Source organism: Aurantibrevibacter litoralis (assembly GCF_034651555.1).
GTDB lineage: Bacteria > Bacteroidota > Bacteroidia > Flavobacteriales > Flavobacteriaceae > Aurantibrevibacter > Aurantibrevibacter litoralis.
In genome coordinates this window covers 82,399-140,069 of sequence record NZ_JAYEEQ010000006.1, presented here as the reverse complement: position 1 = coordinate 140,069, position 57,671 = coordinate 82,399, and the positions used below count along the sequence as shown (strand labels likewise).

The following is a 57,671-nucleotide window of genomic DNA, read 5'->3' as shown; positions in this document are numbered from 1 at the left end:
TATGCCCAACCCGGCATTCCGGGAGAGGAACGGGAACTTATTTTGGAGTTAAAAGTGTTGGCCGATGTAGGACTGGTAGGTTTTCCGAATGCCGGAAAATCAACCTTGCTTTCCGTGCTTACTTCGGCAAAACCCAAAATAGCCGATTATGAATTTACTACCCTAAAACCTAATTTGGGCATTGTGCAATATCGCGATTTTCAAAGTTTTGTTATGGCCGATATCCCCGGAATTATTGAGGGTGCCGCCGAAGGTAAAGGGCTGGGACATTATTTTTTACGGCATATAGAACGAAATTCGGTACTCTTATTTTTAATTCCGGCAGACAGTAAAGATATCGGTAAGGAATATGATATATTGCTGGATGAACTCCGTCGCTATAACCCGGAACTGCTAGATAAAGAAAGGCTGCTAGCTATCTCTAAAAGCGATATGCTCGATGACGAACTGCAAGCCGAAATGAAGCTGGAGTTAGATGCCAATTTAAGGGATATACCGTATTTGTTTATTTCGTCTGTAGCCCAAAAAGGACTTCAGGAATTAAAAGATATCCTTTGGCATTCTTTAAACGGTTGAACGAATATATGTTGATTTTGTTCATGAGGATTGCTTTTTTACGTAATTTAGGTAAAATTTAGTCCACGAAAACCCATGGGAGGTATAATGAAAAAGGGTCAAAACCTGACTATTCAAAAAACTTAGGGCAGGGATAAAACCAATGGATTAATGGTTTGTAAATATTTTTAAAGATGAAAAAGACATTATTGTTGTTGTTTACCTTTATAGTTTCGTCCTGTGCGGGTATAAAAGTAAATTACGACTACGACAAAAACACTAGTTTTAATAATTATACCACCTATAATTATTTTCCTAATATGGTTACCGGGCTTAGCGATTTGGATGCGAAACGCTTGTTAGATGCCGTTGATGCTAACATGGCAGCCAAAGGCATCCTCCTTGCCGAAGAACCTGATTTTTTAATAAATATCCAAAGCAGATCATACCAAGGACAACGAAATAATGCCTTGGGTGTAGGTCTTGGTGGTACCGGTAGAAGGGTAGGTGGCGGTGTTTCCATAGGCATACCTGTAGGGCAACCCAATGTGGAGTTGGAACTTCAGTTTGATTTTATTGACAGTCAAAAAAATGTACTTTTTTGGCAGGGAGTAAGTCAAAGTGGGTATAAAGATGGACTTTCGCCCATTGCAAGAGAACAGCGTCTTAGAGAGATTGCGAATAAGGTTTTTACCAAGTATCCGCCCAAAAGATAAATGAATTTACCGCAACTTCTCCCTCAGGAGCATAAAAAAACACCCAAGTTATTTTGAGTGTTTTCTTTTGTGAATATCAGCAATTATTACGCTTTCAGAATATCTTTGTACCGATCTTTATAGTGATATAACAACACGATGTTTAAAATGAGTAAGAGAGCCGCAGGTGCAATGCCTTCAGGGGCTAAAGTGGCATGAAACAACACGGCATTTACAGAAACACTAGCCAAAATTAGCAGCATTAAAGGTGCGTATTTGTTTAAAAGCAATGCCAAGCCTGCTAAAATTTCGATAATAGCCACAAGTGGCAGTACTTTCGCACTCATCAGGGCACCAAAATAGGCTCCTGCACTTTCAGACATTTCGCCCATAGGCATAAATTGTAAAAACTTGTTGGCTCCAAAGATTAATAGGAAAAGTCCAAAGACAATTCGAAGGACAAGAAAAATTTTTGCATTCATAAGGATTTATTTTTTAGGTTTTAGGACTGTTAAATTATAAAAAAAATGAATACAAAATTAAGAATTACGCAATAAGTTGGCTTTTCGTGTCAATTTTAACCTATTGAAAATCATAATTATAAAAACACTTAAGGCATTCTTGTACGTAGCCTAACCCCTTCGCTATGACTGCTAAATTCCGGGGCGTACATACTTTGAATTGTTGTAATACCCTTGCTAAAATCCCCGGCATTATTTACCCGTACATCATATTCAAAAACATACACACCCTTAGGCAGGTAATCAAAGAAAAAGTTAGTACTGGCATCTTTGGTGCTTTCATAATACCCCAAACCGTCTTGCCATTTGTAGGTGGATAGCACATTAATTGGCTCTAAGCCGGAAGCGCGCATATCTTTCATATGTACAAATTCCATGGCGCGATCTGCTCTCAATTCTATACGAATTCGTACCAAGTCGCCCACGTTGAGATGCGTTGTTGGTGTAATTTCAGATAGCTGTTCGCCCAGCTTTGTATTTTTCTTTAAAAACAGCTTCTTATTTAACTTCAAAGGAGTTTTCGCTGGAGTAATTTTGTCTAAATCCTCAAAATACTGCCAGTATAAGGCGCCCCAGGCAATTCCCTCGCCTTTTTTGCTAAGGTGTACTTCTGCCATCTTGGGTTGTATTTCAGCACTGTTCCATGCCGTTTTGTAGTAGCCTGTGCCTGCTTCTACCTTAACATTTTCCAATTTTGAGGGGTCTATTTTTTGGTCACCTACACGAACATCAACCGCCTCTGTAACCGAAAGCCAATTGTTCCCTTGGAGTAACAACGCATAAACCGCTTCAGTGGTGGCTTTAGTGGTTTTCCATTGGCTGGTCTGTTTATTTTTTAATAACCACATCTTAAGGTTATCCACGGTTTGGGTATCGTTCTGTATTTCTGAAAACGCCTCGACTAGCAACGCTTGCGTTTCAATAGGTGCTTGATACCAGTACCATGACGCCGTGTTTTCTTTCCAGTACATACCCAACTCGTCAGAGGTAATGCTGTTTTCTTTTAAAGATTGAAGAATTTTGTTGCTGTTGGTCTTGTCTTCCATTCGATGCAATACCAAGGCCAACAACCCTTTGCTGTACAGGTCTTTTTTAGTCCAATATTTTTGAGCCTGACCTTGGTAATAAGCACTAATTTGTTCTACTTTTTTTGATGAAGGAATGTCTTTGAAAAAACTCCGCATGTAGAGGTAATGGATTTGAGTTTGGCTCAAGTGGTCTTCCTGAATGTTTTTAGTTTGCTTTTTCATCCGCTCGTATTCTTCCACAAATTCGGCATCCAAATAGGTCATGGCTTTGGATATCATTAGGTTGGTTTCTTTGTCAGTTACCGATACATTCAGTTTTCTTAAATGGCCCAAACCGGAAACGATATGTTGAGTAATAAATCTGTTAGCCTGTCCCCCATGAAACCATGCCCAGGCACCGGAGGACATTTGATTGTTCTTTAGTTTGTGTAAAGCCATGGCTTGCTCATTGTTCATTTTGTTTAGGTTGAACAATAAGGCAATCCGTTTTTTCTGTTCCGTTTCTGACTGTGCATCGCGCAACCATGGGGTTTCTTGAATGAGGAGTGATTTTAATTCCTCATTTTTCTCCAGAGTACTCAACAAAGCATCACTAGTTGCCCAAAGATCAAAAACCTCTCGAATTCTAGGATTGGCATTGGCAATATGGCTTGCCAAAGAATTGGCATAGTACCGGGAAAAAATTTGCTCGTTACAGTCATAGGGGTATTCCATCAAATAGGGAAGGGCCTGTACCGCATACCAAGCCGGATTGGAAGTAATCTCTAAAGTAAGCTTGTGATTTTTTAAGGTAGTTGAGGTATTCCCTTTTAACTTGTCCAATACAAAGGTTTTTGACTCATTACTCTTAACCCACATGGGTAAGGTTTCGGTAACCAGCATTCTGTTGGTGAGGACAGGCAACACATTTTGCTCTCCATCACTAAAGTCGCCCGCTTTTGCCATCACTTTATATTGAATAGCCTGTATGCCTTCCGGAACCTTAAATCGCCAGGAAACTTGGGTATTTCCTAAGGAATCTAATGTAAAAGACTGCTCAGCCTTTTGGGAATTAGAAGAAACAAGGAGTTGAGAAGTAATGTCCAGACCAGTAAGTGCGTTCACCAATTCTATTTTTGCCGTTCCGTTTAGTTTTTTATTAGTAAGATTGGCAAGCTTGCTACTAAAGGTAATTTCATCTCCTTCCCTTAAGAATCGGGGTGCATTTGGGGTTACCATTAACTCTTTTTGCGTTACGGTTTCTAAGGTTCTAATAGTGCTCTCCAGATTTTTGGTATGTGCTAAAAGCTGTAATTTCCATTTTGTCAACGCTTCCGGGGTGGTAAAACTAAAGGAAACATTTCCCTCTTCATTGGTGCGCAATTGTGGAAAGAAAAAAGCCGTTTCCTGTAAGTTGGTACGAATTTGTACCTCGCTAAAATCGGTCTCTGTTTTGGGTTGTTCTGTTTGGGCATTTTCTATTTGTACCCCGGCGGCCTTTCCTTCAAGGGAAGATTCTATAACCACTTCTTCTAGTTCCATTCGATCTTCCATTGGAGCCCCAAGGGGACTGGGAGCTTCACTTTTTTCCATCATATTTCTTGACCGATAAAGTCGATTTCCATACGATCCAAAATACAGTCCAAACCAATCAAAAACATCATACTGCTGTGGTTTGTAACTATAGCCTTGATTCTTAGCCTCGTAATACTTAAAATACGCCAGGCCAAAACTGGTATTAGCATTACTATAGCTATTCGTATGGTAGGAAGGTTGATGTAAAGGAGAAAAACGCCAGTAATGGCTTTTAAAGGCATCCAAAGAAGCATCGTACATGCTTGCGAGTAATTCGGCAGCAACTTTATCACCTTTTGGACCTTTTATGTTGAAGGTCCAGCGCTCTTCAATTCCCGGTTGTAATTTATCCCGAAAGGTAATCGTCTCTATTTCCAAATCGGTTTTGGGATAAGGAACAGACACAGGCATGGTACCGGAAGTAAATGCATTGTAAAAAGAAAAACTGTAGTTAATGGAAAATCCCCCCAAATCCTTTTCGGTCACGGGTAGGGTTATGGTTCTGCTGTTGTTGTTTAATTGCACAATGTGCGTGTCCACAATTTTTTTGTCCTTTTCAACGGTTAGGGTAACATTCAAATTTTTGGCGCTGGAACTGATTTTTAACTGTACTTTTTCGCCTATATTATATTCGTCTTTATCCTTTTTTATATCAAACAACTGATTATCGGCTAGATGTTCGTCTTTCTCGCTATACAGCGTTGTGATGGTTTTATCGGTTACCAGATTTCCAAATTTATCTTTGGTTTCTAATTCAATTAAATATTTTCCGGAAAGCCATTTTTTGATATTGATCAAATCAACCGTAGTAGATTTTTGGGTATCGAATTCCGTTTCCCAGACTAAGGCACCTTTTTCCCAATGCAGTTCATTATCCTCGTTGGCGTAGGCATCATGCGGGAATACCGCTTTAAACTCCGTTTCTGTCCCCAGCGGATAGTCGGGTGCAGACCACAGGCGCTTACGCAGCACAAATTCCGGGCCTTGTAATTTATACATTTTAAGGCTTCCTTTTGCCGGTGCAAACTGCCCGTTGAGGTTAGTGGTGGTCATTGTAATTTTATGGCTTTTATCCTTATCTATTGTACCGGGTGCTAAAATAGAAGACGTTAGCGCATGGTAGCCCACACGAACTGTTGTGGTAGTGCTATGGGTTTCTCCGTTAATATCCGTTACATTTGCGGTAACTTCATAGGTAAACACAGGAAGGTTTTCTTTGGCACTGGAATTGTCCGGAAGCGCTTTAAAGCTAATGTTGTAATTACCCGATGCATCAGAGGTGGTTTCACCATGGGCTATTTCTTGTGGATTGCCTTGAAACGGCATTCTGCCCCAATAATACCATCTAGGAAAATAGACCACCCTTTTTACGGTATACACTACTTTTGCATCGCTAATGGCACTGCCGGCATAGGCAGTTGCTTTTCCGATTACGGTAATACTGTCATTCACCTGATAGGTTTCTTTGACCGGTTCAAAGCCTGTTTCAAATCTGGGACGTTTGTATTCTTCCACTGAAAAATAATAGTCCTCAGAAACCAGACCGGAAACCCCATAAACTTCTATATAATACTCCCCGGTTAAACCCGAGTTGGGGAGGATAAATTCTCCCTGAAAAGACCCGAAATCATTGGTTGTTACATCGATTTCAGATACTTCTTGGTCATTGGTATCATAAAGGGTTACCACAACATCTTCATTGGATGCAACTACAGATGTGTCTTTAAAATTTTCCAACAAAATCCCTTTAAAATACAAGGGTTGTCCGGGGCGATAAATACTTCTGTCGGTAAATAAAAAGCTCTTGTACGAAATCTCTTCTTTCTTGTTTTCCTTATATTTTTGGTTGATGTAGTATTCTCCAAAATGGGCAGTTTCATCTTTATATTGGGCAGTAATGCTTAGATTGGTCCAATTCTCGTTGGTTAAAGGAATGGATACCTTTCCCACTTTATCGGTTATAAAACGTTGGTTCAAAAAAGGGTTATCATAATTCTTTTGATAGGTAAATTGCAAACTTGCTCCGACTATAGGTTTCCCATTGTTTCTATTAATAAGCTGAAAACTGTAGTTGTCCCGATTTTGGGTTTGTACCAGCGCCAGATTGGTAACCTGTATGGTACTAAACGCAAAGGAAGAATCATCCTTTTCTTTAGGAGTGGCAAAAATAACATAGGTTCCATTTTCTAAATTAGGGACTATCACTTCCGTGCTATGGGTTTGGTAGTCGCCTTCATTTTTAAGACCGGTTTCCCATTGTTTTACAACTTTTAATTTCTTTATAAAAGCAAGCTGTTCCGGTTCATGATATAACTTATCTAATTTTTTTCGATTGCTCTCCGAAATTTGATAGGCTGCAAATTGTAAACTATCCCTATTTCGGTAGTTTACTAATAATCTGGACGGAGCATCAACGGGAATGTGTTTTTCCGAAGTAAGGTGTAAGCTGCGATACAAGATATTTGCCTGTAAAGCCTTCGATTTTTCAGCGGCACTGCTTTTTGGATAATTGGTAATAATTTGTTCGCACAATTCAAAGGCTTCTTTACGTTTCCATTGGTGTGTGGTATCCGTTTTAGGCTGATAGTGATCTGCCCACTGATTATAGATTTCGGCAACTTCATACAGGTATAATCCTCCTAGCGCATCTTTCTTGAACTGCTCGGCTGAATTTTGCAAGACTTGAACAAACAACTGATCCTTCTCCGGAAAAACAGCATGCTGATAGGTATATTTTAATCGGGCAATATCAACATCAACAAAGGCAGTCATCGCCGGATTTTCTTTGTGAGATGCCAATATTCGTTGATAGAGTTGTAAAGCTTTTAGCTGTTGGGAAGTGGTATCATTCGATTGAAATTTTAATTGGGTAAATTGAAAGTTCTCGCATAAATATTCCGGATTATCGATCTCAAATTTATCGGCAGGACGGGTAATGGCATTTTCGCCGGATTTGTAAAAATCTAGGGCGGTATGCGCTAAAAGATCAAATAAGGAGGGTCTTAAGATTTCCGAACCATCCTGTTGAATTAAAACATCATTGTAATTTGATATCTTTTCTTGCTGAAGTCCCTCTGGATTTTGAAGGGAATTATCAAAATGAAGTCCTATTTCATTAAATATTGTAAGCAAATCCCAAGTTCTGAAGTCGGTACTATCAACCTTGTTTTCTGTATTGGTACGGTTATAGAATTGATAGCGGTTCTGCTGAAAATACTGCCAATACAGGTTGGCTAGATAACTTTCCAGTATATTTTTAGTAGGAAAACTACTTTTGGCAATTTGATTTTTAAAATCCTTAACGATCTTCAATTGGGCATCTTCTTCCAGTATTAGGGCGTATTTGGACGTATAAAGAAGTGCTTTTACAATCTGTGCTGAGTTATTCTCCTTTTTTGCTTTTTCTCCAATAGTTTCAACAACAGTTAAAGCCGATTTGGTCAGCGCTTCATTTTCCAGTTGCTGGACTTTTTTCCAAAGTGCCTCATAGGAATCATTTGGTGATTGGGCGTTCATCATTTGAGAAAACAGAATTACAGTCAAAGCTAAATATATATGTTTCATGGTTATTTTTTTAATACTAGGGCAACCTTGATTTTTGTTTTTTAATTTATGGCTTGAAAAGATGTTCTAAGGATGAAAATTACAACACAAAGTTGCGTCAACCGGCTGCAATTAAAAAATATAAATGAGGGAACGTATCATCTAGATGTGGGATTAGACAATACTTCCCAAGCAAAGAAAGTGCCAGAAAACTTTAAGTTTTGTGTTTTGCCCTTTATTTAAATTTTCTTCCCGATAGGTACCGTAATAAGGTTAGAGAACTTTTTAAAGCGATTTCAGCAATCCACCATCAATCGGGATATTAGTGCCTGTAATGTAGGCTGCTTTTTCCGAAGCGAGAAAGGCAACCAAATACCCATATTCTTTTGGATCGCCAATGCGTTTTACAGGCACTTTAGATTCCATATCGGCACGTACTTCGTCTTCGGATATAGCCAGTTGTTTGGCTTTGGTTTGATTCAGCTGAGCAATGCGTTCTGTATCAAAGTATCCTGTTAGCACATTGTTTACGGTTATTTGGTATTGCCCAACATCAGTAGCCAGAGATTTGGCCCAGGTAACCACGGCAGCGCGGATGCTGTTCGATAAGGCCAAATAAGAAAGCGGCTCTTTTACAGAAACAGAGGCTACATTAATAATACGACCATATTTATTTTTTATCATATGTTGTAAAGCCAGTTCGGTAGTAAAAACGATGGTTTTAAATAACAGATTGAACGCTTGCTGGTAGTCCGAAACTTTTTTTTCCAGCGCACTCCCAGCTGATGGTCCTTGGGTATTATTTACCAAAATATCTACGGAGTTCTTTTCAAAGTAAGCTGCAATTATTTTTTGATACGCTTCAAAATCAGAAAAATCTACTACCAAATAATGGTGAGTTTGCCCTTGATTTGTTGGTAAATCGGCAATAAGGTTTTTTAGCTTTTCTTCATTGCGAGCCATTACCGTAACACTTGCGCCACTTTCGGCCAACTGTTGCGCAATCGCCTTGCCAATGCCGCCACTACTGCCACCTACTAATGCTTTTCTGTTGGTAAGGGATATGTTCATGGTACTACATTTATGGGATTAAAATTAAATACAAATATCAAATTCAAATTACAAACGTAAAGCTCAAATCAGGGAACGCTTAGGCACTTATATGGGGTATTGTTTAAAAATTAATTGCATATGAGCTGAAAATAGTTTTTTTGGCTATTGGCTATTGGCTATTGGCTATTGGCTTACAGCTAAAGGCTAAAGGCCAACAACTACCTATACTCTTCCCGCACCGGACTAAACACATCTATTAATTTACAAACAGTCAATGCTTTTCCGCTGTGCGGAACATTCGGGGGAATAATAACGATATCACCCGTAAGGTAGATTTTTGTTTCTCCATTTAAGGTAAACTCAAATTCTCCTTCAACCACATGCATAATTTGTTCATGAATATGAGCATGTTGTGGAACTTTAGCTCCTTTTTCTACCTCCCAAAAAGCAACTGACATTTGCGTGGCATGTACCATTTTGCCATGATACCCTGGCATAATTTCTTTAGAAGGAATAGTAGTCAGGTTGAGATTCATTTTTTTAATCATTAGTATTGATCAACGAATATAAAAAGAATAGTTCGCTTAGGAAGCAGTTTGTATTGCGTTTTGCAATGGCTATCTTTAACACCAAAATTTTAATTCATGAAGATTCATTTTATTGCCATTGGTGGCAGTGCCATGCATAATCTTGCTTTAGCATTGCATCATAAGGGATATACCATAAGCGGGAGCGACGATGTCATTTTTGAGCCTTCTAAAACCCGTTTGGCAGCAAAGGGAATGTTGCCGGAAGCCTTTGGTTGGTTTCCAGAAAAAATAACCTCAGATATAGATGTCATTATTTTGGGAATGCATGCCAAAGCCGATAATCCGGAGTTATTACGGGCGCAGGAATTAGGACTGAAAATTTATTCGTATCCGGAATTTTTATACGAGCAATCCAAGAATAAAACCAGAGTGGTAATTGGCGGCAGTCATGGGAAAACCACAATAACCGCTATGATACTGCATGTTTTAAACTTTCATGGGAAGCCTGTAGATTATATGGTAGGCGCTCAATTAGAAGGCTTCGACCGGATGGTGCATCTTACCGAAGAAAATGATTTTATGGTTCTAGAAGGTGACGAATACCTGTCATCACCCATTGACCGAAGGCCTAAATTCCATATTTATCAACCTAATATTGCCTTGCTAAGTGGCATTGCCTGGGACCACATTAATGTGTTTCCGACGTATGAAAATTATGTAGCACAATTCCAAATCTTTTTAGATAGCATTGTGAAAGGGGGAAGTATAACCTACAACGAAGAAGACCCGGAAGTGGTAAAGGTGGTAACTGCTTCCGAGAATACGATTCGAAAATTGCCGTACCATACTCCGGAATATACGGTTGAAAACGGACAAACCCTACTTGAAACCTCAGAAGGGCCAATGCCCATAGCCATTTTTGGGAAGCACAATTTAAATAATCTGGCAGGAGCCAAATGGATTTGCCAGCATATGGGGGTCGATGAAGATGCTTTTTACGAGGCTATTGCTACTTTTAAGGGAGCATCCAAACGGTTAGAGAAAATTGCGGAAAGTCAGACAAGTGTAGCCTACAAAGATTTTGCACACGCGCCAAGTAAGGTGGAAGCAACTACAAGAGCAGTTAAGGAGCAATATCCAAACAGAAAATTAGTAGCCTTTTTGGAGTTACACACCTACAGTAGTTTTAATGCGGAGTTCTTAAAGGAATACCGAGGTGCTTTGGATGCGGCGGAAGAAGCCGTCGTGTTTTACTTACCAGAATCTGTGCAAATTAAAAAATTGGAAGCGGTAACCGCAGATCAGATTAGAGCCGTTTTTCTTCGCCATGACTTAAAAATTATAACCGATGCCGGCATGTTTAAGGACTATGTTTTCGGTCAGGACTATAAGCATACGGCGGTGGTTTTTATGAGCTCAGGAACTTATGGAGGGCTCGATTTTAAGGAGGTAAAAGCATTGATTTAGCCATTACACCTACCTGTGCTTAGAATAAATCATAAACATTACAGAGTAGGGTATATTTCAATCTAAAGATTCCCCGACCCTTGGGTGGGGGTTTCCTATTTACCTCTCCTTTGGAGAGGTCGGAACTGTCTTTTTGCAGTTCCGGGTGAGGTGAAATAAAAAATTTCTTGAAACTGGCGAAATACCCCTATGGCTTGCCTCGGGGATAGTCAGTTTCAAGAAATTTTTTATTTTTAAAAAGAGTATTATTTTTTTACCTACGCCGTTTGTTTGGATTTATCTATATAAATGAACGGGACGTTTTAATTTAATACAATGATTACACCCCAAACTGCCTTAAATGGTGGTCTAAATGTTTGTATTGCATTTGCCCCCATTGTTCGTGCGTAAATACACCAAACATAGGATGCGGATGCCATTCCTTCCTATTTTTTAGGTTATGGGTTGCTTCAATCAATTGCCTCAGTTTGGCAATTTCCTCATCGAAAATTTTAGTATCTCTGGCTTTTAACTTTGGTGCAGTTGGCAGGTTTTTTCGCCAAGGCTTGTCATTGTACATGGCTTTCTTAAAGAAAATCCGGGCAATAAGACTGCCTCTTTTCTTTGGTTGCTTATTTTCTATGGCCAATTTTAGGGGGAGTTGGCAATGCCACAGCATTTGGCCAACAGTCATCTTACCCCATTTTCGTTCCGACGTTGCGCTCAAGGCATTTAGCCTGTTAGTAATGTCCCTAAAGCCTTCCTCGATAAATAAAGAGTTCATTTTTTTGATTTTATTTCGATACCTAATTTACAACAAAAAACTTAGTTTACTATCTTTAGGCCATGCAGGAAAAACCAACATCCTTTTCTATAAAACAGTGGTCCGATGATGATAAGCCTCGGGAAAAACTGGTACAAAAGGGAAAGTCTTTCCTCTCCGATGCAGAATTGATTGCCATTTTAATAGGTTCCGGTAGTAGAAATGAAAGTGCAGTAGCCCTTTCTAAACGTATTTTGGCATCAGTAAACAATAACCTCAATGAATTGGGTAAACTCTCCATCAAGCAACTACAGCAATTTAAAGGGATAGGGGAGGCCAAGGCGGTGAGTATTGCAGCAGCATTGGAAATTGGCCGACGTAGAAGGGGAGAGGAAGCAGAAAAAATCGTTAAAATTACCAGTAGTCAAAGTGTATATGACTTGTTGAATCCTATTATGGGAGAGCTTCCTCACGAGGAATTTTGGATTATCTACCTCAATAATTCTAATAAAATTTTGCACACTGCACAGCTAAGTAAAGGCGGAATAACTGGTACTTTGGTAGATGTGCGTTTGGTGATGAAGCAGACGCTGGAATTGAGTGCAGTAGCTCTTATTCTGGCGCACAATCATCCGTCTGGCACCTTAAAACCAAGTGAAGCAGATAAGCAGCTTACCCAAAAACTAAAGCGGGCTGCCGCTGCGCTAGATATTGCCATTTTAGATCATCTTATTATCACCCAAAACGCCTACTTTAGCTTTGCCGATGAACAACTGCTCTAGTTTAAGTGCCATCTTATGTTGAACAATAATAGCCTATGTTGCTGATCTATACCCATAAAATTACCCCTCGATTTACCTATATAGTAAAGCAACTCTTTACAAGGGTTTTGGGATTGGAAATTACCTTAACCACTAAGGTGGAAGATTTTATAAAGCATACAGGACCTAAAATAACCTACACCAAACAGCCACTTCAAAATGAATTTTTTATTCGCTCTAACGACTTGTTGTTTGAACAGGGGATTAATGATTTTCCTATAAAAATAGGGGATTGGGATGGTATACCCTGTTTTTTTGGAGCCGGTGAGCGCAGTAATGTGCCTTATGATATTTTTTCGGCGAGTTTTTACTTATTGAGTAGATACGAAGAGTATGTACCGCACATGAAAGATATGCACGGCAGATTTCCGCCTACCGAAAGTGTGGCGTATAGAGGCGGTTTTTTACGAATGCCTTTGGTCGATATTTGGACGTGGAAGTTATTTTCAAAACTTCAAGAGCGATTTCCCGCATTAGAGCAATCGAAAAGGGCTTATCGTTATGTTTCGGTTATCGATGTCACCTCGTCTCATTGTTATGCCCATAGAGGCTTTGTGCGAAGCACAGCGGGCCTATTTATGGATATTGGCGCCTTAAAATTAAAAAGGGCTTGGGAGCGTCTTCGCGTTTGGTTAAATGTACTTCCCGATCCGTACGATAATTATGAACATCTTATAAGAGTCCATAAAAAATTTGGGATTAAGAGTCTGTTTTTCTTTCAATTTGCGGCTTACTCCACCTATGACAAAAATGTGGCACCTACGAATGAAAAATTTAAACATTTAATAAAATCAGTGGCCGATTATAGTACCGTTTCTCTGGCGGCATCATATAGTTCATTTCAAAATGTACAGTTGCTAATGGAAGAAAAGAAAAAGCTATCGGGCGTCATTCACAGGCCTATTCATGCATCCCGATTTCGGTATAATCGCGTAGATGTACCCCAAACCTATCGCAATTTGGTGGAAGCAGAATTCACAGATGATTATACAATGGGATACACCCATGAGATAGGATTTAGAGCCAGCACCTCGCATCCCTTTTATTTTTACGATATTGGCCTAGAGGTACAACAACCTATAAAAATACATCCTTTTGCCGTACACGATTACGCCCTGTTAAAAATGACCGATTCCAACGAAATACAGCAAGAACTAACCACGATATACAGGCAAATAAAGGCGGTGAAAGGATGTTTTGTAACTGTATTTTCAAATGAACTACTGGGAGGGCAAAAAAGCACGGACTGGTTAAAAGTGTACGAAGCCGTAATTCAAAATTATCATGTTTAAAGGAATTGTAACAGATGTGTTTTTTGATCTAGACCATACCCTATGGGATTTTGAGAAAAATTCGGCACTTACGTTTAAAAAAATATTGGCTGAGGCTAATATTACAGTTAAGCTTGCCGATTTTTTGGAGGTGTACAAACCAATTAATTTAGAGCTTTGGAAACTATATAGAGAAAACAGGATTTCGCAGGCAGACTTGCGTTACAAGCGTTTAAAACAAACGTTTGATGTCTTGGGGCATACTATGGATAGCGAGCAGATAAACGCATTGGCAGGCCAGTATATCGTGCATTTGTCTACCTTCCCCAATCTGCTGCCGAATACACACGAAATTTTAAGGTATTTAAAACCGAATTACAAGCTACACATTATCACCAATGGATTTCAGGAAATACAGTATAAAAAGCTCCAAAATTCCCAAATCGATATTTATTTTGATCGTATCATTCATTCGGAAACCGTTGGCGTAAAAAAACCCCATCCGAAAATCTTTGAAATAGCCCTCGAAAAAAGTAAGGTTTTGCCAAAAAATGCGATTATGATAGGGGATAGCCTAGAGGCAGATATCCTCGGAGCCAAGGCCGTTGGGCTACACACCTTACACTTTAATGTGCACGGTGACCCGAAACACGATTTTAGTGCCATAATTTTTGACCTCATTGAAATAAAAAACTATTTATAGAGTTCTATAAGTAGAATGCTACCGGAAAGTTATATTTCCTATGTGCAGTACGCAGATAAATGAAAAGAATTCAGTTTTTTTGGGTATCCTCTTTTTTTGCATTAGTAATGCTTACTTCCTCTTGTATCCGGGATCAAAATTTTGAAAATCTCGAAGATCTTAGTGTTTTTCCTACCGTAACTGTTCCTCTTTTAGCCCTTGAGTCTATTGAAAATGGGTTTAATGAAGCCGAAAAATCGGAGGTTTTAACGCAGGAATTTACTTGGGATGAATTTTTGATGGAGAAGGAACGACTGCTGAGCGGTGTTGTAAGCTATCAAATAGATAATACCACCAGCAAGGAATTAAATGTAGTTGTGGCATTTTTGGATAGCACTGGATACGATTTAGATACCGAGTCGTTTTTGCTCCCTGCCGGGCCCACGGGAATTTTACAACGGGAAGTTACCTATGGTACAGCTTCCGGCAAGAATATCGATATTTTAAGAAATACCGCTTCAATTAATATACGCATTCAAAATTTAGGAGACAGCCATAGTTCGTCGGTGCTTTTAGATCCAAAAGTTAGTGTGGTATCTTCCGGCAAATTCAGTCTATCCGAAGAATAGCCTTTGATCAGGTCGTTTTTCGTTTTGAGGTATTACGGTAGTTCTTTGCTAAAGTCATCCGCTCTGTTTTTCAATTCAAATTTAAAATCCTATCTTGGTAATCTCATTTCAGAGTCACCTAAAAGAGTTAGAAATGAAGCAAAATAACGATCTTTAAAGAAAAAAAGAGATCATTTTAGGTGCCTGCAAATACCGGTCACGATTAAAAAAAAATAAAACTATCCCTATGAAGAATGTGCTTTTTGGTCTTTTGGTAATGGCCACTTCTATGTCGTTTGGGCAAGTGTCGTTAAATGATTATGAGTATGTCATTGTGCCTAAAAAGTTCGATGGCTTTAAAACAGAAAATCAGTATCTTACCAGTACCTATGTTAAATATCTTTTTACCGAAAAGGGGTTTAAAACGGTGTATGATGATGAATTGCCTCAAGAACTCAATGCGAATCGCTGTTTAGGATTGCTTATAGGGCTAAAGGACGATTCTAATATGTTTACCACAAAAACTACCTTACTATTGAAGGATTGCAGCTCCAGAGAGGTATTTGCGTCAAAACAAGGGACAAGTAAAATAAAGGAATTTAAAGCCGCCTACAAGGAGGCTATTGAGGCAGCATTTTCTTCCTTTAATGAAGTGGACTACGCCTATAATGGAGCACTAACCAAAGACAATTCGCCCCTAACCGTTAGCTTCAAAGACGATGTGAAGCAATTGGGTGCTCCGAAAGAAACCGTATCGGTACCTACACCTAATCCTTTGGTGGTGCAACGAGCTACACCCGATGAGCAACTGTATAAAAGCAATGAACCGGTGCCTTCTCAGTTTAAAAAGGCAGAAGTGCAATTTCAGGTAACACCCAAAGGTGCTCCTGCCGATGCAACTGCGGTTTGGTATGCCCAAGTAATGCCTTATGGCTATCAGTTGGTAGATAGCTCACCCAAAGTACAAATGCAACTCTATAAGAGCTCCGTTCCTGATGTTTTTATGGCGAAAAAAGAAGATAAAAGCGGTGTCGTCTTTCGGAAAGATAACAAATGGTTTTTCGAATATTACGCAGGTGCTTCCCCCGTTATAGAGGAAATTAGCATTAAATTTTAAAGTGGGTACTTGTTTTTCCAACGTGATAGTAGAAACTCTTTAACCGATTTTTCTTTGGCATTCTCTCCGGGCTGGTAAAAGGATGTTCCCACAATTTCGTCCGGTAAAAACTCCTCCGCGACAAAATTTTGAGGGTAATCATGGGCGTATTTGTAGTTGGATCCATAACCCAAATCTTTCATTAATTTCGTAGGTGCATTGCGCAGTGCCAAAGGAACCGATAAATCTCCGGTTTCTTTTACCAGCTGTTGCGCCTTACCTATTGCGGCGTAACTAGTATTGCTTTTGGGTGAGGTAGCCAGATAAATAGCGCACTGACTTAAAAGGATGCGAGCTTCCGGATAGCCAATGGCGGCAACGGCCTGAAAAGTGGTATTGGCTAAGACCAAAGCGGTAGGATTGGCCAGCCCAACATCTTCCGAGGCCGAAATAAGCATGCGTCGTGCTATAAATTTTACATCTTCGCCACCTTCAATCATTCGAGCCAACCAATACACAGCAGCATTAGGATCGCTCCCGCGAATCGATTTTATGAATGCCGAAATGATATCGTAGTGTTGTTCCCCCGCTTTGTCGTATAGCACCGTATTTTGCTGTACCTGTTGTAACACCATGGCATCGGTAATTACGATGGGTTCGGTAAGTGCTGAATGTACTACGAGTTCAAATATATTGAGCAATTTGCGACCGTCTCCACCAGACAAACGCAGCAGGGCTTCCGTCTCCTTTAATGCGATTTGTTTCGATTTTAAAATAGGATCCTCTACGAGGGCTCTCGTTAACAAAGCTTCTAAATCGTCCTTGCCAAAAGGATGTAATACATATACTTGACATCGGGACAATAGGGCGGGAATGACCTCAAAACTGGGATTCTCAGTGGTAGCACCAATAAGCGTTACCCAGCCTTTTTCTACAGCAGCTAAAAGGGAATCTTGTTGCGATTTACTGAATCGATGAATCTCATCAATAAAAAGGATCGGATTTTTGGGAGTAAAAAGTCCACCACTTTGCTTTGCCTTATCAATAATATCGCGAACATCCTTCACCCCGCTACTAATGGCGCTCAGCGTATAAAAGGGTCTGCCACTTTCATGGGCAATAATCGCTGCCAAAGTCGTCTTTCCCGTGCCTGGAGGCCCCCAAAGAATGAGGGAAGGGATGAGGCCTTTTTTAATTTGCGCATACAGTGCACCACCTTCACCCACCAAATGATGCTGACTTATATAGGCATCGAGTGTTTTGGGCCGTATGCGTTCTGCCAAAGGTTCATTCATGCCTTAAAATTACTATATTTCCGTTGATTAGTGTAAGTTGGTTATTTTCGATTTCAAAAAAGATTGGAATGAAGGATCAAATAAGTTCCCCTTTTGGGAGGGGAGGGGGTGTGTAAAAACCAAAAGCAAATGTGCAACGATATTTTGATTGTATGTTACAAGCCTGGGATTGCACCGAATTAAGTTCCCCTCTTGAGAGGGGTCAGGGGTGTGTAAAAAAACAAAGGCAAATGCAAAAAAGAAAGATCATACCATATCATCCAAAGCTTAAAGAGTTGGCAAGGCAGCTTAGGAACAATTCGACCAAAGCGGAAATCATCCTTTGGCAAAAACTCAAAAGGAAACAAATGCATGGATATGATTTTCACCGCCAAAAACCAATAGACCATTATATATTGGACTTCTTTTGCCATGAATTGATGCTGGGCATTGAAGTGGATGGATATTCCCATCAAATTATTGAGGTATTCAATAAGGATATTGAGAAAGAAAAGGTTATGGACAGGTTAGGGATTGGGATTCTAAGGTTTACCGATGATCAAGTACTGAAAGATACGGACAATGTGGTAAGGGCGATAGAGGATTATATCACTAACTTCGAAAAACACACCTCCGGCCCCTCTCAAGAGGGGAGCTGAAGGTGGGGTCGAATATTAAGTTTAAATACAGATATACAATGTGTTGAGGGCAATGGTACGCTATATTGCCAATTTCAAAGAACACACCCCCGACCCCTCTCAAGAGGGGAGCTGAAGGTATTTTCGCTTTTTCAAAACCTCAAAGATAAATAACAGGATAAAAAAACAATTGACCAATGCCGTTGACCCCTCGCTTACGGGAAATTTCAGCCATCAAGAGTAGGGCTATGCGTATTTTGTGCCTGATAAATGGGATTGTTTTTTTTTGTATTAAAAAAACACCGACCAAGCACCCGGGTCAATCGATTTCAAAAAGGTCGGAACGAAGGATCAAATAAGTTCCCCTCTTGAGAGGCGTTGCACTGAGCCTACCGAAGTGGGCCGGGGGTGTGTAAAAACCAAAAGCAAATGTGCAACGATATTTGGATTGTATGTTACAAGCCTGGGATTGCACCGAATTAAGTTCCCCTCTGAAGAGGGAAGCTGAAGGTAACATAATTGTCGGGTTTTTATAACTTAGCGGTTGTAAGACCGGATAACCATCTCAAAAATGGATCAATGGAACAGGAACCCTATTTTAAATTCGATAATTCTGTAATTGGATTGCCTTTACTCTTTGCTTTGGTATTATGGTTTGTGTATTGGGTAGAGGTTAGGTTTGGTTTCAATTTCACATCCTTGGGAGTATTACCCAGGACCTTTTCTGGCTTAATAGGTATTGTGCTAAGCCCTTTTATTCATGGTTCCGTGTCGCATTTATATAACAATACGCTGCCTTTGATCCTATTAACTGCAGCCTTGTTTTACTTTTATAGAAATAGCGCATGGCAGGTACTCCTTATCGGTATGCTTATGTCCGGGGGTATAACTTGGGGTATAGGAAGACCATCGTACCATATTGGTGCAAGTGGAATTATTTATGTGTTAGTAAGTTTTATTTTTTTTAAGGGGATTTTTACCAAATACTATCGATTGATAGCGCTTTCCCTGATTATTGTTTTTATTTATGGCAGTTTGGTCTGGTATATTTTTCCGGTTGAAGATGGTATTTCTTGGGAAGGCCATTTGGGCGGTTTCTTAACAGGACTTTTGCTTGCGGTTTTGATAAAAACGAAGACACCTTCACCCAAAAAATACTTTTGGGAACAAGAGGATTATTCGGAGGAAAACGATGAATTTATGCAACATTTTGACGAAGATGGTAACTTTATTGAATCCCCTCAAGAACCCCCAACTGAGGAGACCCAAGTATTAGGTGAAGATAAAAAAATTAAAATCAGGTATTATTACAAGCGCAACACGAAAGAGGATGAAGACTGATGCGGGTGCTGTTGGAGTTTTTGTGTGAAGCAACTAAATGTAGGATGCTTTTTTTTAAAAAAGCAAAGAAGTTTTTTTTAAGGTAAAAACCATCAACCATCAACCATCAACCATCAACCATCAACCATCAACGGTCAACCGTCAACTATCAACGGTCAACCATCAACTATCATTCGCTGTCGTACCACTTCGTACAGAAAAACACCGCAGGCCACGGAAACATTAAGCGAACCTATTTTCCCCATAAGGGGAAGTTTGGCAGTGGCATCCACGACCTTTAAAATCGAAGGAGAAATCCCTGTATCCTCGGCACCCATTATTATAGCGCATGGTTCGTTAAAGGAAACGGAATAAATGGTGTTGTTGGTTTTTTCGGAGGCGGCTATCACCTTGATGCCTGAGGCCTGAAGATAAAAAACCGCATCTTTAAGGTGGTCTACTTTTGCAATCGGCACTTTAAAGACCGCCCCTGCAGAGGTCTTTATGGTGTCTGCTGTAACCGGAGCGCCTCCTTTTTTTTGGATAATGATCCCATCAACACCTGTACACTCAGCCGTTCGGATAACGGCTCCAAAGTTGCGTACATCCGAGAGTTGATCCAAGAGTAGAAAAAGGGGCTTTTCCTTATGCGCAATTGCGTTTTCTACCAACTCCTCTAGGCTATAAAAAGAAATGGGAGAAATGGTAGCGATAACGCCCTGGTGGTTGTTTTTGCTAAGGCGGTTTAGTTTTTCCACAGGAACATACGAGACGCCAATCCCTTTGTGCCGTATTAGGGTTTCCAGTTCTCGCGACAAATCGCCTCGCAGTCCTTTTTGGATAAAGATCTTATCCACGGGTTTGTCGGCTTGTAGTGCTTCTATAATTGCGCGTATACCGTAAATTTGAGTGTTGTTTTCCATAAGGGCAAAGGTAGGTATAAAACGGAAGTGGTATATGTGTTGGAAGCTTGAACATTTTTTTTCGCAAAAAACAATCAGAAGCTTTTTAGTTTTTCCCCGGAGTGCTGTTTGCAAATTTCACAAGAAATTTTTAGGAGATCTTTACAGGGATGCAAAACAATAGGTGAATATCGACTTTAGTTCGATTAATCCATTTGGGTTGTTGGGTTATTAGATCAATAGTTCACATTATGGCATGTAGATAAGGCTTACATGAAGAATTTAGTGATTACTCTAAAAAGTGGTGTTGATATAATTGAACAAAACGATAAGATCTTTTTCTTCTTTAAGTTTAAGTTTGTTTTCCTTCATGTAGCTTCTTAGGGTGGACTGCATTGATTTTTCAAAAAGGGCTATAAACTTGGATGTCTGTTGAGGCATTTCCATAATTTGATCGATACCGTTAAGGCTAACAAAGAATGTTTCAAACTGGACAAACCTACTTGGAGTAGGACGCGTTTGGGGATTAATGGGGGTCGTGGCGGGTACATATATGGCTTTGAGCCTTTTAAAAAGCTTTGATGAAGATCCATTTACCAGTAGGTGTAGGTAGCCGGTGGAGATAGTCCCTTTGGTATCGGTAAAAGCACGGTAACTTAAATCGACATTTTTATAGCGAGCTCTAAAATTACTGTTTTTTACAAGTCCTTGTACGGTTTCCTCCGGAAGTGTGGTCTTTTTTAACTCTATTTGATCATCGTAGGCGTTATAGCGCAGGTAAAAATCGCCTAAAAACTCATCCTTGTCATACAATTGACCTTTGCTAAAATTTTCATCTTCAAAGGGTGTGCCCAAGGCTTTAGATACATTTACCGTGGTTTCTGTACCTTTAAGATGAACAAAGAATTGGTTAAAAGCAGGTTGTACTCGTAAAAGGTTGTCTTGTGGGGAGGCACCACTTGGTAAATTTCCAAATTGTGCCCGCTGTTGCGCAATACAAAAGATTCCGCTGCAAAAACAAAAAAGTAAAAATAAGGATGTTTTCATAGTACGTGTTATTAATTGATTACCTACCTAAATATAGGGTTTTATTGCTGCCATTATTAAAAAAATAGGGATGCTTTTTGGAGCATCCCTATGTATATTCTTATTCTACCAAAAATTGGGCTTAAGGACAAATACTTAATGTAACGAGACCAACACCTGGTCCAGGACCGTCGCTAAATATCTCTTCGCCGTCCAACAGAATTTTGTATTCATGTTCGCCCTCAAAACTACCAGCAGTGTATTCAATGGTAAATTCTTCCGTACCTACGGGAACGTTAAAGACATGTACGGCTACATCACCCTGATCTGTGGTTACCGTGATATCCTGGCTAACGCCATCAATGGTTACCGTTAAAAAGGCGCCATCCCAGCCATCACCAAAATTGTCGAGAAGGTCGAAAGTGTACTCACCAGCCACCGGGTTCAACGGAATACAGGCTACTGTTGCGAAGTACCTATATGGAGATCTAAAAAAGGAGGAACTTTCTACGTTTCCGGCGGCATCGCCTACGGTGAAAGTCCTACCGTCAGTCAGATTCAACAACAAGCGAAATTGTATCCGATCGCCACCCACAAAATCATTGGTGGTTATTCCCAAAGTTGCAAGCACTTGATCTAGAGAAGCAGTGAGGTTAGTTCGTGGTAGCCCAAATTCATCAATGCTAAACTCACTTGCACTAATGGTTCTTAAAAGGACTTCACTGCCAGCATCCTGAAAGCTGCCGGCTGGGGTTCTTTTCTGTAACGTAACAAATACGTCCACTGATTGCATTAGGTCTCCATCTTCGGCATCCTGTTCCCCAAAGGTAACAGAAAATTCAGATGTGGTGTCAAAAAAGTTAAACACACCACTCTCCACTTCAAAAGTCCGCAATACAGCTCCGTTGGTTGTTTCTGCAAGGGCTCTATTGGGAGCTGCATCATCGTTTTCGCATCCTACCCAAATTAGGGATAGGAGTGCTAAAAGAGAAATATTATATATTTTTTTCATTGTCATTTATTTTAACGTTATACCAAATTAGTTGGCTATTGGGAAACCAGGTGAAGGTGGGTTAGTATCCCAAAATACCTGAGTGGTCACACTTTGCCGCTGTTGAATATTGGTGTTGTTGTTTGCCGCGCTCGCAGGATATCTAAACGAACGTATAAAGCCACCTGCGCCGGCTAAAGGCTCACGATTGGGTTGCAATGTGGTTGGGAATCCGGTTCGTCTGTAGAAATTCCAATTTCCAATACCGTTACCATAACCGGCAATCCAGTATTGCTGTGCCATTATGTTCCATTTGCCATCATTAGTAGCCGCATCAAAAGCAGTAGCCACGGCAGTACTATGTGCGGTAACTTCCGCCGGGGTTGCAAAGAAGCTTTCATCGGCAGTAGCATCCAATGGGCCAAATGCCAATACCTTGGTCACCGACTTTTCAACGCCGGCCAATAAGTCAGCTCTGCCATTGACAGGATTCGTAAGCATAGCCACTTCGGCTTTCATAAAATCGACCCATGAGGCCAACATGATGGGAGTTATACCCGCGCCTTGAGCTCCAAAACCTTGGTTAATTCGGCTAAATCGATTATCATCAAACATTCCTCCGGCAGGATATACTCCATGTGCGGTACGCAATAGTCCATCCGGGGGGATACCGTCGTTATCCCCATGATCTCTTCCCCAATATCCATTAGGCAATCCACAGAAAGTAAAGCCGCCATCAATGTAATGTTGGGGAGGTGTTTCTAAAGAGCAAGATATTTGTTCTTCATTTGGAGGAGCTCCAGCTTGCCCGGGTACAGCATTCGTTTGCCTGTAAAAGTAATACCGAAGCCTCGGATCGTTGCTTGTCTGCATTTCATTCACCAACCAATTGGCTACGTAATCCCCTGCACCGGTTGGCGCATAATTCTGAGCGTAATTGGGATGCCGCGTATCGGGTTGTACCGGATTGGTACGCCATTGAAACTGAAAATCGTCTGCCGAACTGGTGATGTAATTGCCTGAAGCTACAATAGCATTGAATTTGCTGATAGCCGTAGCATCCACCAATCGGCTTTGCAAATAGAGCTTCATTTTTAGGGTATTGGCCAATTTTATCCATTTATCATAATCACCATCATAGTAGAAATCTATGGCCGGTTCGGCAGAAAAGTCATCTCTGTTAAAATTGCTGATGGCTTGGTCTAACAGGCCAATAGCCGCTTCGTAGATACTGGCACCGGAATCTAATTTTGGGTTAAAGTTGGCCTCACTAAGGGCTGTAATGGCCTCCGTGTAAGGAATATCTCCAAAAAAGTCGACCAAACTCGTCATCACGTCGGCTTCGATCACATTGGCTATACCAAGGTGAAGAAATTGTTCATTTTCTTGCGCTAGTGGTTCCATGGCACGGATATCAGCCAATATTTCTCTATATACGGCTTCCCATTCTCGATCAAACTCATTAGGCCCGAAGGAGTTGAGGTAGTTTCGGAATTGAAAGTCGCTCAGACGCACCAAGCCACCTGCGTCTTCTCCTAAACTGTCGATGACAGCCGCATAACGCAATTGAACGGAGTTTAAAAAGAAATCAACATCCGCTTGTTCCGGAGAGAGCGCATTAGGATTCTCCGTAAGGTCTAGTTCGGTTGTTTCACAGGAGTGGAATATAAAGATCCCGATAATCCCGATAAATGCAAGTTTAAAAATATTTTTCATCGTCTATTTTTTTATTAGAATGTGGCTTTTACACTAAAACCGTAGCGTCTGGAACTGGGACCGTTCATGAAATCGAAGCCCCTGCTGTTCCCTACGCCGACACCGGCTACGTTAGGATCAAAATTGACTCCATCTGGAGTGTTTATGGCATCGAACCAAAGGTTAAAACCTGTTAAGGTAAAGGATACTGTGCCAAAAGGCGTCTTATCCAAAAATTTAGAAGGAAGGCTATAGCCTAAGGATAATTCCTGTAAACGGATGACAGATGCATCGTACACCTGCAGTTCATTAGGGCCAAACAATATGTTGTCAAAATAAAAGCCGGAGTTGTTGATCTGTACGTTGTTCGGTTGGCCCGTGGCTTGTGAAACCCCCGGTAAAATAAAGGATTCGCGCCTGTCTGAAGTGTCTGTAGTTAAACCTCTTCCCAGAAGGGTCGCTATGGTTTGAGAATATATATCCCCACCGTGGGTATAATTTACCAAGAAATTTAGGTTGAAATTCTTGTACTTAAAGGTGTTCGACACGTTAAGCGTCCAATCCGGATTAGGATCCCCTATTTTAAATTGGCCTTCTTCGATCACATAGTTTCCTTGGCCATCGACTAAAAAGTTCCCGGCATCATCCCTTAAAATTCGGCTACCTACCAAAACACCTAATGGTTGTCCTTTAATGGCAGCGTTACCTAAATTGCTAAATCCGGCAAAAACGATAAGATCGGTATCGGCACCCAGATCGGTAACCTCTGATTCGTTGAGCGTCCAGTTGGTATTCACATTCCATCCAAAGCCATCACTTGTTTTTGGTTGAAAAAGATCGATACCTAAATCCACTTCCACGCCTTCGCCTTCAATTTCCCCAATATTGGTTTGGGTCGACTCAAAGCCTGTTGATGGATCCAAAGCTCGATCTACAATTAGGTCTTGTGTAGTTCTCAGGTAAGCAGACACCTCTAGGTTAATGCGGTTGTTCCACCAGCGCGATTCGATCCCAACCTCAAATTCTTCCAAAGTTTCCGGTTCCAAACCAGGGTTACCCAAAACGCTGCTGGTTGTGTTGATTACCACATTGCTGCCACCAGAATCCTGAAAGCGTTGTGTATTAAGTGTCAGGGTATTTGCTGTTGGAAATCCGGTAGGAAAGTTGGCGGACGTTCCGTAACCAGCACGGATTTTAAGGTAGTTCAAGGCTTTACTATCTTTAAGTCCTTCAATGGCTGTTGTAGGAATAAAAGATACGCTGGCACTTGGATAAAAAATAGCCCTGTTTTCCGACTCTAAGTTAGACACCCAATCGTTACGTCCCGATACATTTAAGTATAAAAATCGCTTGTAATCGAAATCCACCTGCCCGTAGGCTCCTGTAATATTCCGCTCTCGAAAGAACTGAATTTCGTCCTGAAGTCCGAAGTTAAAATGACGTAGAACCCCAAATACTTGTTGTCCGCTACTGGACACCCCATTTTGATCAAAAATTTCCCTTCTGGAGGTAATACCGGCGTTAAAGGTCATGCCAATAGATTCCGAAAGACTATATTGTCCGTTTAGCAACAAGTTATGATCCCAAATGGTATTGGTGTTATTCCAGGTTTGGTAAATTCCGGCCCGCAACTGGGTATTGTCAGAAACCCCACCTTTATTTTGGGAATTGGTGTTGTTTTCGCTGTACACATCGATACCTGCCCTATACGTTACATTAAGGTTGTCATTGATCAAATAAGTAAGTGACGCATTACCAAAAACCCGGTAGGTTTCTTGTCTGGTTTGCGCATTGGCTACCGTCCACAAAGGGTGTTGTATACTGTTATTCTGGCGGTAATACACACTGGAACCGTCCAAAGGATTTTCGAAAGGCAACCCTATTAAATCCACACTTCGGGGGGTGAAAAAGATATTGGAAAAAATGGAAGATCCTGTTGACGTGTCAAATACGGCGTTACCATCTCCTGCCGCCACCGGAGGGGATTTAAAATCGGTACGGGTAAAGTTTAAGGCACCGGATGTGGTAAATTTATTCGACAATTCAGCACGACCACCAATACCAAAGGTATTTCGGGTAAGCTTATTGCCCGGCGTAAACCCTTCATCGCTTAAGTTGCTGAAGTTGGTGTTGTACGAAAACTTGCCATCGGCAGAACTTCCGCCTACATTGACAGAGTTGTTGGTAACCGTACCCGTCCTGAAAAAAGCCTCTACATTATTATAAGGTTTATATTGATATCGCACCCCTTCAAATTCAGGGAACGCATCACTGAACGAGGCGGTATAGTACGGGTGGGGTAGTGTGCCATCAGCCGCTATACCACCACCGGCATTAAGAAAGCCGTCGATACCTCCGGCACGAAAGTTGGGCCCCCAGTTGCTAAAGAACCAGCCAAAAGCTTGGTCAAAACCGTTACCATACTCATTTTGGTAATCGGGTAAAGAGGCAATTTCATTGAAGAAAACCGAGGATTGCACGGTAACTTCAAATTTTTTGTTGCCGCCGCCGGCAGCGCCATTTTTGGTGGTAATCAAGATTACCCCGTTACGTCCTTGAGTTCCATAAAGCGTGGCTGCTGCCAAACCCTTTAAGACGTTTACACTTTCAATGCTGTTCGGATCTAAATCCAAAAAGCGACTCGACCCATTATTTCCATTAACGAAGTCATTGTCCCCACCATTTTGAGATTGCCCATTGGTGTCACTACTAAAAGGTACTCCGTCTACAATAAATAAGGGCTGGTTGCTACCACTAAAAGTGCTCAGACCTCGAATAACGATACTGGTTCCCGATCCGGAAAGACCGCTTTGTTGGGTAATCTGCAAACCTGAGGCTTTCCCGGAAAGCACCCGCCCAATGTCACCTTCTGAGCGTTGCTCCAATTGTTCAGAATTCACCTCGGCAACGGCATATCCTAAGGATTTCTTTTCTCTGGTAATCCCCTGAGCGGTTACAATAACCTCTTCCAAGGCTTGGGCGTCTTCGGTCATCTGCACGTTGATGGCGTTTTGCGCTCCTACCAAACGACGCTCTAATTTCTGACCAATGTAGGTAAACAATAAGTTTTGGCCAGGACTTGCGCTTATGGCGTAATTCCCGTCAAAATCGGATTGGGTACCAACAGAAGTCCCTTCTACAACGATATTTACCCCGGGCAACGGCAGACCATCCTGATCTGTAATTGTACCGGTAATCGTTTTTTGTTGTGCAAAGGAAAATTGCACAACCAACGCTAGAAAAAGCGTTAAGATTCCATTAAATTTTGTTCTCATTTTTAAATTATTTGAATTAGCTGGCGTAAAAATGAGATTTTAGACGTAATAATCCAAACTAATTTTAATAAAACTTTAAGATTATATGAAAAAATATAACTTCATCGCTAAACTCTGTTAAAAATTACATTTTACTAATTCTCAGGTTATTCTATTGAAAAGTCCATATTTTTGGTTAGTATTTTGGCTTTTTCAATCTAAAGATTCCCCGACCCTTGGGTCGGGGTTTCCTATTTACCTCTCCTTTGGAGAGGTCGGAACTGTCTTTTTGCAGTTCCGGGTGAGGTGAAATACAAAATTTCGGTTTTTGGCCCAAAGGCCAAAATGAAACTGGCAAAATACCTCTATGGCTTGCCTCGGGGATAGTCAGTTTCAAGAAATTTTTTATTGGGTTTTTTGTGTTGATTTAAAGGTTTTTTTAACAAAGTAACTTTGTAAATATGCTCCAGTGGGGCGTAAAGGAGGGGTTACCTATAGCTATTGCATGCCTTTATGCGCCATAAAAGAGGGGTGGTTTTATAAGCGCTGGGGACTAAAAATAAAAATAGCCCAAAATTAATAGTATAAGATTTGAATTTTTACAAAATAGTATTACATTTGCCAGCCCTTAAAAGAGGGTATCGTTTTATACATATATAATATATAGTATGCCAACAATTTCACAATTAGTACGAATAGGAAGAGCCACAATTACCAAGAAGAGTAAATCGGCTGCTTTGGATTCGTGTCCTCAACGAAGAGGGGTATGTACTAGGGTTTACACTACGACACCAAAGAAACCAAACTCGGCAATGCGAAAAGTTGCTAGGGTTAGGTTGACTAATGGGAAGGAAGTAAACGCTTATATCCCGGGTGAAGGTCACAATCTACAAGAGCACTCGATAGTATTGGTTAGAGGCGGAAGGGTAAAAGATTTGCCTGGTGTGAGGTACCATATCGTTCGAGGTGCTTTGGATACTGCCGGTGTGGCAGGAAGAACCCAGCGAAGGTCTAAATACGGTGCAAAACGCCCAAAAAAGTAGGATGAATTTAGGAAGTAGGGATTTTTTAGTGAGCATCTTTGAAGAATGAAAGCTCAAACTTGAAACCTGAACCCAAAAACTTAAAAAAATGAGAAAAAAACAGGCAAAAAAAAGGCCATTGTTACCCGATCCTAAATTTAACGATCAGTTGGTTACACGCTTTGTGAACATGATGATGTGGGATGGTAAAAAATCTGTTGCTTTTAAGGTGTTTTATGATGCCATAGACATTGTAGAGGCAAAAAAAACAGACGAGGAAAAAACAGCATTAGAATTGTGGAAAGATGCGCTTTCTAATGTGATGCCACACGTAGAAGTGCGTAGCAGAAGGGTTGGTGGAGCTACATTTCAAATACCTATGCAAATTAGACCAGACCGTAAAATTTCTACAGCGATGAAATGGTTGATTAGTTATTCGCGGAAGCGCAATGAAAAAGCGATGAGCCAAAAATTAGCCGGAGAAATTTTGGCGGCTGCCAAGGAAGAAGGCGCTGCTGTAAAGAAACGAATGGATACACATAAAATGGCAGAAGCCAATAAGGCATTCTCTCACTTTAGATTTTAATTACCAGAAATGTCAAGAGATTTAAAATATACAAGAAATATCGGAATTGCTGCCCATATTGACGCCGGTAAAACAACCACTACCGAGCGAATTTTGTTTTATACAGGGGTAAGCCATAAAATAGGAGAGGTGCACGATGGCGCCGCTACCATGGACTGGATGGAGCAGGAGCAGGAACGCGGTATTACAATTACCTCCGCAGCAACTACCTGTACATGGAATTTCCCTATGATCAATGGGGAGAAAGTGGAGGCTACAAAACCGTACCACTTTAATATTATCGACACACCGGGTCACGTAGATTTTACCGTAGAAGTAAATCGTTCTTTACGCGTTCTAGACGGATTGGTGTTTTTGTTCAGTGCGGTAGATGGTGTGGAACCACAGTCGGAAACCAACTGGCGATTGGCCGATAATTACAAAGTACCCCGAATGGGATTTGTTAACAAAATGGACCGACAGGGTGCAAATTTCCTTAATGTATGCAATCAAATTAAGGAAATGCTAAAGTCTAATGCCGTACCTATTGTATTGCCGATTGGTGATGAAGTAGATTTTAAAGGGATTGTAGACTTGGTTAAAAACAGAGCCATTGTTTGGCATGAGGATAATATGGGATCTACATTTGATGAAATCCCAATTCCTGAAGACATGGCAGCCGAAGTAAAGGAATACAGGGCGGCTTTAATAGAAGCTGTAGCAGAATACGATGAAACCTTGATGGAAAAATTCTTCGAAGATGAAGATTCCATTACAGAAGATGAAGTACATACTGCACTAAGAGCTGCGGTGATGGATATGAGTATTATTCCTATGATTTGCGGTTCATCCTTTAAAAATAAAGGCGTACAATTTTTGTTAGACGCCGTTTGCCGCTACCTGCCTTCGCCTTTAGATAAGGAGGCTATTGTAGGCATTAATCCGGATACAGACCTCGAAGTATCCAGAAAACCAGATCCTAAAGAGCCATTTGCGGCATTGGCCTTTAAAATTGCTACAGATCCTTTTGTGGGGAGATTGGCATTTTTTAGGGCATATTCCGGTAGATTAGATGCAGGTTCTTATGTATTGAACAATCGTTCAGGAAACAAGGAACGCATTTCCAGAATCTATCAAATGCACGCCAACAAACAAAATGCGGTAGATTTTATCGAAGCGGGGGACATAGGAGCAGCAGTTGGTTTTAAAGATATTAAAACAGGAGATACCTTGTCTAGCGAAAAGCATCCGATCGTATTAGAAAGTATGAACTTCCCGGATCCTGTAATTGGTATTGCTGTAGAGCCGAAAACCAAGGCAGATGTAGATAAGTTAGGGATGGCCTTGTCCAAGCTTGCAGAAGAGGATCCTACCTTTCAGGTAAAGACCGATGAAGCTTCCGGACAAACCATTATTTCTGGTATGGGTGAGTTGCATTTGGATATTATTGTAGACAGACTGCGAAGAGAATTTAAGGTAGAGGTAAACCAAGGACAGCCTCAAGTAGAATATAAAGAGGCGCTTACAGCTAAGGCGGATCACCGTGAAGTGTATAAGAAACAGAGTGGAGGTCGTGGTAAGTTTGCAGATATTGTGTTTACGATGGAGCCGGCAGAGGAAGGTAAATCTGGTTTGGAATTTATAAATGTTATAAAAGGAGGAAATATCCCGAGAGAATTTATTCCTGCAATAGAGAAAGGATTTAAAGAAGCCATGAAGAATGGACCTTTAGCCGGGTTTGAAATGGACAGTATGCGAATTACCTTAAAGGATGGATCCTTCCATGCGGTGGATTCTGATTCGCTGTCTTTTGAATTGGCTGCCAAAATAGGGTACAAAGCGGCGGCTAAAGCGGCCAAAGCTGTACTTATGGAGCCTATAATGAAGATGGAGGCTTTAACACCAGAAGAAAATATGGGTGATATTGTGGGCGATCTTAACAGAAGACGCGGCACGATTACCAATATGGATGATAGAGCAGGAGCCAAAGTAATTAAAGCATTAGTGCCACTTTCAGAAATGTTTGGTTACGTTACTTCATTGCGAACGTTATCCTCAGGTAGGGCTACGTCTACCATGGAGTTTTCGCACTATGCGGAAACACCGTCGAATATTGCAGAAGAAGTTATTAAGGCAGCCAAGGGCGTAACAGCGTAATACATACTAGAGATGAGTCAGAAAATCAGAATGAAATTAAAATCGTACGACCATAATTTGGTAGATAAGTCGGCCGAGAAGATCGTTAAAACAGTGAAGACAACGGGTGCTGTGGTAACAGGGCCAATTCCGTTGCCTACGCACAAGAAGATATTCACGGTATTGCGTTCACCACACGTTAACAAAAAATCGAGAGAACAATTTCAATTGTGTTCGTATAAAAGGTTGTTAGATATTTACAGCTCTTCACCAAAAACAATTGATGCACTTATGAAGTTAGAACTTCCCAGTGGTGTAGAGGTGCAAATAAAGGTGTTGTAAACCTTTCTAGCTAGGTTTTCGTGTAAAGCAATTGCAGTTGTTTTTTTGAGAGTAAAAAAGGAGTATTCGCCGTAGTGAGTACCGACATGTCCGGAGCGTTTCGCAAAGGAAAAATGGAAAAAATACATTCAGGGTTGAATTATTTTTTTGACCCTTTTTTTTTGAAGCATAGTATAGTTTAAAGGAAGTATTCAATAATTAATTAAATAGTATATGTCTGGGTTAATAGGTAGAAAAGTAGGTATGACCAGCATTTTCGACGAAAACGGAAAGAACATTCCGTGTACTGTTGTCGAGGCTGGACCATGCGTAGTTACCCAAGTCAGAACCGAAGAGGTAGACGGGTATAGTGCCCTTCAACTTGGTTTCGATGACAAGGCAGAAAAGCGTGCAAATAAGGCCGAAAGTGGTCATTTTAAAAAAGCAGGCGTTTCTCCCAAGAAAAAAGTCGTTGAATTTCAAGGTTTCGAAGGAAGTTTCAAATTGGGAGACACCATAGGCGTGGATCACTTTGTGGAAGGAGAATATGTGGATGTCATTGGAACCTCCAAAGGAAAGGGATTTCAAGGAGTTGTTAAGCGGCATGGGTTTGCCGGTGTAGGTCAATCTACGCATGGACAACACAACAGGCTTAGAGCACCCGGTTCTGTGGGCGCATCATCCTACCCGTCTCGTGTTTTTAAGGGAATGCGGATGGCAGGAAGAATGGGAAATGACAGAGTAACCGTTCAGAATTTGGTGATTTTAAAAATAGTTCCGGAAAAAAATCTTTTAGTGATAAAGGGTTGTATTCCTGGTCATAAAAACGCTTACGTAACTATAGAGAAGTAATGAAGGTAGCAGTTTTAGATATTACGGGAAAAGAAACAGGCAGAAAGGCAGAGCTTTCAGATGCTGTTTTCGCTATAGAACCTAATAACCATGCGGTGTATTTAGATGTAAAACAGTTCTTGGCGCATCAGCGGCAAGGTACGCATAAGTCTAAAGAAAGGGCAGAGATTGCGGGGAGTACAAGAAAGATAAAGAAACAAAAAGGTACGGGTACTGCTCGTGCAGGAAGTATTAAGTCTCCGGTTTTTAGAGGTGGAGGTCGTATTTTTGGCCCACGTCCAAAAGATTACACCCAGAAATTAAACAAAAATGTGAAGCGTTTGGCTAGAAAGTCTGCCTTTAGTATTAAGACCAAAGAAAATGCACTTATAGTGGTAGAGGACTTTAGTTTCGAGACGCCAAAAACAAAGGATTTTAAGCAGATTTTAAAGTCTTTAGGGCTTGAAAATAAAAAATCTTTATTTGTGTTGGGTGATACAAATAATAGTGTATATTTGGCATCACGCAATTTAAAGCGATCTGAGGTTATAACAAGCTCAGAATTAAGCACTTACAAAATTTTAAATGCGCATAATATTGTGCTCCTTGAAGGTTCATTAGAGGCGATAGAGTTGAACTTAACTAAATAGTGGAATAATGAGTGTGTTGATAAAACCAATTATTACAGAAAAGATGACGGCGGACAGCGAATTGTACAACCGTTATGGTTTCATTGTAGCGTTAAGTGCAAATAAGATTCAAATAAAAAATGCAGTTGAAACTGCCTACGGCGTTTCTGTAAATAAAGTGCGAACTCTTAATTATGGGCCATCACGCAAGACGCGATTCACCAAAACAGGAGTTCAACATGGTAAAACGGGAGCCTTTAAGAAAGCTATCGTTGATATTGCCGAAGGAGATACAATTGATTTTTACAGTAATCTATAAAGACAAAAAATGTCAGTTAGAAAATTAAAACCAATCACTCCCGGACAGCGTTTTAGAGTAGTAAACGGATTTGACGCCATTACTACTGATAAGCCGGAGAAAAGTTTAGTAGCTCCGTTAAAAAAGTCGGGAGGTAGAAACAGTCAAGGAAAAATGACCATTCGCCAAAAAGGGGGTGGTCATAAAAGGAGATATCGTATTATAGATTTTAAAAGAGACAAGCAAGGGGTTCCGGCTACTGTAAAATCTATAGAATATGATCCCAACAGAACGGCATTTATTGCGCTTGTAGCGTACGCGGATGGTGAAAAAAGATATGTCATTGCCCAAAACGGATTGCAAGTAGATCAAGTAATTGCGTCCGGCACACAATCGGCTCCGGAAATTGGGAACGCATTACCTTTGGTAGAAATTCCGCTAGGAACAATTATTTCCTGTATTGAATTGCGCCCGGGTCAGGGAGCGGTTATGGCCAGAAGTGCGGGCACCTTTGCTCAATTGATGGCTAAGGACGGTCGGTACGTAACCATAAAACTTCCTTCAGGGGAAACGAGATTGGTTTTGTCTGGATGTTTGGCTACTATAGGTGCAGTGTCCAATTCGGATCATCAGTTATTGGTGTCCGGTAAGGCAGGAAGAAGCAGGTGGTTAGGAAGAAGACCGAGAACAAGACCGGTAGCAATGAACCCTGTAGATCACCCAATGGGTGGTGGCGAAGGAAGGGCTTCCGGAGGGCATCCAAGATCAAGAAACGGAATTCCTGCAAAGGGGTACAGAACACGTTCCAGAAAAAAGGATACGAACAAGTATATTATAGAACGTAGAAAGAAATAAAAAGAAAAACAAATGGCACGTTCATTAAAAAAAGGACCTTTTGTTCAGCTTAGTTTGGATAAAAAAATTCAACTGAATGTTGAAACGGGTAAAAAATCCGTAATAAAAACATGGTCTAGGGCATCAATGATAACACCGGACTTTGTGGGTCAGACCATTGCAGTGCATAACGGAAAACAGTTTGTGCCTGTTTATGTTACAGAAAACATGGTAGGGCATAAGCTAGGAGAATTTTCGCCAACGCGCTCGTTTAGGGGTCATGCCGGTGCAAAAAATAAAGGAAAAAAGTAAGCTATGGGAGTTCGAAAAAGACAAATGGCCGAAAGGATTAAGGCAGAAAAGCAGCAAGTTGCCTTCGCTAAATTAAATAATTGTCCAACGTCACCTCGAAAAATGCGTTTGGTTGCAGATTTGGTACGTGGAGTTCGGATAGAAAAAGCACTTGCGATTTTAAAGTTTAATCAGAAGGAAGCTTCACGAAAACTTGAAAAATTGCTGTTATCGGCAATTGCGAATTGGCAATCTAAAAATGAGGAGGCCAATATTGAGGAAGCAGATCTTTATGTAAAAGAAATCCGTGTAGACGGGGGAAGTATGTTGAAAAGGCTAAGACCGGCTCCGCAAGGAAGGGCACATAGAATTAGAAAACGTTCCAACCATGTTACCTTGGTTTTGGAAGCAAACAATAACACACAAAGCTAGAGGATAAAGTATGGGACAGAAGACAAATCCAATCGGCAATCGCCTAGGTATTATTAGAGGATGGGAATCTAACTGGTATGGCGGTAAAGATTATGGTGATCGGCTTGCCGAAGACGATAAAATTAGAAAATATGTTCATGCAAGATTGGCTAAGGCAAGTGTGTCTAGGGTCATTATAGAGCGTACCTTTAAGTTGATAACTGTAACCATTACTACAGCAAGACCCGGAATTATCATTGGTAAGGGTGGGCAAGAAGTAGATAAGCTAAAAGAAGAGCTAAAGAAAATTACAGACAAAGAGGTTCAGATCAATATTTACGAAATCAAAAGACCTGAGATTGATGCTAAGTTGGTTGCAGCGAGTATCGCTCGTCAGATAGAAAGTAGGATATCGTACAGAAGAGCTATTAAAATGGCTATTGCCGCAGCAATTCGTATGAACGCGGAGGGTATAAAAGTAATGATTTCAGGAAGGTTAAACGGGGCAGAAATGGCACGTTCAGAATCCTTTAAAGAAGGCAGAATTCCGTTATCTACCTTTAGAGCCGATATTGATTATGCCTTAGATGAAGCGCAAACCACCTATGGTAAATTGGGTATAAAAGTGTGGATTATGAAGGGTGAGGTGTACGGTAAGAGAGAACTTTCTCCTTTAGTTGGTATGACAAAGAGTCCGTCCACATCAGGAGGTTCAGGAACGGGAGGAGCTAAATCACAACGTCCAGACGGAGCAAGAAAACCACGACGAAGAAAGTAATTTTTTAAAGAAGCAAAAAGATGTTACAGCCAAAAAGAACCAAGTTTCGCAAAATGCAGAAGGGCCGTATGAAGGGGATTTCCGGAAGGGGACATCAACTTTCAAATGGTATGTTCGGGATCAAGTCATTAGAAACTAGTTTTATAACTTCAAGACAGATAGAAGCCGCTCGTATAGCAGCTACCCGATATATGAAAAGGGAAGGTCAATTGTGGATTAAAATTTTTCCGGATAAGCCTATTACCAAAAAGCCTTTAGAGGTTCGTATGGGTAAAGGAAAGGGAGCACCGGAATATTTTGTAGCGGTGGTATTGCCGGGTAGGGTGATGTTTGAAGTAGCCGGGGTTTCATTAGATATTGCCAAAGAAGCGTTGCGTTTAGCAGCTCAAAAACTTCCGGTGAAAACAAAGTTTATTATCGCAAGAGACTATTCAGCTTAATTTTTCAATCTACGGATCATGAAACAATCAGAAATAAAAGAGTTAACGATAGAAGAGTTAAAAGAAAAGTTGGCCGAGTTTAAAAAACAGAATGCAGATTTAAAAATTGCGCACTTTGTAACTCCACTAGAAAATCCACTGCAAATACGAAAAGTGAGAAGAACGGTGGCACGATTGGCAACAGAATTAACAAAAAGGGAAAACCAATAATGGCTTCTGCTTTATGGAAAAAAGAAATTTAAGAAAAGAGAGAATCGGGGTTGTGACCAGCAGCAAAATGGAAAAGTCCATTGTTGTGTCTGAAGTAAAACGCGTGAAGCACCCAATGTACGGAAAATTCGTTTTGAGAACAAAGAAATATGTGGCTCACGATGAAAAGAATGATTGCAACATTGGCGATACAGTAAAAATTATGGAAACCCGGCCATTAAGCAAGACGAAATGTTGGAGATTAGTGGAAATCATAGAAAGAGCTAAATAATTATGTTACAGCAAGAATCTAGGTTAAGAGTAGCCGATAATACAGGGGCAAAGGAAGTTTTGACCATCCGTGTGTTGGGAGGAACAAAAAGACGCTATGCTTCTATTGGCGATAAAATTGTAGTTACTGTAAAAGAAGCCACCCCAAATGGGGCTATTAAAAAGGGTGCGGTGTCTACGGCAGTAGTCGTGCGTACCAAAAAGGAAGTAAGACGACCAGACGGTTCGTATATCCGCTTCGATGACAATGCCTGTGTGCTTTTAAATCCCGCTGGTGAAATGCGTGGAACACGGGTTTTTGGGCCAGTAGCCAGAGAATTGCGTGATAAGCAGTTTATGAAAATTGTATCATTGGCTCCTGAGGTGCTATAAAAGCTATAAAGAGATGATAAAATTAAAAATTAAGGTTGGAGATGTAGTGAGAATAATCTCCGGTGACCATAAAGGCGTAGAAGGTAAAGTTTTACGTGTAGATAAGGAAAAGAACAAGGCCATTGTAGAAGGAGCTAATTTGGTTTCTAAACATGAAAAGCCAAGTGCAAAAAATCCGCAAGGAGGAATCACAAAAAAGGAAGCTCCTGTACATATTTCCAATCTTTCGCTTATTGATCCTAAATCAGGAAAGGCAACGAGAGTTGGTTTTGAACTAAGAGACGGAAAGAAGGTAAGGGTCTCTAAAACATCTAATGAAGTAATTTAGTTATGGCTTACATTCCAAGATTAAAAGAAGAATATAAAGAGCGCATTATTAAGGCGCTAAAGGAAGAATTTGGGTACAAAAACGTTATGCAAGTTCCGAAACTTGAAAAAATAGTAGTGAGCCGTGGTGTGGGAGCTGCGGTAGCCGATAAGAAGTTAATCGATCACGCCGTAGATGAGTTAACAAAAATTACCGGTCAGAAGGCTGTAGCTACACTATCTAAAAAGGATGTGGCTAACTTTAAATTGCGTAAGGCCATGCCTATTGGTGCAAAAGTAACCTTACGTGGCGAGAAGATGTATGAGTTTTTAGATCGTTTGGTAACAACGGCCTTACCCCGTGTTAGGGATTTCCAAGGGATTAGAGCTACAGGATTTGATGGACGCGGAAATTATAACTTGGGTGTCACGGAACAAATCATATTTCCCGAAATCAATATTGATAAGATCAATAGAATCAACGGAATGGATATTACCTTTGTAACCTCTGCGGATACCGATAGGGAAGCAAAATCATTATTAACGCAATTGGGATTACCTTTTAATAAGAATTAGTATGGCTAAAGAATCAATGAAAGCTCGCGAGGTAAAAAGAGCAAGAACCGTTGCCAAATATGCTGAAAAGAGAAAGGCCTTAAAAGAGGCAGGCGATTACGAAGGGTTGCAAAAACTACCCAAAAACGCCTCTCCGGTGCGTATGCACAACCGATGTAAGCTTACGGGTAGGCCTAAAGGGTACATGAGAACTTTTGGCATTTCTCGTGTGTTGTTTAGGGAAATGGCGAACCAAGGGTTAATTCCCGGAGTTACAAAAGCAAGTTGGTAACACTTTAAAAGGTAAAAGAAATGTTTACAGATCCTATAGCAGATTATTTAACACGAATTAGAAATGCCAGCAGTGCAGGTCATAGAGTGGTAGAAATACCAGCTTCTAATTTAAAAAGAGAGATAACAAAAATATTATTCGATCAGGGATATATTTTAAGTTATAAATTTCAGGAAGATGCAGTACAAGGGACAATAAAGATTGCCCTTAAATATGATAAAGTAACCAAAGAACCGGTAATCCGAAATATAAAGAGAGTGAGTACCCCCGGCCTTCGGAAATATGTAAACTCTAACGAGTTGCCTCGGGTGCTTAATGGATTGGGTGTTGCCATCATTTCTACTTCGCATGGTGTGATGACCAGTAAACAGGCCAAAAATGAGAATGTAGGTGGTGAAGTGCTGTGTTACGTGTATTAATTATTAAAAGAGTTAAAAAGTATGTCTAGAACAGGTAATAATCCGATAGCAATACCCTCCGGTGTCACTGTAGATATCAAGGAGAATATTATTACTGTAAAAGGTAAATTGGGAGAGCTAACGCAGGAATACTCAGGATCTTCGGTAAAAGTAGAAGAGGGTCAGGTTTTTGTAACTCGACCATCAGACGGGAAAGAGGAAAAGGCGAAACACGGACTTTACAGATCGTTGATATACAATATGATCAAGGGTGTTTCTGAAGGTTGGGTGAAGGAATTGGAATTGGTAGGTGTAGGATACAGAGCCAGTAATGAAGGTCAGAAATTGGATCTGGCATTAGGATTTTCACATAATATTGTGTTTGAATTGGCTCCTGAAGTGAAAGTGGAAACAGTTTCCGAAAAAGGGAAAAACCCTATCGTGAAATTAACTTCCCACGATCGTCAGTTGGTGGGTCATATTGCCGCTAAAATAAGATCGTTCAGAAAACCCGAACCGTATAAAGGAAAAGGGATTAAGTTCGTAGGAGAACAATTAAGAAGAAAAGCAGGTAAATCAGCTTAATACGTAGCATTATGGGATTATCGAAGTTGGAAAGAAGACAACGCATAAGAAGAAGAATTAGAAAGGTATCCTTTGGAACCTCAGAAAGGCCTAGATTGGCGGTTTTTAGAAGCAACAAAGAAATATATGCTCAAATCATTGACGATACGAAAGGAACTACGCTTGTTGCGGTTTCCTCAAGGGATAAGGATCTGAGTTCAAAAAAAGCCACCAAAACAGAAATGGCGAATATAGTGGGTAAGGAAATTGCCAAAAAGGCACAAGACTTGGGTGTAGCTCAAGTGGCTTTTGACAGAGGAGGTAATCTGTACCACGGAAGAATAAAATCATTAGCAGAAGGCGCACGAGAAGCCGGACTTAAATTCTAATTATATTATGTACCAAAATTACAAAAACGTTGAAACGGTAAAACCGGGGGGACTGGAGTTAAAGGATCGGCTTGTTGGCGTTCAAAGAGTTACCAAGGTAACCAAAGGAGGTAGAGCATTTGGTTTTTCGGCTATAGTTGTAGTAGGAGATGAAAATGGCGTTGTAGGTCATGGTTTGGGAAAGTCCAAAGAAGTGGCTACAGCAATTGCCAAGGCCATTGAAGATGCTAAAAAGAATTTAATTAGAATACCGCTGCATAAGGTAACTTTGCCCCATGAGCAAAAGGGTAAATTTGGGGGCGCCCGAGTCTATATACAACCAGCGTCTCATGGTACCGGAGTTATTGCAGGTGGTGCAGTTAGAGCGGTACTTGAAGCTGTTGGTGTACATGACGTACTCTCTAAATCGCAAGGATCATCTAATCCGCATAATGTTGTAAAAGCCACTTTTGATGCCTTACTTCAGCTTAGAGGAGCCAAGACGATCGCAAACCAGAGAAATATTTCTTTGGAAAAAGTTTTCAAAGGTTAAATTAAAGGAACGCATGGCAAAGATTAAAGTAAAACAGGTTAGAAGTAGCATCAATAGACCACAAGATCAAAAGAGAACCCTAGCTTCCTTAGGATTAAGACGATTAGGTCAGGTAGTAGAGCATGATGCTACGCCCAATATACTGGGAATGGTTAATAAAGTTAAACACTTAGTTTCTACAGAGGAAGCTTAATATTTTAAATATAGTGTAATGAATTTAAGTAATTTAAAACCTCAGGAAGGAGCTATACACAGAGCTGGAAAAATTGTGGGTAGAGGTCAAGGATCTGGAAAAGGTGGTACCGCTACAAGAGGTCACAAGGGCGCTAAATCAAGATCGGGATATTCTAAAAAGATTGGTTTTGAAGGAGGCCAAATGCCTTTACAAAGGCGTGTTCCAAAATTTGGTTTTACCAATATAAACCGGGTGGCTTATAAAGGAATAAATCTAAGTAAGCTCCAAGAGCTTGTAGATAACGGTACCATAACCGATACCGTAACCCTGGAACTGTTGATAGAAAATAGATTGGCCGGAAAAAATGAATTAGTCAAAATTTTAGGTAACGGTGAATTAAAGGCACCTCTAAAAATTGCAGTTCATAAATTTACAGCCAGTGCGAAAGAGGCTATTGAAAAAGCCGGAGGTGAGGCTATAAGCTTGTAAGCAACACAAATTATGAAAAAATTTATAGAGACATTATCTAATATTTGGAAGATAGAAGAGCTAAGAGGTAAAATCATAATTACCTTAGGCTTGCTGTTGGTGTATCGTTTTGGGGCTCAGGTTGTACTTCCCGGAATAGACACAACTCAATTGGCAGAGTTATCGAGCAATACGGATAGTGGTATATTAGGTCTCTTAAATGCGTTTACGGGTGGTGCGTTTGCGAATGCTTCCATCTTTGCTTTAGGTATTATGCCTTATATTTCTGCATCCATTGTGGTACAGCTTATGGGTATTGCCATTCCGTATCTTCAAAAATTACAAAAAGAAGGAGAAAGCGGAAGAAAAACCATCAATCAAATTACACGCTGGCTCACGATAGGTATTTGTATTGTGCAAGCACCTGCATATTTGTATAGTTTAGGCGCTTTGGGCGTTCCGGATAGTGCTTTTGTGTTAGGTAAAGGTCTTGGTTTTATTGTACCTTCTGTAATCATTTTGGTTACAGGAACTGTTTTTGCGATGTGGCTTGGTGAAAAGATTACCGACAAAGGAATTGGTAATGGTATTTCATTGTTGATTATGATAGGGATTATTGCCACGATGCCGCAATCTTTTGTGCAAGAATTTATCTCTAGAACAGCGAATAACAATGGTGGACTCATGTTTATGCTTATCGAGGTAATCATTTGGTTTATTGTGATTCTCTTAAGTGTCTTACTTGTAATGGCAGCCAGACAGGTACCAGTGCAATATGCGCGAAGAACAGCTTCAGGCGGGTACGAGAAAAATGTGATGGGAGCCAGAGATTTTATACGACTAAAGTTAAATGCATCCGGGGTAATGCCAATTATCTTTGCGCAAGCTATAATGTTTGCGCCGGGGTTATTAGGGAAAACTTTTAACAATACCGCAGTTGGTCAATGGATGGAAGTACAGTTTCAAGATATTTTTGGACTGGCCTACAATATTCTCTTTGGGTTATTAATTATTATCTTTACGTATTTCTATACGGCCATTACGGTACCTACCAATAAAATGGCAGATGATCTAAAGCGAAGTGGAGGTTTTATTCCGGGTACACGACCCGGCAAAGAAACTGCCGATTTTTTAGATAAGATAATGTCTTTGATTACCTTGCCAGGTTCTGTGTTTTTAGCACTTTTGGCAGTACTCCCCGCAGTGGTTGTAAAACTTATGGATGTACAAGCCGGATGGGCTTTATTTTATGGAGGCACCTCTTTGTTAATTATGGTGGGTGTGGCCATAGATACCGTTCAGCAGGTGAATTCGTATTTGTTGAACAGACATTACGATGGTTTGATGAAAACAGGAAAAAATAGAAAAGTAGCATAATGGCCAAGCAATCCGCAATAGAGCAAGATGGAAGTATTATCGAAGCTTTATCCAATGCCATGTTTAGGGTAGAGTTAGAAAACGGACATGTAGTAACTGCACATATCTCAGGAAAAATGAGAATGCACTATATAAAATTGCTTCCGGGTGATAAAGTGAAGTTAGAAATGAGTCCTTACGATTTAAGTAAAGCAAGAATTACATATAGATATTAACCGAATAGGATGAAAGTAAGAACATCAATAAAGAAAAGAAGTGCCGACTGCAAGATTGTACGCAGAAATGGCAGATTGTACGTAATTAATAAAAAGAATCCTAGATTTAAACAAAGACAAGGGTAATTATGGCAAGAATTGCAGGTGTAGATGTACCAAAACAGAAACGAGGTGTTATAGCACTTACCTATATTTTCGGTATCGGTAAAAGTAGGGCACAAGAGATTTTAGAAAAGGCTCAGGTCAGTGAAGATACCAAGGTGTCAGACTGGAACGATGACGAAATTACACGGATTCGTGAGGCCGTATCTGGTTTTAAGATAGAAGGCGAGTTGCGCTCCGAAACCCAGTTGCATATAAAACGGCTTATGGATATTGGCTGCTATCGTGGTATCCGCCATAGATCCGGACTTCCGTTACGAGGGCAGCATACCAAAAATAATTCCCGAACACGAAAAGGAAAACGAAAAACGGTTGCAAATAAGAAAAAAGCAACCAAATAATAATAGGCTCAGTACAGGGTAATTCGTAGGTGTAGGATCGTAATAAGCATCCAATAGGAAATACGAAAAACCCATCAATACGAATTACGAAATACGAAATCATATGGCAAAATCAAATACCAAAGTAGTAAAGAAGCGCAAGGTTATTGTGGATTCTGTGGGCGAGGCACACGTTACGGCTTCGTTTAATAATATCATTATCTCCTTAACCAATAAAAAAGGTGATGTTATCTCATGGTCTTCTGCCGGTAAAATGGGTTTTAGAGGATCTAAAAAGAATACTCCTTACGCTGCTCAGGTGGCATCAGAGGATTGTGCCAAGGTGGCTCATGAGGCTGGTTTGCGAAAAGTTAAGGTTTACGTTAAGGGACCTGGAAATGGCAGGGAATCTGCTATCCGATCCATTCATAATTCCGGAATAGAAGTTACTGAAATTATTGATGTTACCCCTATGCCGCATAATGGTTGTAGACCACCCAAAAGAAGAAGAGTATAAATTATTTTAACAATACCCTCAAAAGGGTTCTAATTTCAAAGAAATTGTAGTTACGATTATCGAAGGAGACAGCCTTAATTCATAATCACAATTTCAAATTTAAAGAAAATGGCAAGATACACAGGACCAAAGACAAAAATAGCCCGGAAGTTCGGCGAGGCAATTTTTGGAGATGACAAAGCTTTTGACAAAAGAAATTATCCTCCAGGACAACACGGACAAAGTAGAAGACGCGGAAAGCAATCCGAGTACGCAGTACAGTTATTAGAAAAGCAAAAAGCAAAATACACTTATGGTATTTTAGAGCGTCAGTTTCGCAATATATTTGCTAAGGCAAATAGAAGCAAAGGAGTTACCGGAGAGGTTTTACTTCAATTGTGCGAATCTCGTTTGGATAATGTAGTGTATCGAATGGGAATTTCAACGTCCCGAAGTGGCGCAAGACAACTGGTATCTCACAGGCACATTACTGTAAATGGAGAGTTGGTAAATATTCCTTCTTATACCCTAAAACCGGGCGATGTAATTGGTGTTCGCGAAAAATCAAAGTCACTCCAAGCCATCCAAGACGCACTAGCTGCTAGCAGTAGTGTGTACGAATGGATTACGTGGAATTCAGAAAAGAAGGAAGGCACCTTTGTAAATGTACCGGAGCGAATTCAAATCCCCGAGAACATTAAAGAACAGTTAATCGTCGAATTATACTCTAAATAAAGCAACACAGAACCAGTTATGGCATTATTAAATTTTCAGAAACCCGATAAAGTTATAATGATCGATTCTTCAGATTTTGAAGGGAAATTCGAATTTCGTCCTTTAGAACCTGGCTATGGATTGACCATTGGTAACGCACTACGACGGGTATTACTTTCCTCCTTGGAAGGTTTTGCAATTACCTCTGTAAGAATCGATAAGGTAGATCACGAATTTTCCGTAATCCCTGGTGTTGTAGAAGATGTAACCGAGATCATCCTTAATTTAAAGCAAGTACGGTTTAAGAGACAAATAGACGATGTAGAAAGCGAAACGGTATCGATTTCCGTTAGTGGCAAATCACAATTGGTAGCCGGCGATTTTCAAAAATTTATATCGGGATATCAAATCCTTAATCCAGATTTGGTTATCTGTAATATGGATGCCAAAGTGAGTATTAACATGGAATTGGTCATTGATAAGGGTAGAGGTTACGTTCCGGCAGAGGAAAATAAAAAGGCCAATGCACCTTTAGGTACCATTGCTATAGATTCTATTTTTACACCTATCAAAAACGTAAAATACAGTATAGAAAACTTTAGGGTAGAACAAAAAACCGATTACGAAAAATTGGTTTTTGAAATTTCGTCCGATGGCTCTATCCATCCAAAAGAAGCTTTAACAGAGGCTGCAAAGGTACTTATTCATCACTTTATGTTGTTTTCTGATGAGCGAATAACACTAGAGGCCGACGAGATAGCGCAAACCGAGACCTACGATGAGGAATCGTTACACATGAGACAGCTTTTAAAAACCAAATTGGTAGATATGGATTTGTCCGTTCGGGCATTGAACTGTCTTAAGGCTGCAGAAGTAGACACGCTAGGCGATTTGGTTTCTTTCAATAAGAATGATTTAATGAAATTTAGAAACTTCGGTAAAAAATCATTGACAGAGCTCGAAGAATTAGTAATCAATAAAGGATTAAGTTTTGGAATGGATTTGTCCAAATACAAATTAGATAAAGATTAGGTTCCTGAAGCTTAGGCGCAGGCATAATTACATTATCGATAGTAACATATAGCAACGAACAATGAGACACGGTAAAAAAATAAATCAATTAGGTAGAACTACCTCACATAGAAAGGCAATGTTGGCCAATATGGCATGTTCTTTAATTGAGCATAAAAGAATAAACACTACGGTGGCCAAAGCTAAGGCGCTTAAGGAATTTATAGAACCGCTGATTACGAAATCAAAAGTGACCAATAACCTCACAGTAGAAAAAGGAACTCAGAATCGACGTATCGTATTTAAAAACCTTCGGGATAAACATGCGGTAACCGAGTTATTTAGTCAGGTTTCAGAAAAGGTAGGAGAACGACCAGGCGGTTACACCCGAATTATAAAACTGGGGAATCGATTAGGTGATAATGCGGATATGGCCATGATAGAATTGGTTGATTTTAACGAGATCTATAATGCGGGCAAGCCGAAGAAGGAAAAGACTACACGAAGAAGTAGAAGAAAGAAGACCGATACCCCGGAGACTGCAATAGAGCAAGAAACCAGTGTGGCGGAAACGAAAGTAAAAGATACTGCAAAAAATGACGTAGTTGAACCTAAAACAGATGGCTCAGATGCCTAAGAAAAAAAGTTTATATTTTTTAAAAGACAGAGAAAGGATAGGCCACAAGCTTATCCTTTTTTTGTATTATTTTGTAATCTAAAATTTGTGTTTACCTCATAAATTCCCAGCTGACCTAATATAAGCAGGGGAATCATGTTCGAAAGTAACATATTCGATTTCTTTGGATGATTGGAAATGCCTTATGGAAGGATGTAAAATAGTTAAAGTGAAACGTTTAATGTAAATTTATTAGTGTGAAGTATCTAGCAAGAAGAAAAGCAGTATTAGTATTAGCCGATGGAACAATGTTTTTTGGGAAATCTGTTGGAGACAAGGAGGGAACCGCGTTTGGGGAAGTTTGTTTCAATACAGGGATGACCGGTTATCAGGAAATATTTACAGATCCGTCTTATTTTGGACAACTGATGGTGACCACCAATGCCCATATTGGAAATTATGGTACTCAAAAGGACGAAGTAGAATCAGACAGCGTTAAAATTGCAGGACTCATTTGTAAAAATTTTAGTTATGACTTTTCCAGATCAAAGGCAGATCTTAGCCTTCTCAATTTCTTAAAGGAACACAAGCTCTTTGCCATATCCGATGTAGATACCCGTGCCCTAGTCGCCTATATACGAGATCATGGCGCAATGAACGCGGTAATTTCTACCGATGTTGAACACATTGATCGCTTAAAGGAACAGCTAAAACAAGTGCCGAGTATGAAGGGATTAGAGCTGGCGTCTAAAGTAGCTACGAAAGAAGCTTATTTTTATGGAACCCCGGAGGCCACCTACAAAATAGCAGCTTTAGATATTGGTATTAAAAAGAATATCCTTAGAAATTTAGCCAAAAGAGACGCTTATATAAAAGTGTTTCCTTATAACGCTACTTTAGAGGAAATGCAAGATTGGCAACCCCACGGCTATTTTATTTCTAACGGCCCCGGAGATCCGGAACCTCTGGTAGATGCCATTGGTACAGCTAAAAAAATTATAGAAGCCGATATGCCGCTTTTTGGCATCTGTTTAGGCCATCAAGTAATTGCCTTAGCCAATGGTGTTTCTACCTACAAGATGCATAACGGACATAGAGGAATTAACCATCCGGTCATGAACTTAATTACGGGAAAAGGGGAAATAACCTCCCAAAATCATGGTTTTGCTATAAATAGGGAGGAAGCAGAAGCTCATCCCAATTTGGAAATTACACATGTGCATCTCAACGATCAAACGGTAGCCGGCATTCGTATAAAGGACAAAGACGTATTTTCTGTACAATACCATCCGGAAGCCAGTCCGGGGCCGCATGATGCCGAGTATCTTTTCGATCAATTTTTCGAAATGATAGCCTCTCGCGTTGCCAAAAGTACGTCGGTTTAAGTTTTTGTTGTTTTTGTGTCAATATTGGTAGTAAAGCCCCGTAGTTACACCTGCTTTTATATCTTTGTAAAAAATTAAAAAATAATCAAAATACACTATTATGAGTATTATTCTAAGCATTCATGCGAGACAAATTTTAGATTCAAGAGGTAATCCTACCGTAGAGGTAGATGTAACTACGGAAAATGGTGTTGTGGGGCGTGCAGCAGTTCCTTCAGGAGCATCCACAGGGGAGCATGAAGCCGTAGAACTTCGTGATGGAGGTAAAGCCTTTATGGGCAAAGGAGTTACCAAAGCGGTAGCGAATGTAAATGATATTATAGCCGAGGAAATTATTGCGATGTCTGTTTTTGATCAAAATCTAATAGATCAAACGATGATTGCGTTAGATGGTACACCTAACAAATCTAAATTAGGCGCCAATGCCATACTTGGGGTGTCTTTGGCCGTTGCCAAAGCGGCTGCCGAAGAATTGGGAATGCCACTATACAGGTATGTGGGTGGTGTAAGTGCTAATACCTTACCGGTACCAATGATGAATATTATTAATGGAGGATCGCATTCCGATGCGCCCATAGCCTTTCAGGAATTTATGGTAATGCCGGTAAAAGCCAAAAACTTTTCGCATGCCATGCAAATGGGTACGGAGATATTCCATAATCTTAAAAAGGTATTACACGATAGAGGATTAAGCACTGCGGTAGGAGATGAGGGTGGTTTTGCACCAACGCTTGGAGGTACCGAAGATGCATTAGATACCATAGGCAAAGCAGTTTCTAATGCCGGTTATACCCTAGGTGATGATGTGATGATTGCCCTAGACTGTGCAGCTGCCGAATTTTATGTGAATGGTAAATACGACTACACGAAGTTTGAGGGTGATAAAGGTGCCATTAGAACTTCGGCCGAACAAGCGCAATACTTGGCAGACTTGAGTGCAAAATATCCGATCATATCCATAGAAGATGGTATGGATGAGAACGATTGGGACGGTTGGAAATTGCTTACCGAAAAGATCGGCGATAAAGTACAATTAGTAGGCGATGATTTGTTTGTAACCAATGTAGAGCGACTTTCTAAAGGTATTAAAAATGGCATTGCCAATTCTATCCTTATAAAAGTGAACCAAATAGGTACGTTAACAGAAACTATTGCTGCCGTGAACATGGCTAAAAACGCCGGATATACCTCAGTAATGTCTCATCGTTCAGGGGAAACTGAAGACAATACGATCGCCGATTTGGCCGTAGCCTTAAACACCGGTCAAATCAAAACCGGGTCAGCCTCCAGATCAGATCGTATGGCCAAATACAACCAATTACTCCGTATAGAGGAGGAGCTAGGAACTACCGCCTATTATCCGCAACAAAACGCCTTTAAAGTAAACTAAGGTGTTTTAGCCATAGCGTATTTAAAAAACCTTTCTGAAAAGAGAGGTTTTTTTTTGGAAGTATGTAACACATTATCTACCTTAAAATAATATATTGTAACAGCATAAAAAAACAGGGTATCGTATGACTAATTTTCTATTTGTAGCTGCAGAGAATGATGCCATTCCCAATTGTAAGGCTGGTGGTATGGGCGATGTGGTACGAGATGTACCAAGGCAAATTTCGGTCAAAGGCGATAAAGTCCACGTTATAGTACCTGCGTATTCCAGATTGCATCTAAATGGCATTTTACTGCAACAGCTCAATTTTCGATTAAGGGGAATGGTTTATACGGCGTTTGTCTATAAGGTTATTCCAAAAAAAGAGTTTCCCAATGTGCATCATTACGTGCTGCATCACTCGGAAATACAAGCTGGGGAAATTGCACATATGTATCATAACGATTCGGAAGAACCGTTTTATACAGATGCTATCAAATTTATTATTTTCTGTACAGCCGTTGCTGAAGCCATCAAAAAAGGAGTATTTGGCAGTGTGGATATAGTACATCTTCACGATTGGCATACCAGTCTATTACTTTTTTTAAGAGCCTATCATTCATCTTACAATAATCTAAGAGACATTCGGTTTGTGTATAGTATTCACAATTTGGCCATCCAAGGGATTCGCCCTTTTACAGACAATTACGCTTCTATAGCCAATTGGTTTCCCGAAATACCTTTAGATACAGAAAAATTAATGGACCAACGCTATCCCGATTGTATTAATCTTATGGCCATAGGTATTCGTTTTGCCGATGCGGTACATACCGTTTCGCCGTCTTATAAAGAAGATATTTTGCGACCTAGCAGACTACCCGAATTTATAGGAGGTGAAGGCTTGGAAAACGATCTGCAAAAGGCAGATAAGGAAGGTCGTCTGTTTGGGATACTTAATGGAAGCAACTATTCCCAAATAAGAGAAGCTAAGAAAGGCGCCATATATCTCAACACCATAAATGCCATATTTCATTGGCTACAAGAAGAATCTAAAAAGTATAAGGCCGATTTTTTAGCGCATACGGGAGAAAAATTAGTGCCTTTTCTATCAGAACCGCCTCGATTTGTTTGTGCAAGTGTTGCGCGACTTACCGAGCAAAAATTTTATTTTTTTAAACGATCGCCAAAGGCATTGATAGCGATACTTCAAAAATTAGAAAAAATAAATGGGATATTTATTATACTTGGTACCGGAGACCCGGATTACGAGAAATCATTTCGCGAGATTAGTTATGCCCATAAAAATTTTATCTTTATAAACGGACAGTCCGAAGATGTTATTGATTCTATTTATCTGGAATGCGATTTGTATTTTATGCCGAGCCTTTTTGAACCCTGTGGTATTAGCCAAATGTTGGCCATGCGAAATGGTAATCCATGTTTAGTGCACTACACAGGAGGGTTGAGAGATACGGTTACTCATATGGAAACAGGATTTGTGTTTGATGGAACTACCTACAATGATAAAATTAAAAATATGAAAGCCGTTTTTGATGAGGTACTTGCCTTGTTCGAAAAGGATAAAAAAAAGTGGGATGCCATTCGTGCAAATGCAAAAAAAATGCGATTTACATGGGAAAAATCAGTAAGTGCGTATTATAAAAATTTGTACGCTTTAAAAGAAAATACATAAAATAGGGTTAGTGCCTAAGGTTACTGTTAATAAAACGACAAATGGACCGAAGTAATTGTTAACCTTCCTTGTTTTTCATAAATTTACCTTAATAGATAATAACACGAAAATTAAACAAATGTCAGACAAAGCCACATTAGAATATGAAGGAAAAAAATACGATTTTCCTGTAATTAAGGGCACAGAAGATGAGCTTGCCATAGATATTAAATCGTTACGCGCCGCAACCGGAATGATTACCATAGACCCGGGGTATAAGAATACAGGATCATGTGAAAGTGCCGTTACTTTTTTGGACGGAGAGCAGGGAATTCTTAGGTATCGCGGATATGCCATAGAAGAACTTGCAGAAAAGGCAGATTTTCTTGAGGTTGCCTATTTACTGATTTTTGGAGAATTGCCGGATAAGGTGCAACTTGAAAAATTTCATAATGACATCAAAAGTGAGTCCGAGGTCGATGAAGAAATGAAGAAGATTTTGGATGGCTTTCCAAAATCGGCGCATCCAATGGGTGTCTTATCATCATTAACAAGTGCTTTAATTGCTTTTAATCCTTCTTCGGTGAATGTGTCTTCCGAAAAGGATATGTATTGGGCTATTGTTCGCATTTTAGCTAAATTTCCTGTACTAGTGGCCTGGACAATGAGAAAAAGAAAAGGATTACCACTGGATTATGGTGATGATTCTCTGGGTTATGTGGAGAACATCCATAAAATGATGTTCAAAAAACCAAATCAAGAATACAAAAGAAATAGAATTGTCATAGATGCCCTTGACAAACTTTTAATTTTGCATGCAGATCATGAGCAAAATTGCTCTACTTCTACGGTGCGTATCGTAGGATCCTCTCATGCCGGATTGTTTGCATCCCTTTCTGCCGGCATCTTAGCCCTTTGGGGGCCGTTGCACGGAGGAGCCAATCAGGCGGTATTAGAAATGTTGGAAGCTATTGAAAAAGATGGGGGCGATACGGCCAAATATATGGCTAAAGCAAAGGACAAAAATGATCCTTTTCGACTGATGGGTTTCGGACATCGAGTGTATAAAAATTTTGACCCTCGCGCTAAAATCATTAAGAAAGCTGCCGACGAAGTATTGGCAGATTTAGGCATTGATGATCCTATCTTAGAAATCGCAAAAGGATTGGCCAAGGAAGCCTTGGAAGATGCTTATTTTGTGGATCGTAAATTGTATCCTAATGTAGATTTTTATTCAGGAATTATATACAGAGCTTTGGGCATACCCACAGAAATGTTTACCGTAATGTTTGCCATGGGTCGCCTCCCGGGTTGGATAGCCCAATGGCGCGAAATGCGACTTAGAAATGAACCTATAGGAAGGCCCAGACAAGTCTATACAGGTGCCAATCATAGAGCCTTTTTGCCCGTAGATAAGCGCTAATAATTGGCTATTTCAAAATGAGCCGTCTCTTGCTATGTTTTTAGCAAGAGACGGCTTTTTTATTAGAGGGCACTATAGCTATCTTTGCATAAAATAGGTTCATGTTACGATTACATATTTCAGATGAAACCTCGCCATTAAAAGCAGTAGTTTTAGGAACGGCCGAAAGTTGTGGTGGTGCCCCAAAACCAGAAGACGCTTATGACCCAAAATCGTTAGCGCATATTTTGGCAGGAACGTATCCTAAAGAATCCGATATGATTTTAGAAATGGATGCTTTTGCAACTGTTTTTGAAAAATATGACGTGCAGGTATTTAGACCAACAGTGATACCTAATTGCAACCAGATTTTTTCCAGAGATATCGCTTTTGTAATTGAAGACAAATTAATAAAAGCCAATATTCTGCCGGAAAGAGAACGGGAATTTCAGGCCATAAAACATGTTTTAGATCGCATTGCCCCCGAAAATATCATTCAATTGCCGCGAGAGGCACATATAGAAGGAGGTGATGTAATGCCTTGGAAAGAATATATTTTCATTGGCACGTATTCGGGCGACGATTATCCTGATTACATTACGGCGCGAACCAATAAAGTTGCGGTAACCTATATTGCTAATTTATTTCCCCATAAAATAGTAAAGCCCTTCGAACTAAGAAAATCGAACACCATTGCCCGTGAAAATGCGCTTCATCTGGACTGTTGTTTTCAACCTATAGGAACGAATAAGGCGATACTACATAAAAATGGATTTTTAATCGAGGAGGAATACCAATGGTTGGTGAATTACTTTGGGGCCGAAAATATCTTTGAAATTACCAAAGACGAAATGTATCATATGTACAGTAATATATTTTCTATTTCGCCCAAGGTGATTGTTTCTGAACGCAGTTTTACTCGTTTAAATACATGGTTAAGGCAAAAGGGGTTTACCGTAGAAGAAATTCCTTATGCCGAAATATCCAAACAAGAAGGCTTGCTTCGCTGTAGTACATTGCCGCTGATACGGGCGTAAAACCAATGATATTCCATTTTTAGAGTATTATTCTTAAACAGTTAAATGAATTGCTATGCAGGTAACCAATACCATTTTAATGATTCGGCCGGTAAATTTCCGGATGAATGAACAGACTGCCGTTAATAATTTTTTTCAGGAGGATATCGACCTAAAAAACGCAACCATAAACAGTAGGGCGCAACAAGAATTTGATGCCTTTGTAACTGTTCTTAGAGCCCAAGGAATTCATGTAATCGTAATAGATGATACTAAAGAAGCCGATACTCCAGATTCCATTTTTCCGAATAATTGGGTTTCATTTCATGAGAATGGCAATGTGGCCTTATACCCGATGTTTGCCGAAAATAGGCGTAATGAACGTAGAGAAGATGTTTTGGAAAGGATTGAAGCGGAAGGTTTTGTTATAGAACATATTATAGACTACACCTCAGCTGAAGAAGAGGGTGTATTTCTTGAAGGTACCGGAAGTATTTTATTGGATAGGGTCAATAGAAAAGCGTATTGCGCGTTATCTGCTCGTGCAGACGAAGAACTATTTATTGAATTTTGCGAAGATTTTGAATACACTCCCGTTTTGTTTACCGCAAATCAATCGGTAGATGGAAAACGTGTGCCTATATACCATACCAATGTAATGATGTGTTTGGGCGAAACCTTTTCTGTTATTTGTTTGGATACTATTGACGACAAAAAGGAAAGAAAAAACGTAGTAGATCATCTAAAACAAGATGGCAAAGAAATCATTGCCATCACAGAACAACAAATGCATCATTTTGCGGGGAATATGCTTCAAGTACTGGGTAAAAACGATAAGCGTTTGTTAGTTATGAGCTCCGCAGCATTTCATAGCTTAACCCCGGCTCAAATTCAAAAAATAGAAAAGCATTGCGAAATTTTACATAGTAATTTGGAAACCATTGAAACGGGCGGAGGCGGCAGTGCTCGCTGCATGATGGCTGAGGTTTTTTTGCCTAAAAATTAGTTTACACGTTTTAAACCTATACATTTTCACTACGTTGAATTATAAGGCTTTGTTTAATTTTTAGCAATATTTTTAATCATCCCTTCAAAAATAAAGTAGTGAAAAGGAACAATACTGTACCAGTATAGCCTGCCTTTTAGTCCTCTGGGTCTAAAAGTGGCGGTTTGATGAAGTACGTTATGTTCATCAATCCTAAATTCTAGCCACGCTTCGCCCGGGAGCCTCATTTCGGCGAAAAGCAATAACCGTTTCTCATGTTTATCGGCCAAAAGGACGCGCCAAAAGTCCAACGCATCTCCGGCATATATTTTAGTAGGATGTGTCCGCCCTCGTCGCAACCCCACGCCTCCGAATAATTTATCAAGAAATCCTCTTATTTTCCATAACCAATCTGCATAATACCAGCCATGAGCACCCCCAATTTTCCATATATTATGCAACACGCGCTCTTCATTGTCAATGGGCACGCTTTTTTCATCCCGGAGGACACCATACTTAGGTACCTGAATGTATTTTTGGAGTTCTTTTTTCATTTGCCCGCTGATCATGCTGTCTTTCCAACTGCTTATGACTAGATTTTGTTCAATTTTCAGAAAGGCCATTTCAATGGCTTCGGTATACGTATGGGTTTTTATGCCAAGTAAATCTTGAAGTCGTTGGTCTTTTGCAACTACCTCCATTTTCATACTATCTACCAGATTCATAGCGAGCTTGTAGGAGGTGGAAGTCACAAAATAAAGCCAATACGAAGATAATTTGGGGGTCATTACAGGAACGGTAAGAATGTAGTTTTTAAATCCACGTATTTTAGCGTATTGCTGTAACATTTCTTTATAGGTTAGCACATTTGGCCCACCAATATCAAAGGAATCGTTGTAGGTTGTTTCCTTGCCTATGACCCCTGTTAGAAAACTTATAATATCCCGAATGGCTATGGGTTGGGTTTTGGTCAATACCCATTTCGGGGTAATCATAAAAGGAAGTTTTTCACATAAATCCCGAATAATTTCAAAGGATGAACTGCCGGAACCTACTATAATTCCTGCGCGTAAAACCGTAAGGTTAAAAGCGCCCTGATATAAAATGTCCTCTACGTTTTTGCGAGAGGCAAGGTGTTTAGAGAGGCTCGTATCATTGACAATACCACTTAAATAAATGACTTGTTTTACATGGGTATCCGCCATATACCGGTTAAAGTTTAAAGCAGATGTGGCCTCTTTTTCATCAAAATCCGATGTAGAGGAAGCCATGGAATGTACCAAGTAGTAGGCGATGTCTATTTCTTTTGGAATCCGACCGGGCAAATAGGTATTAAGTAAATCGAGCTCCACAATTTTAACTTTTTTTTTCGTTTCTTCATCGACCGAGAGCCTTTTTTCATCTCGAACAGTGCAAATCACCTCATGCCCCAATTCCAAAAGTTGCGGAAGCAAACGCATACCAATATACCCGTTGGCACCGGTGAGTAGGATGGTCATAAAAGATCTTCTATTGAGGTTGGGGCATTGTCCGACTTATAATTTAGAATTTTCCGGAAGTAGTTCTGAATAGCTTTAGTATCGGCTTTTACTTTTATAAAATAATGATCGTGGTAAATGGAATAGATACCCAAATCACCCTTATAAATAGTAAGTTTATAATATGGAATCACCAAGGCAAAGGTTTCTAATAAGGAACGAAATCGTACTATAATTCCTTTAGGGCGCATTTCAATATTACAGCTATCCCGATTAGTATCTAAAATCAATAAATTGCGTATTTCTATACTGGTTTCCGTAATGAATAATTTAGGCGAACCAATCCCTCCTATAGCAAACCGTTCTTTTAGCGTAAAGGGTTTGCCTACCAGATCATCAACTTTTCTGGTAACTTCTTTGTTGTTGTACGATACATTTGCAAGCATTTTCTTTTAGTTTAAAAATTTCGCAACCAAGATACTGACCGATAGCTTTCGCTATGGCAGCGCAAAAGTCGTTAGGTTTGTAAACGGTAAGAAATTTTTTATTAGCGTTTTTTTTATAAAGTTAACGAAAACTTAGGTGTTCCTCTTCGGTCTTCATCACAAAAGGATAAATTTTGCGTAATTTTGCGCCCTTACTAGAAACGCATTCATGAATATCCGAGAAATTTTAACGAACAAGGTTAAGGAGGCTGTTTTGAGTCTGTATGGGGTAGCATTACACCAAATAGAATTTCAGCCCACACGAAAAGATTTTGAAGGAGATATGACTGTGGTTATTTTTCCGCTACTCCGTTTTATAAAAGGAAACCCCGAAGAAATAGGAAAAAACATTGGCGCATTTCTGGAAACGCATGTCATCGAAGTAAGCCGGTATAATGTAGTTAAGGGTTTTTTAAATCTAGTAATTAGCGATACTTATTATATCGATTTTTTTAATGCAATAAAAGAAGATACTCATTTTGGTTTTGTAAAGAATAACAGTGAAGATGCTGTAATGGTAGAGTATTCTTCACCAAACACCAATAAACCATTGCATTTAGGGCATATTCGAAATAATTTATTGGGCTATTCCGTGGCAGAAATCTTAAAAGCATCCGGAAAAAAAGTGTACAAAACTCAGATTATTAATGATAGGGGTATTCATATCTGTAAAAGTATGGTGGCCTGGAAACGTTTTGGAAATGGAGAAACGCCCCAAAGCAGCGGACTAAAAGGCGATAAATTGGTCGGGAATTACTACGTGGCTTTTGATAAGGCCTATAAAGCGGAAATAACAACATTAGTTTCTAAAGGAACACCTAAGGAACGTGCCGAAAAAGAGGCTCCCATTTTTAAGGAAGCTCAAAAAATGCTTTTAAAGTGGGAAGCCGGAGACGCGGAAGTAGTGGATTTATGGAAAACCATGAATGGTTGGGTCTATGATGGCTTTGAGGTTACCTATAAAAATTTAGGTGTAGATTTTGACAAATTGTATTACGAAAGTGATACCTATCTATTGGGGAAGGACGTTGTAAAACTAGGTCTTGAAAAGGGAATCTTTGAAAAAGATCCGGATGGATCGGTATGGATTGATTTAACAGATGAAGGATTAGATCGTAAAATAGTGCTACGATCCGATGGTACTGCCGTTTATATGACTCAGGATATTGGCACCGCCATACAACGCGTTTCGGATTATCCGGATATTAACGGCATGGTTTATACCGTGGGGAACGAACAAGATTACCATTTTAAAGTGCTGTTTTTGATCTTAAAAAAATTAGGTTTTTCATGGGCAGCGCAATTGCACCATTTAAGTTATGGAATGGTCGATTTGCCCAGCGGTAAAATGAAAAGCAGGGAAGGTACCGTAGTAGATGCCGACGACCTTATGGACGAAATGACCCAAACTGCCGCAAAAATTTCTGAGGAACTTGGAAAGCTAGAAGAATACTCCGATGCCGAAAAGCAAGAATTGTATCGTATCATTGGCTTAGGTGCCTTAAAATATTATATCTTAAAAGTAGATCCCAAAAAGCGAATTTTATTCGATCCCGAGGAATCTGTAGATTTTCAGGGGAACACAGGGCCGTTTATTCAATATACCTATGCCCGCATTCAATCCATCTTAAGGAAGGCTACAGAAATGAATGTTAAAGTAGATCGTGAAATTAATAAATCCGAAATTCAACTTCATGAGAAAGAGAAAGAGTTGTTAAAAGGAATTCAGCTTTTCCCGGAAACCATTCAATTGGCAGCCGAAAATTTAAGTCCGGCGCTCATTGCAAATTATACCTATGATTTGGTAAAGGAATTTAATTCCTTTTATCAAAATGTTTCCATTTTAGGAGAGGAGCATCCGAATAAAAAGATTTTCAGAGTTCAAATTTCCAAAAAAGTGGCTGAGGTAATTCAATCGGCATTTAAGCTTTTGGGTATCATAGTGCCTGAAAGGATGTAGCACCCTAACGAATTTTGGTTAAAAACTGACCCTAAAACTAGCGTTTGGAGTGAAACCCAAAGACACATTTTGTACCGTTTCTATTTGATTGTTGTTATTGAGTCTAAAAAAGGTATTGAGAATGTTTTTTCGATCCAACACATTAAGGACAGATGCTCCCACATTAGCTTTTATTCTTGAGGAAAGTTGAAATTTGTAAACAGCTGAAGCATCTAGCCTAAGGTAATCGGAAACACGACTGCTGTTGGGTGTTGCAAAATTAATGGTATTAGGAAAATTGTTGGTATTTAGAGCATTATCGCCCTCAAGAGGTTTTGTAAAAGGTCTTCCCGTTCTGTAATTGAAACCCAAGCCCAATTTTAAATTGTTGTAGGTATAGGTACTTGCAAAAGTAACGGTATGTTTTATGTCTAAATTATTGGGAAAACGGTTGGGTGTAATGGTATTGAAGTTGTACGTGTTTACATTGTACGCATAACTAAGCCACGTGCTCATTAGTGCTGTTTTTTTGTTGACCAGAAACTCCAATCCTTTTACCTCGTAGCTTCCAATTTCACCATTAAACTGGTCTTGATTCTGAAATCCCTGCGTAGCGGTGCTTATGCCATTTACATATTTATAAAACCCTTCCAAACCCACATATAAATTGTTTTTA

General features: G+C 40.0%; 63 protein-coding genes (2 of these 63 only partly in view). 49 read left to right on the top strand and 14 right to left on the bottom strand.

All coding sequences use genetic code 11. The annotated features are described in order from the left end of the window. Together obgE and U1E44_RS07385 are read left to right on the top strand one after the other, a co-directional pair. On the top strand, positions 1-576 hold the 3' portion of the coding sequence (gene obgE, locus U1E44_RS07390) for a GTPase ObgE (protein ID WP_322930426.1). 426 nt of this gene lie to the left of the window's left edge; only the last 576 of its 1,002 coding nucleotides appear in the window; its start codon lies off the left edge, out of view; its stop codon occupies positions 574-576. Positions 577-749: 173 nt separating this feature from the next. After that, entirely contained in the window at positions 750-1,271 is a 522-nt protein-coding gene (locus U1E44_RS07385) for a DUF4136 domain-containing protein (protein ID WP_322930425.1), read from the top strand. Positions 1,272-1,357: 86 nt separating this feature from the next. Here the strand turns inward: U1E44_RS07385 and U1E44_RS07380 are convergent, their stop codons facing one another. From U1E44_RS07380 to U1E44_RS07365, 4 genes are all read right to left on the bottom strand, one after another. Then, a complete protein-coding gene (locus U1E44_RS07380) occupies positions 1,358-1,732 on the bottom strand; it encodes a DoxX family protein (protein WP_322930424.1) in 375 nt (124 codons plus the stop codon). Positions 1,733-1,860: 128 nt separating this feature from the next. Then, positions 1,861-7,917 (bottom strand): alpha-2-macroglobulin family protein, encoded by a 6,057-nt coding sequence (locus U1E44_RS07375; protein ID WP_322930423.1) that lies wholly within the window; start codon positions 7,915-7,917, stop codon positions 1,861-1,863. A 264-nt stretch (positions 7,918-8,181) separates the two neighbouring features. After that, entirely contained in the window at positions 8,182-8,967 is a 786-nt protein-coding gene (locus tag U1E44_RS07370) for an SDR family oxidoreductase (RefSeq protein WP_322930422.1), read from the bottom strand. A gap of 200 nt (positions 8,968-9,167) precedes the next feature. Continuing rightward, entirely contained in the window at positions 9,168-9,485 is a 318-nt protein-coding gene (locus tag U1E44_RS07365) for a cupin domain-containing protein (protein WP_322930421.1), read from the bottom strand. Positions 9,486-9,593: 108 nt separating this feature from the next. On the opposite strand from U1E44_RS07365, the gene U1E44_RS07360 reads away from it, so the two are divergent. Further along, the gene (locus U1E44_RS07360; RefSeq protein ID WP_322930420.1) at positions 9,594-10,946 is read left to right on the top strand and encodes a UDP-N-acetylmuramate--L-alanine ligase; all 1,353 of its coding nucleotides are present in this window, start codon (positions 9,594-9,596) and stop codon (positions 10,944-10,946) included. Between the two features lie 319 nt (positions 10,947-11,265). On the opposite strand, the gene U1E44_RS07355 is transcribed toward U1E44_RS07360, so the two are convergent. Next, positions 11,266-11,709 (bottom strand): DUF1569 domain-containing protein, encoded by a 444-nt coding sequence (locus tag U1E44_RS07355; protein WP_322930419.1) that lies wholly within the window; start codon positions 11,707-11,709, stop codon positions 11,266-11,268. Positions 11,710-11,771: 62 nt separating this feature from the next. On the opposite strand from U1E44_RS07355, the gene radC reads away from it, so the two are divergent. From radC to U1E44_RS07330, 5 genes are all read left to right on the top strand, one after another. Then, on the top strand, positions 11,772-12,470 hold the full coding sequence (radC, locus tag U1E44_RS07350; protein WP_322930418.1) for a RadC family protein: 699 nt from the start codon (positions 11,772-11,774) through the stop codon (positions 12,468-12,470). Between the two features lie 35 nt (positions 12,471-12,505). Beyond that, positions 12,506-13,801, top strand: coding sequence for a polysaccharide deacetylase family protein (locus U1E44_RS07345; RefSeq protein WP_322930417.1), 1,296 nt, complete (start codon positions 12,506-12,508; stop codon positions 13,799-13,801). Then, on the top strand, positions 13,794-14,483 hold the full coding sequence (locus tag U1E44_RS07340) for a YjjG family noncanonical pyrimidine nucleotidase (RefSeq protein ID WP_322930416.1): 690 nt from the start codon (positions 13,794-13,796) through the stop codon (positions 14,481-14,483). Before U1E44_RS07345 ends, U1E44_RS07340 begins: the two co-directional genes overlap by 8 nt. A gap of 59 nt (positions 14,484-14,542) precedes the next feature. Beyond that, complete coding sequence (locus tag U1E44_RS07335) at positions 14,543-15,091, top strand: hypothetical protein (protein WP_322930415.1); 549 nt, start codon at positions 14,543-14,545, stop codon at positions 15,089-15,091. Between the two features lie 226 nt (positions 15,092-15,317). Further along, positions 15,318-16,187, top strand: coding sequence for a hypothetical protein (locus tag U1E44_RS07330; protein WP_322930414.1), 870 nt, complete (start codon positions 15,318-15,320; stop codon positions 16,185-16,187). Here U1E44_RS07330 and U1E44_RS07325 read toward each other — a convergent pair. Continuing rightward, on the bottom strand, positions 16,184-17,461 hold the full coding sequence (locus U1E44_RS07325; protein ID WP_322930413.1) for a replication-associated recombination protein A: 1,278 nt from the start codon (positions 17,459-17,461) through the stop codon (positions 16,184-16,186). The genes U1E44_RS07330 and U1E44_RS07325 overlap by 4 nt on opposite strands. Before the next feature lie 230 nt (positions 17,462-17,691). On the opposite strand from U1E44_RS07325, the gene U1E44_RS07320 reads away from it, so the two are divergent. Next, positions 17,692-18,099, top strand: coding sequence for an endonuclease domain-containing protein (locus tag U1E44_RS07320; protein WP_322930412.1), 408 nt, complete (start codon positions 17,692-17,694; stop codon positions 18,097-18,099). A 558-nt stretch (positions 18,100-18,657) separates the two neighbouring features. Next, positions 18,658-19,419 carry a rhomboid family intramembrane serine protease gene (locus tag U1E44_RS07315; RefSeq protein ID WP_322930411.1) on the top strand — a complete coding sequence of 254 codons (762 nt, stop codon included), beginning with the start codon at positions 18,658-18,660 and terminating at the stop codon, positions 19,417-19,419. A gap of 155 nt (positions 19,420-19,574) precedes the next feature. On the opposite strand, the gene rlmB is transcribed toward U1E44_RS07315, so the two are convergent. The 5 genes from rlmB to U1E44_RS07290 form a co-directional block, all read right to left on the bottom strand. Beyond that, complete coding sequence (rlmB, locus tag U1E44_RS07310) at positions 19,575-20,321, bottom strand: 23S rRNA (guanosine(2251)-2'-O)-methyltransferase RlmB (protein WP_322930410.1); 747 nt, start codon at positions 20,319-20,321, stop codon at positions 19,575-19,577. Between the two features lie 273 nt (positions 20,322-20,594). Further along, positions 20,595-21,347 carry a hypothetical protein gene (locus tag U1E44_RS07305; protein ID WP_322930409.1) on the bottom strand — a complete coding sequence of 251 codons (753 nt, stop codon included), beginning with the start codon at positions 21,345-21,347 and terminating at the stop codon, positions 20,595-20,597. Between the two features lie 121 nt (positions 21,348-21,468). Next, a complete protein-coding gene (locus tag U1E44_RS07300) occupies positions 21,469-22,338 on the bottom strand; it encodes a hypothetical protein (protein WP_322930408.1) in 870 nt (289 codons plus the stop codon). Between the two features lie 27 nt (positions 22,339-22,365). After that, positions 22,366-24,033, bottom strand: a complete 1,668-nt coding sequence (locus tag U1E44_RS07295) for a SusD/RagB family nutrient-binding outer membrane lipoprotein (protein ID WP_322930407.1) — start codon at positions 24,031-24,033, stop codon at positions 22,366-22,368. 14 nt (positions 24,034-24,047) lie between these two features. Next, positions 24,048-27,287, bottom strand: a complete 3,240-nt coding sequence (locus tag U1E44_RS07290; protein ID WP_322930406.1) for a SusC/RagA family TonB-linked outer membrane protein — start codon at positions 27,285-27,287, stop codon at positions 24,048-24,050. Positions 27,288-27,934: 647 nt separating this feature from the next. Here U1E44_RS07290 and rpsL point away from each other — a divergent pair. The 38 genes from rpsL (at position 27,935) to ctlX (ending at position 53,114) form a co-directional block, all read left to right on the top strand. Beyond that, on the top strand, positions 27,935-28,309 hold the full coding sequence (rpsL, locus tag U1E44_RS07285) for a 30S ribosomal protein S12 (protein ID WP_322930405.1): 375 nt from the start codon (positions 27,935-27,937) through the stop codon (positions 28,307-28,309). Between the two features lie 88 nt (positions 28,310-28,397). Continuing rightward, positions 28,398-28,874 carry a 30S ribosomal protein S7 gene (gene rpsG, locus U1E44_RS07280; protein ID WP_322930404.1) on the top strand — a complete coding sequence of 159 codons (477 nt, stop codon included), beginning with the start codon at positions 28,398-28,400 and terminating at the stop codon, positions 28,872-28,874. Positions 28,875-28,883: 9 nt separating this feature from the next. Then, positions 28,884-31,010: an elongation factor G gene (gene fusA / locus U1E44_RS07275; protein WP_322930403.1), complete on the top strand. Its 2,127-nt coding sequence runs from the start codon at positions 28,884-28,886 to the stop codon at positions 31,008-31,010. Between the two features lie 12 nt (positions 31,011-31,022). After that, entirely contained in the window at positions 31,023-31,331 is a 309-nt protein-coding gene (rpsJ, locus tag U1E44_RS07270; RefSeq protein WP_322930402.1) for a 30S ribosomal protein S10, read from the top strand. Positions 31,332-31,544: 213 nt separating this feature from the next. After that, positions 31,545-32,162 carry a 50S ribosomal protein L3 gene (gene rplC, locus U1E44_RS07265; protein WP_322930401.1) on the top strand — a complete coding sequence of 206 codons (618 nt, stop codon included), beginning with the start codon at positions 31,545-31,547 and terminating at the stop codon, positions 32,160-32,162. Further along, positions 32,162-32,791: a 50S ribosomal protein L4 gene (rplD, locus tag U1E44_RS07260; protein WP_322930400.1), complete on the top strand. Its 630-nt coding sequence runs from the start codon at positions 32,162-32,164 to the stop codon at positions 32,789-32,791. The genes rplC and rplD overlap by 1 nt, the downstream gene beginning before the upstream one ends. 7 nt (positions 32,792-32,798) lie before the next feature. After that, the gene (gene rplW / locus U1E44_RS07255) at positions 32,799-33,089 is read left to right on the top strand and encodes a 50S ribosomal protein L23 (RefSeq protein WP_322930399.1); all 291 of its coding nucleotides are present in this window, start codon (positions 32,799-32,801) and stop codon (positions 33,087-33,089) included. A gap of 9 nt (positions 33,090-33,098) precedes the next feature. Continuing rightward, positions 33,099-33,923 (top strand): 50S ribosomal protein L2, encoded by an 825-nt coding sequence (gene rplB, locus U1E44_RS07250; protein ID WP_322930398.1) that lies wholly within the window; start codon positions 33,099-33,101, stop codon positions 33,921-33,923. 12 nt (positions 33,924-33,935) lie between these two features. After that, entirely contained in the window at positions 33,936-34,214 is a 279-nt protein-coding gene (gene rpsS, locus U1E44_RS07245; RefSeq protein ID WP_322930397.1) for a 30S ribosomal protein S19, read from the top strand. Positions 34,215-34,217: 3 nt separating this feature from the next. Next, positions 34,218-34,625 (top strand): 50S ribosomal protein L22, encoded by a 408-nt coding sequence (rplV, locus tag U1E44_RS07240; RefSeq protein WP_322930396.1) that lies wholly within the window; start codon positions 34,218-34,220, stop codon positions 34,623-34,625. A 10-nt stretch (positions 34,626-34,635) separates the two neighbouring features. After that, on the top strand, positions 34,636-35,382 hold the full coding sequence (rpsC, locus tag U1E44_RS07235; RefSeq protein WP_322930395.1) for a 30S ribosomal protein S3: 747 nt from the start codon (positions 34,636-34,638) through the stop codon (positions 35,380-35,382). 20 nt (positions 35,383-35,402) lie between these two features. After that, the gene (gene rplP, locus U1E44_RS07230; protein WP_322930394.1) at positions 35,403-35,822 is read left to right on the top strand and encodes a 50S ribosomal protein L16; all 420 of its coding nucleotides are present in this window, start codon (positions 35,403-35,405) and stop codon (positions 35,820-35,822) included. An 18-nt stretch (positions 35,823-35,840) separates the two neighbouring features. Further along, the gene (gene rpmC, locus U1E44_RS07225) at positions 35,841-36,032 is read left to right on the top strand and encodes a 50S ribosomal protein L29 (RefSeq protein WP_322930393.1); all 192 of its coding nucleotides are present in this window, start codon (positions 35,841-35,843) and stop codon (positions 36,030-36,032) included. A 13-nt stretch (positions 36,033-36,045) separates the two neighbouring features. Continuing rightward, entirely contained in the window at positions 36,046-36,303 is a 258-nt protein-coding gene (gene rpsQ, locus U1E44_RS07220) for a 30S ribosomal protein S17 (protein WP_322930392.1), read from the top strand. A 2-nt stretch (positions 36,304-36,305) separates the two neighbouring features. Continuing rightward, positions 36,306-36,674, top strand: coding sequence for a 50S ribosomal protein L14 (rplN, locus tag U1E44_RS07215; protein WP_322930391.1), 369 nt, complete (start codon positions 36,306-36,308; stop codon positions 36,672-36,674). A gap of 13 nt (positions 36,675-36,687) precedes the next feature. Then, positions 36,688-37,002, top strand: coding sequence for a 50S ribosomal protein L24 (gene rplX / locus U1E44_RS07210; RefSeq protein ID WP_322930390.1), 315 nt, complete (start codon positions 36,688-36,690; stop codon positions 37,000-37,002). 2 nt (positions 37,003-37,004) lie between these two features. Continuing rightward, complete coding sequence (gene rplE, locus U1E44_RS07205; RefSeq protein ID WP_322930389.1) at positions 37,005-37,556, top strand: 50S ribosomal protein L5; 552 nt, start codon at positions 37,005-37,007, stop codon at positions 37,554-37,556. A gap of 1 nt (position 37,557) precedes the next feature. Continuing rightward, positions 37,558-37,827, top strand: a complete 270-nt coding sequence (gene rpsN / locus U1E44_RS07200; RefSeq protein WP_322930388.1) for a 30S ribosomal protein S14 — start codon at positions 37,558-37,560, stop codon at positions 37,825-37,827. Positions 37,828-37,847: 20 nt separating this feature from the next. After that, entirely contained in the window at positions 37,848-38,246 is a 399-nt protein-coding gene (gene rpsH, locus U1E44_RS07195) for a 30S ribosomal protein S8 (protein WP_322930387.1), read from the top strand. A 21-nt stretch (positions 38,247-38,267) separates the two neighbouring features. Next, on the top strand, positions 38,268-38,810 hold the full coding sequence (gene rplF, locus U1E44_RS07190) for a 50S ribosomal protein L6 (protein WP_322930386.1): 543 nt from the start codon (positions 38,268-38,270) through the stop codon (positions 38,808-38,810). An 11-nt stretch (positions 38,811-38,821) separates the two neighbouring features. Then, the gene (gene rplR / locus U1E44_RS07185) at positions 38,822-39,178 is read left to right on the top strand and encodes a 50S ribosomal protein L18 (RefSeq protein WP_322930385.1); all 357 of its coding nucleotides are present in this window, start codon (positions 38,822-38,824) and stop codon (positions 39,176-39,178) included. A 7-nt stretch (positions 39,179-39,185) separates the two neighbouring features. Beyond that, positions 39,186-39,710, top strand: coding sequence for a 30S ribosomal protein S5 (gene rpsE, locus U1E44_RS07180; protein WP_322930384.1), 525 nt, complete (start codon positions 39,186-39,188; stop codon positions 39,708-39,710). Positions 39,711-39,723: 13 nt separating this feature from the next. Further along, entirely contained in the window at positions 39,724-39,903 is a 180-nt protein-coding gene (gene rpmD / locus U1E44_RS07175) for a 50S ribosomal protein L30 (protein ID WP_322930383.1), read from the top strand. A gap of 18 nt (positions 39,904-39,921) precedes the next feature. Next, positions 39,922-40,374: a 50S ribosomal protein L15 gene (rplO, locus tag U1E44_RS07170; protein WP_322930382.1), complete on the top strand. Its 453-nt coding sequence runs from the start codon at positions 39,922-39,924 to the stop codon at positions 40,372-40,374. A gap of 12 nt (positions 40,375-40,386) precedes the next feature. Beyond that, positions 40,387-41,730, top strand: a complete 1,344-nt coding sequence (secY, locus tag U1E44_RS07165) for a preprotein translocase subunit SecY (RefSeq protein WP_322930381.1) — start codon at positions 40,387-40,389, stop codon at positions 41,728-41,730. Beyond that, the gene (infA, locus tag U1E44_RS07160; RefSeq protein ID WP_013549436.1) at positions 41,730-41,945 is read left to right on the top strand and encodes a translation initiation factor IF-1; all 216 of its coding nucleotides are present in this window, start codon (positions 41,730-41,732) and stop codon (positions 41,943-41,945) included. Before secY ends, infA begins: the two co-directional genes overlap by 1 nt. 9 nt (positions 41,946-41,954) lie before the next feature. Then, positions 41,955-42,071 carry a type B 50S ribosomal protein L36 gene (ykgO, locus tag U1E44_RS16770; RefSeq protein ID WP_323673860.1) on the top strand — a complete coding sequence of 39 codons (117 nt, stop codon included), beginning with the start codon at positions 41,955-41,957 and terminating at the stop codon, positions 42,069-42,071. 2 nt (positions 42,072-42,073) lie between these two features. Beyond that, positions 42,074-42,448, top strand: a complete 375-nt coding sequence (gene rpsM / locus U1E44_RS07155; protein ID WP_322930380.1) for a 30S ribosomal protein S13 — start codon at positions 42,074-42,076, stop codon at positions 42,446-42,448. A 103-nt stretch (positions 42,449-42,551) separates the two neighbouring features. After that, positions 42,552-42,944: a 30S ribosomal protein S11 gene (rpsK, locus tag U1E44_RS07150; RefSeq protein WP_322930379.1), complete on the top strand. Its 393-nt coding sequence runs from the start codon at positions 42,552-42,554 to the stop codon at positions 42,942-42,944. A gap of 108 nt (positions 42,945-43,052) precedes the next feature. Beyond that, positions 43,053-43,658, top strand: a complete 606-nt coding sequence (rpsD, locus tag U1E44_RS07145) for a 30S ribosomal protein S4 (protein WP_322930378.1) — start codon at positions 43,053-43,055, stop codon at positions 43,656-43,658. A gap of 18 nt (positions 43,659-43,676) precedes the next feature. Beyond that, on the top strand, positions 43,677-44,669 hold the full coding sequence (locus U1E44_RS07140) for a DNA-directed RNA polymerase subunit alpha (protein WP_322930377.1): 993 nt from the start codon (positions 43,677-43,679) through the stop codon (positions 44,667-44,669). A 61-nt stretch (positions 44,670-44,730) separates the two neighbouring features. Then, positions 44,731-45,285, top strand: coding sequence for a 50S ribosomal protein L17 (rplQ, locus tag U1E44_RS07135; RefSeq protein ID WP_322930376.1), 555 nt, complete (start codon positions 44,731-44,733; stop codon positions 45,283-45,285). A 236-nt stretch (positions 45,286-45,521) separates the two neighbouring features. After that, complete coding sequence (gene carA, locus U1E44_RS07130) at positions 45,522-46,649, top strand: glutamine-hydrolyzing carbamoyl-phosphate synthase small subunit (RefSeq protein WP_322930375.1); 1,128 nt, start codon at positions 45,522-45,524, stop codon at positions 46,647-46,649. 100 nt (positions 46,650-46,749) lie between these two features. Beyond that, a complete protein-coding gene (gene eno, locus U1E44_RS07125) occupies positions 46,750-48,039 on the top strand; it encodes a phosphopyruvate hydratase (protein ID WP_322930374.1) in 1,290 nt (429 codons plus the stop codon). Positions 48,040-48,163: 124 nt separating this feature from the next. Continuing rightward, on the top strand, positions 48,164-49,711 hold the full coding sequence (locus tag U1E44_RS07120) for a glycogen synthase (protein ID WP_322930373.1): 1,548 nt from the start codon (positions 48,164-48,166) through the stop codon (positions 49,709-49,711). Between the two features lie 118 nt (positions 49,712-49,829). Next, positions 49,830-51,113 (top strand): citrate synthase, encoded by a 1,284-nt coding sequence (locus tag U1E44_RS07115; RefSeq protein WP_322930372.1) that lies wholly within the window; start codon positions 49,830-49,832, stop codon positions 51,111-51,113. 101 nt (positions 51,114-51,214) lie between these two features. Beyond that, on the top strand, positions 51,215-52,129 hold the full coding sequence (locus tag U1E44_RS07110; RefSeq protein WP_322930371.1) for a dimethylarginine dimethylaminohydrolase family protein: 915 nt from the start codon (positions 51,215-51,217) through the stop codon (positions 52,127-52,129). A gap of 55 nt (positions 52,130-52,184) precedes the next feature. Then, complete coding sequence (gene ctlX / locus U1E44_RS07105) at positions 52,185-53,114, top strand: citrulline utilization hydrolase CtlX (RefSeq protein WP_322930370.1); 930 nt, start codon at positions 52,185-52,187, stop codon at positions 53,112-53,114. Between the two features lie 53 nt (positions 53,115-53,167). On the opposite strand, the gene U1E44_RS07100 is transcribed toward ctlX, so the two are convergent. Continuing rightward, complete coding sequence (locus U1E44_RS07100; protein ID WP_322930369.1) at positions 53,168-54,592, bottom strand: SDR family oxidoreductase; 1,425 nt, start codon at positions 54,590-54,592, stop codon at positions 53,168-53,170. Next, positions 54,589-55,017 carry a hypothetical protein gene (locus U1E44_RS07095; RefSeq protein WP_322930368.1) on the bottom strand — a complete coding sequence of 143 codons (429 nt, stop codon included), beginning with the start codon at positions 55,015-55,017 and terminating at the stop codon, positions 54,589-54,591. Before U1E44_RS07095 ends, U1E44_RS07100 begins: the two co-directional genes overlap by 4 nt. A 208-nt stretch (positions 55,018-55,225) precedes the next feature. On the opposite strand from U1E44_RS07095, the gene argS reads away from it, so the two are divergent. Then, a complete protein-coding gene (gene argS / locus U1E44_RS07090) occupies positions 55,226-57,016 on the top strand; it encodes an arginine--tRNA ligase (protein ID WP_322930367.1) in 1,791 nt (596 codons plus the stop codon). An 18-nt stretch (positions 57,017-57,034) separates the two neighbouring features. Here argS and U1E44_RS07085 read toward each other — a convergent pair whose 3' ends face one another. Continuing rightward, positions 57,035-57,671 carry the end of a TonB-dependent receptor gene (locus tag U1E44_RS07085; protein WP_322930366.1) on the bottom strand. It continues 1,919 nt past the right edge of the window, so the window shows 637 of its 2,556 coding nt (coding positions 1,920-2,556); its start codon lies beyond the right edge, outside the window; the stop codon is at positions 57,035-57,037.

Coding starts and splice junctions, on each gene's coding strand:
- fusA (WP_322930403.1), top strand. CDS start 28,884: ATGTCAAGAGATTTAAAATATACAAGAAATATCGGAATTGCTGCCCAT.
- U1E44_RS07295 (WP_322930407.1), bottom strand. CDS start 24,033: ATGAAAAATATTTTTAAACTTGCATTTATCGGGATTATCGGGATCTTT.
- rpsG (WP_322930404.1), top strand. CDS start 28,398: ATGAGAAAAAAACAGGCAAAAAAAAGGCCATTGTTACCCGATCCTAAA.
- radC (WP_322930418.1), top strand. CDS start 11,772: ATGCAGGAAAAACCAACATCCTTTTCTATAAAACAGTGGTCCGATGAT.
- U1E44_RS07140 (WP_322930377.1), top strand. CDS start 43,677: ATGGCATTATTAAATTTTCAGAAACCCGATAAAGTTATAATGATCGAT.
- rpsJ (WP_322930402.1), top strand. CDS start 31,023: ATGAGTCAGAAAATCAGAATGAAATTAAAATCGTACGACCATAATTTG.
- U1E44_RS07110 (WP_322930371.1), top strand. CDS start 51,215: ATGTTACGATTACATATTTCAGATGAAACCTCGCCATTAAAAGCAGTA.
- argS (WP_322930367.1), top strand. CDS start 55,226: ATGAATATCCGAGAAATTTTAACGAACAAGGTTAAGGAGGCTGTTTTG.
- U1E44_RS07375 (WP_322930423.1), bottom strand. CDS start 7,917: ATGAAACATATATATTTAGCTTTGACTGTAATTCTGTTTTCTCAAATG.
- U1E44_RS07320 (WP_322930412.1), top strand. CDS start 17,692: ATGCAAAAAAGAAAGATCATACCATATCATCCAAAGCTTAAAGAGTTG.
- U1E44_RS07380 (WP_322930424.1), bottom strand. CDS start 1,732: ATGAATGCAAAAATTTTTCTTGTCCTTCGAATTGTCTTTGGACTTTTC.
- U1E44_RS07115 (WP_322930372.1), top strand. CDS start 49,830: ATGTCAGACAAAGCCACATTAGAATATGAAGGAAAAAAATACGATTTT.
- rpsE (WP_322930384.1), top strand. CDS start 39,186: ATGTACCAAAATTACAAAAACGTTGAAACGGTAAAACCGGGGGGACTG.
- rpsM (WP_322930380.1), top strand. CDS start 42,074: ATGGCAAGAATTGCAGGTGTAGATGTACCAAAACAGAAACGAGGTGTT.
- U1E44_RS07385 (WP_322930425.1), top strand. CDS start 750: ATGAAAAAGACATTATTGTTGTTGTTTACCTTTATAGTTTCGTCCTGT.
- rlmB (WP_322930410.1), bottom strand. CDS start 20,321: ATGGAAAACAACACTCAAATTTACGGTATACGCGCAATTATAGAAGCA.
- U1E44_RS07365 (WP_322930421.1), bottom strand. CDS start 9,485: ATGAATCTCAACCTGACTACTATTCCTTCTAAAGAAATTATGCCAGGG.
- U1E44_RS07120 (WP_322930373.1), top strand. CDS start 48,164: ATGACTAATTTTCTATTTGTAGCTGCAGAGAATGATGCCATTCCCAAT.
- ykgO (WP_323673860.1), top strand. CDS start 41,955: ATGAAAGTAAGAACATCAATAAAGAAAAGAAGTGCCGACTGCAAGATT.
- rpsQ (WP_322930392.1), top strand. CDS start 36,046: ATGGAAAAAAGAAATTTAAGAAAAGAGAGAATCGGGGTTGTGACCAGC.
- U1E44_RS07300 (WP_322930408.1), bottom strand. CDS start 22,338: ATGAAAAAAATATATAATATTTCTCTTTTAGCACTCCTATCCCTAATT.
- infA (WP_013549436.1), top strand. CDS start 41,730: ATGGCCAAGCAATCCGCAATAGAGCAAGATGGAAGTATTATCGAAGCT.
- rpmD (WP_322930383.1), top strand. CDS start 39,724: ATGGCAAAGATTAAAGTAAAACAGGTTAGAAGTAGCATCAATAGACCA.
- rpsL (WP_322930405.1), top strand. CDS start 27,935: ATGCCAACAATTTCACAATTAGTACGAATAGGAAGAGCCACAATTACC.
- rplO (WP_322930382.1), top strand. CDS start 39,922: ATGAATTTAAGTAATTTAAAACCTCAGGAAGGAGCTATACACAGAGCT.
- U1E44_RS07360 (WP_322930420.1), top strand. CDS start 9,594: ATGAAGATTCATTTTATTGCCATTGGTGGCAGTGCCATGCATAATCTT.
- U1E44_RS07305 (WP_322930409.1), bottom strand. CDS start 21,347: ATGAAAACATCCTTATTTTTACTTTTTTGTTTTTGCAGCGGAATCTTT.
- rplP (WP_322930394.1), top strand. CDS start 35,403: ATGTTACAGCCAAAAAGAACCAAGTTTCGCAAAATGCAGAAGGGCCGT.
- U1E44_RS07325 (WP_322930413.1), bottom strand. CDS start 17,461: ATGAATGAACCTTTGGCAGAACGCATACGGCCCAAAACACTCGATGCC.
- U1E44_RS07340 (WP_322930416.1), top strand. CDS start 13,794: ATGTTTAAAGGAATTGTAACAGATGTGTTTTTTGATCTAGACCATACC.
- rplW (WP_322930399.1), top strand. CDS start 32,799: ATGAGTGTGTTGATAAAACCAATTATTACAGAAAAGATGACGGCGGAC.
- rpsH (WP_322930387.1), top strand. CDS start 37,848: ATGTTTACAGATCCTATAGCAGATTATTTAACACGAATTAGAAATGCC.
- secY (WP_322930381.1), top strand. CDS start 40,387: ATGAAAAAATTTATAGAGACATTATCTAATATTTGGAAGATAGAAGAG.
- U1E44_RS07100 (WP_322930369.1), bottom strand. CDS start 54,592: ATGACCATCCTACTCACCGGTGCCAACGGGTATATTGGTATGCGTTTG.
- U1E44_RS07330 (WP_322930414.1), top strand. CDS start 15,318: ATGAAGAATGTGCTTTTTGGTCTTTTGGTAATGGCCACTTCTATGTCG.
- rplC (WP_322930401.1), top strand. CDS start 31,545: ATGTCTGGGTTAATAGGTAGAAAAGTAGGTATGACCAGCATTTTCGAC.
- U1E44_RS07355 (WP_322930419.1), bottom strand. CDS start 11,709: ATGAACTCTTTATTTATCGAGGAAGGCTTTAGGGACATTACTAACAGG.
- rplN (WP_322930391.1), top strand. CDS start 36,306: ATGTTACAGCAAGAATCTAGGTTAAGAGTAGCCGATAATACAGGGGCA.
- rpsK (WP_322930379.1), top strand. CDS start 42,552: ATGGCAAAATCAAATACCAAAGTAGTAAAGAAGCGCAAGGTTATTGTG.
- ctlX (WP_322930370.1), top strand. CDS start 52,185: ATGCAGGTAACCAATACCATTTTAATGATTCGGCCGGTAAATTTCCGG.
- rpsC (WP_322930395.1), top strand. CDS start 34,636: ATGGGACAGAAGACAAATCCAATCGGCAATCGCCTAGGTATTATTAGA.
- rplQ (WP_322930376.1), top strand. CDS start 44,731: ATGAGACACGGTAAAAAAATAAATCAATTAGGTAGAACTACCTCACAT.
- rplE (WP_322930389.1), top strand. CDS start 37,005: ATGGCTTACATTCCAAGATTAAAAGAAGAATATAAAGAGCGCATTATT.
- eno (WP_322930374.1), top strand. CDS start 46,750: ATGAGTATTATTCTAAGCATTCATGCGAGACAAATTTTAGATTCAAGA.
- rpmC (WP_322930393.1), top strand. CDS start 35,841: ATGAAACAATCAGAAATAAAAGAGTTAACGATAGAAGAGTTAAAAGAA.
- U1E44_RS07335 (WP_322930415.1), top strand. CDS start 14,543: ATGAAAAGAATTCAGTTTTTTTGGGTATCCTCTTTTTTTGCATTAGTA.
- rplD (WP_322930400.1), top strand. CDS start 32,162: ATGAAGGTAGCAGTTTTAGATATTACGGGAAAAGAAACAGGCAGAAAG.
- U1E44_RS07290 (WP_322930406.1), bottom strand. CDS start 27,287: ATGAGAACAAAATTTAATGGAATCTTAACGCTTTTTCTAGCGTTGGTT.
- rplF (WP_322930386.1), top strand. CDS start 38,268: ATGTCTAGAACAGGTAATAATCCGATAGCAATACCCTCCGGTGTCACT.
- rpsN (WP_322930388.1), top strand. CDS start 37,558: ATGGCTAAAGAATCAATGAAAGCTCGCGAGGTAAAAAGAGCAAGAACC.
- U1E44_RS07370 (WP_322930422.1), bottom strand. CDS start 8,967: ATGAACATATCCCTTACCAACAGAAAAGCATTAGTAGGTGGCAGTAGT.
- U1E44_RS07095 (WP_322930368.1), bottom strand. CDS start 55,017: ATGCTTGCAAATGTATCGTACAACAACAAAGAAGTTACCAGAAAAGTT.
- rpsD (WP_322930378.1), top strand. CDS start 43,053: ATGGCAAGATACACAGGACCAAAGACAAAAATAGCCCGGAAGTTCGGC.
- rplR (WP_322930385.1), top strand. CDS start 38,822: ATGGGATTATCGAAGTTGGAAAGAAGACAACGCATAAGAAGAAGAATT.
- rplB (WP_322930398.1), top strand. CDS start 33,099: ATGTCAGTTAGAAAATTAAAACCAATCACTCCCGGACAGCGTTTTAGA.
- rplV (WP_322930396.1), top strand. CDS start 34,218: ATGGGAGTTCGAAAAAGACAAATGGCCGAAAGGATTAAGGCAGAAAAG.
- rplX (WP_322930390.1), top strand. CDS start 36,688: ATGATAAAATTAAAAATTAAGGTTGGAGATGTAGTGAGAATAATCTCC.
- U1E44_RS07315 (WP_322930411.1), top strand. CDS start 18,658: ATGGAACAGGAACCCTATTTTAAATTCGATAATTCTGTAATTGGATTG.
- rpsS (WP_322930397.1), top strand. CDS start 33,936: ATGGCACGTTCATTAAAAAAAGGACCTTTTGTTCAGCTTAGTTTGGAT.
- U1E44_RS07345 (WP_322930417.1), top strand. CDS start 12,506: ATGTTGCTGATCTATACCCATAAAATTACCCCTCGATTTACCTATATA.